Below are 57,671 nucleotides of genomic sequence, written 5' to 3' on the forward strand. Positions count from 1 at the left end.
CTGTTATTTTAAAAGTGTCTTTAGTATCTTTTTTGATAAAATATCATGTTTTTTGAGTTTTTATGTCTATTTGAGAGTGTTTTGTAAAAAATTATAATAGTAATTAAGGTTAATTGAAATTTTAATAGAATAATCACACTTAAGTATAAATTATAATGCTGTATTATATATTAAGTTTCTTTATCTATATTAATTTATTTTTTCTAAAAAGATTTTCTAACAGGTTTTTGGTTACATGATCGTCACATAAATTATAAAAATATTTTATATATTACATTAATTGTAATTTAGCTAGGGACTTAATATAAGATTATTAGCTTTTAAAATTTTTTATAAGAATTTAAATTCTTTTTCACATTACAAAGATCCTCAAATACAAATATAAACATAAAAACTATAACAATTGAGATTACTTATTGTAGAGATTATAATAGTAATTCTGCTGTGATAATGAAAAATATAGTAAAATATTGCATGTGTTTATAAAATAAACTGAACTATTTCAATTTTCACTTTAGTTATGGCACGCCCTACAGGATTCGAACCTGTGACCTACGGCTTAGAAGGCCGGTGCTCTATCCAGCTAAGCTAAGGGCGCATTTAATATAAATATATTATATATTATGTATATAATGAGTCAACTAATTTGCTTTGACTAGATATGTAATACTTTTCGTATTAAAATCTCTTCATGTAATTAAGTTGTATTATAAATAGCGCTAAGATTAGACAGTGCATTAATTATATTACTTACAATAGGGATTCAAATTTAATTATTAGTCATAAGATTTTTGTAATATCACTAAAAAATTTTATATATTACCTGTTTCCTCTAGAGCGTTAGATATTTTATATACTAAATACTGCCATGGTATGTAATACGACAGTCAGATTTTATCAGATGTAATTTGTTTTTATATTCATATAAAATTTAAAAAGATTAGATTTTAGCGTATTCTTAGCTCTAAAAATTTGACATACTTGTTAAGTATTATGTTTTCTAAGTGACATGTTTTTCACTATTTACTGATATAAGAGCTATTTATTTCTTGATATTTTGATCGTATATTTATTGAACAGCTCTAATCTGCAAGATTACTGTTTTGTTTTATTCCAAAATATACACGATTATTTTGTTTTTAATATTAAAATATGTTATGTATAATTTTATGCAAGCTAAGGTAAGTAAATTTCTCATCGTAATGTAATGCATTAAGATATATATCTTATCATTAAGTATAGATATTACATAATATTATTAGCATGGATAGCATAGAACAATATAATCTGTTATGGTTTTAGTCCTAATTATACTAATTTAGACTATATTTAGTGGTGTCTCTAATAAGGATGAATCGTCTATTAATAGAGATATGATTGAGCTTTAATTATTGCATACATACTCATTAGTTGTAGTATATTATTATGAACCTTTCAGATTAATAAAAGTAATAATTAATATACATCTTCAAAAGTTTAATAACTGTAAATTAATTTATTTATTATATAACTTAATAAAATTTTTATAGTGAAAAAAGTATTTTTATTTTTTTGTTAAGTGATATAGGTGTCTATTTTTATCAGTTTTAATAAAAATTTTTAACGAAGTCATCCTCATGTGTATTGATAAAATTAAGACAGATGAAAGCCTTTTTAATATGTATTGATGATAATTGATTTGTAAAATAATTAATTTTTTTATTTTTAGGATAATTGACATGTAGAATCAGATTTTTTTAAAAAATAATATCTACATGTACCGTAGATATATTTATATAGCTGTATAGGAAATTAATTAAGTTAGCTATCAATTGATTAAAATAATAATAATTTAAAAGAAGCGCAATAAAAACTTTAAAATGTTTAGATATTTAGATTTAATACTAAATCTATCACTAAATAGTAGAACGAACTATCTTCTAACAATTTTTAATAAAAATTACTTATATTAGTATAGTTTAAGTATTGCTTATTATACACTACGCTTAAAATAATATTGCGCATGTTATATAGATTTTATCTATGATGTTAGATATCATTGATAATATAATATATTATATTATATTATATAAGTTTTAGAAAAACTTAGGATAGTTATTATTAATATATAATATATAATATATTAGTTATATTTTGATTTTAATTTGTGAAAATTATAGATTATCTCAAATATGATCGATTTTGATGATTATTTTAAATAATTTGTGTACAATCAATATATAAAAATATATAAAAGTAAAAAATAAAATATAGTGTTGGTGTGATAACTGTTAGAATTAAAAAATAATCATCATGTCGTACAATCAAGTATTATTATTTTGGATGTTTCAAGTATGTTAATTAGATGCTTCATATATATTTTTGGTTTATTGAGCTTGCATATAAACAAGTATTTTAAAAACATATGCCTATCGAGATTAAAATAACATATATAAAAATATATAGATAGATTGCATTAATCTAATGTAACTATCAATTTTAGTATAATTGAATATTGGTGTGCTTTACAATTATCAAATGTAATTCAGAGGGATGCATGATTTAATGCCTGCAAAAATTATTAATGGTGAAAAAATTGCGCGCCAGATACGTAAAGAAATTTCTAGGAGTATACAGATACGTTTATCTGAAGGTAAACGTATTCCAGGTCTAGCGGTGGTATTAATAGGCTCAGATCCAGCCTCGAGGATTTATGTTACTCGAAAACGTTCTGCTTGTGAAGAAGTTGGGTTTTTTTCATATTTATATGATTTATCAGTTAATACCACTCAAGTTCAGCTTCTGGATCTAATTCAGAAACTTAATCAGGATGCTACTATTGATGGAATCTTAGTACAGTTACCGCTTCCAGCGGAAATAGATCCAGTTCTAATAACAGACAGCATATCTCCTATTAAGGATGTAGATGGTTTTAATTCGCATAATCTTGGTCGTTTGTGTAAGCGTTCGCCAAGTGTTTTGCGACCATGTACGCCTCGTGGTATTATAACTCTATTAGAACGTTATCATATTGATATTTGTAGCCTTCATGCGGTCATTGTTGGGGCCTCTAATATTGTTGGGAGGCCAATGAGTATGGAGCTTCTTCTTTCTGGTTGTACCACAACTATTACACATCGTTTTACAAAAAATTTAGATTGTTTTGTCTCGCAAGCTGATCTTCTTATCGTGGCAGTTGGAAAACCTAGATTTATTCCAGGATATTGGATTAAATATGGCGCCATAGTGGTTGATGTTGGCATTAATCGTTTAACAAATGGAAAAATAGTTGGTGATGTTGATTTTGATCAAGCTTTTTATCGGGCATCCTGGATTACGCCAGTTCCAGGAGGAGTTGGGCCAATGACTATTGCTACTCTTATGCAGAATACATTATATGCTTGTGAAACAAACGAAAAGATTACTTTTTAATATAGTTTTTTAATACAGAATGTTTTTATAAACAGTGATAGTTTATAAAAATATTTTAAACTTTCAAGAAGTTTGGATTTTTAGATTAACAATTTTCAAAAATATTTTATTTATTATTTATTCTTATATAAAAGCAAAACCTCATGATAAGTTCTTTTTTATAAAGAATCGAAATAATTCTGTGTTTATATCTTAAAAACCATGCTGTATATTACATCAAGTAGTATTTTATACTTTATTTTTTATAAAAATATTCTATTTAGTTAATATTAATTAGTAGAAAATTATATACCTAAGTAGCCTTATATGAAATTATTATTTCATGTAAGTTTTACATTATTCTAATTCAATCACCATTTAGTAATGAATTTTTTAATCAACCATGTATTGCTTGTTTTATGCCTTGGATGTGTAAAAGTTTAATCTTGGAATATTTTTAACAATTTAGAGCATTAAATGCTATATATTTTAATAATATTCATTAATAGAATTTTTTATAAAATAAAATTAGTTATAAAATTTTTCTCAGTTTTTATAAGAAAGCAGATATAATCCATTGATTAGTGTGGATTTTTCATATCATTTTTACATCAATAACATATAGTGATGTGCTAACATTAAAAATAATTTGCTTTTTAAAAGATGACTATATGTTATATGATTGAAATAAAATTACAAATTTTATAACATATAAGTGTATTAGGAGTATTTTCTTTAGTTTTCTAACATTTATACTAGAAGTAGTTTTTTTTGTACATCAATCATGCTAGTTTTATGACCATCACTGATCGATATAAATATTTATTTATTTTTTTTGCAGTGATGAAAACTATAATGTATATTATTAACTTGTTTTTGAGAATGGTAAGAAAATTTTACGCATAAAACTAATAATATTCTCTAGATTTTTAAAAACTTTAAGCATAAAAAATATAATTTATAAAATATATTTTTATATATATTATATAAAATATGTATTTCATACAAATCTTATATTAGTAAAAACCTTTAAAGTTTTTAATCTTTATTAAAGTTTTTATATGTAGGTTATTTTGTGCCTGTTTTGTTTTACTTCAGCTGAACTGGAACTCGTGGAGATAACGCGCACATAAGTTCATATCCCACAGTCTTAGATGCTGTGGCAACATCGTTAATTTTAACGCTGTCCCCCCATAATTCAACCTTACTGCCAATATAAGCCTGTGGGTACATAGTTAAGTCTATTGCCATCATATCCATGGAAACAGTTCCAATAGTTTTTGTCATATGCTCTAAAATTTTTACAGGAGTTCCAGAAGGAGCATGGCGTGGATATCCATCAGCATAACCACAAGCAACTATCCCAATACGTTGCTTGCAATTAGCTCGATAACTATTAGCGTAGCCTACTGTTGACCCAAAGGCAATCTCTTGAATAGCAATAATTTGACTATTGAGCGTCATAACAGGTTCAAAGCCAGAATCTGATGAGATACCTGGATTACCATCTCTCTTTGGAGAGGCGCCATATAATATAATTCCAGGGCGAACCCAATTAAAATGAGTCTGAGGGTGCCAAAGGATAGCAGCGGAATTAGCTAGTGATATTGGACAATTAAGATCTTTTGAGGCTTGATAGATTTTCTTCATTGGCTCGATAACGCCTTCTTTATGCTCCGCGTTCGCAAAGTGCGCCATAAGTGTTAATGTGCCTATACTTTTGATCTCTTTGAGTTGTCGCCAGACAGAATGGATATCATCTGGTTGAAAACCAAGACGATTCATACCACAATTCATTTTTAGATAAATATTTAATGGAGCTAATAATTTAGCTTGCGCTAATGCTTGAATTTGCCATTGACTATGTACAACTGTAGTTAAATTATATTGTGCTAGGATTGTGATATCACTTGGATGAAAAAACCCCTCTAATAACAAAATAGGTTTCTGCCATCCGCTGTCTCGGAGCAATAATGCTTCATGGATGCTAAGCAAAGCGAAACCATCTGCTTGACATAGACTCTTCCAGACTCGTTTAATACCATGACCGTAGGCATTAGCTTTGACTACAGCCCAAAGTTGTGCAGTGGGAACCATCTGACGCACTATAGAGAGATTATTTTTTAATGCCTTTTGATTGATTATTGCTACAATTGGACGAGACATAATCTTCCTTATATCTATAGATATAGCAGCCTATACATAGGGTATATAATATATTATGCAAAATATATTATTGAAATTGTCGAGTAATCTCGTGTCACCATAATAAAAACCATAGATTATCTTTAATTGCTACCAGCATACAATAGAATGAATATATTATCTCTATATTAATCATGACGATTTCGCGCTTTCTACATTGCGAGCACGTAATACATTATAGAAAAAAATACATATAGGATTGGAAATAATTTTCTAGAGAGTGAATTTTGGTAGATATAATCTATTATATATTAGTTATTATGCCATGCATGGTTTCTGTATAATTGTATATGTTTTTATGTTTTAGAGTAATAAAAGACACTATTTATAAAATCAAAGATCTTTGCTGAATTTTACACTATACTCGTTTTTTATCAAAAACTATAAATGAGCATTAACAGTTATTAAAATTATTATTAATACATTAACTTTGTAAAAATATAATAATTAGGAGAACGTTATTCTTTTTGTAAAATTTTGTCATATTTTACAAAAAGAATATCATTTATTATTTTAGTTCTAGTGTTTTTTGATTTTTTAAGTGGGGCCCGCCGTGTCACTTACACTTTGGCAACAGTGTCTTGCCTGTTTAAAGGATGATTTACCTAAGACCGAGTTCAGAATTTGGATACGACCCTTACAAGCTGAAATAAATAATAATACGTTAGCTTTATACGCACCTAATCGTTTTGTGCTAGACTGGGTAAAGGATAAATATATTCATCATATTACTACCCTCTTAAGAAATTTTGGTGGTGTTAATGTTCCTTTGCTTCTTTTTAAGGTAGGCAGGAGATCTAGCTATCATATAGTCAATAAACCTGATATAACTAGTGTCCGTACAATGACAGATCAGATTCGTAGCCCATCATTCATGTACTCGACGCGATGGCGTAATGTCACAGCGTTTGCAGATGTTTCTTATCGATCTAATGTGAATGCTAGATATAAATTTGAAAACTTTGTTAATGGTCAGTCAAATCAATTGGCACATATAGTAGCACAGAAAGTGGCAGATCATCCGGGCGAGACATATAATCCGCTGTTTCTTTATGGAGGGACTGGGCTAGGTAAAACGCATCTATTGCATGCAGTAGGGAATGGGATTTTAGCAAAAAAATCTAACGAAACTGTAGTATATATGCGCTCTGAGCGTTTTGTAACGGACATAGTTAAAGCATTACAAAGCAATGCAATTGAAAAGTTTAAATGTTATTATCGTTCAGTAAAAGCGCTACTAATTGATGATATTCAGTTTTTTGCTAATAAAGAACGCCCTCAAGAAGAGTTTTTTCATACCTTCAATGCCCTTTTAGAAGGTAATCAACAAATTATTTTGACTTCTGACCGTTATCCAAGAGAAATTAATGGCGTAGAAGATAGACTAAAATCACGATTTGGATGGGGATTAACAGTTGCTATTAAGCCGCCAGGGCTAGAAACACGTATAGCGATCTTAACAAAAAAAGCTTATGAAAACAATATCCTGCTATCGAGGGAAGTAGCATGTTTTATTGCTACAAGATTACGTTCTAATGTAGGAGAATTAGAAAGCGCATTGAATCGTATAATAGTTAATTCAAAATTTACTGGTCGTTCCATTACAATGGATTTTGTTCAAGAAGTGCTTCGTGATTTGCTAGCATTACAGGATCAACTAATAACTATTAATTTTATTCAAAAAACAGTGGCTCAGTATTATAAAATTCAAGTCGTTGATTTGTTATCAAAATGGCGATCCCGTTCAGTTACTCGCCCAAGACAGATAGCCATGGCGATTACGAAAAAATTAACTAATCATAGCTTACCAGAAATTGGTGATGCTTTCGGGGGACGTGATCATACTACGGTCTTGCATGCCTGTCGAAAAATTGAACAGTTGCACGAAGAGAGAAAGGATATTCAAGAGGATTTTTCTGCTCTCATTAAAATCTTATCTTCTTAAATTAATAATACGGCAGGTTTTTTATATTATGAAATTTAGTATAGAACGTGAACGTTTATTAAAACCACTACAATATGTAAGCGCCACATTAAGTAGTCGCCCTATATTGCCTATTCTTTATAATCTTTTGTTAGAGGTTAAAGAAATGTCTTTATGTTTGATTGGTACTGATTTAGAAATGCAGATAGCAGTGTGTATCTCACTAACTAAAGAGTGTCAGTCGGGAATAGCTACTATTCCTGCTCGTAAATTTTTTGAGATTTGTCGTGGATTACCAGCAGGTTCGGAAATTTTTGTGTATCTTGAAGGAGATAGGATTTTTGTTCAATCTAATCGCAGTCATTTTTCCCTCGTTACTTTACCAGCTATTGATTTTCCTAATCTAGATCACTCAACGAGTGAAGTTGCGTTTGTTGTAAACCAAAGAACTATCAAGCACTTAATTGAAGCTACACATTTTTCTATGGCGAATCAAGATGTGCGATATTACTTGAATGGCATGTTATTTGAGACAGTAGGGACAATATTATATACCGTTGCTACGGATGGACATCGATTAGCAATAGGTTCTATTCCGCTAGATAAGTTATTAGCCAGTTACTCTGTGATTGTTCCACGTAAAGGTGTTATAGAGCTTTCGCGTTTATTAGATGATAGTGACACGCCATTAGAGATAGAACTCGGAAAAAATAATATTCGCATTTCTATTGGAGCTTGTGTGTTTACTTCTAAGTTAATTGATGGTCGGTTTCCAGACTATCGCAGTGCTATATCATCAATACCTATTAAAACTATAGAGGTGAACCGTGAGGCATTTAAAAAATCTCTCATGCGTGCGTCTATTTTGTCTAATTCTAAATGCCGTAGTATTTGCCTGAATGTTAGTGAGAATCAGCTTAAGATTACAGCACGGAATCAAGAAAAGGAAGAAGCGGAAGAAATTTTAGATGTAATTTATAGTGGAAGTCAGATAGAAATTGGCTTAAATGCTAGTTATATTTTAGATGTGTTAAATACATTAAAGTGTAACAATGTTTGTATATCGCTAAGTGATTCGACATCAAGTGTGCATATCAAAGATTCAGTAATGCCATTTGCAAGTTATATCATTATGCCAATTCGTTTATAATGCGTGTATAGTAAGTTTTTATAGATAGTCAAGAAGTGATAGTATAATAATATTTTATATAAAAATTAAAATTAATGAGAAAGTTGATGCCAAATATGTATGACTCATCGAGTATTAAAGTGTTAAAAGGGCTTGACGCAGTACGAAAACGTCCTGGTATGTATATTGGTAATACAGATGATGGAACTGGTCTGCATCACATGGTGTTTGAGGTAGTGGATAATGCGATCGATGAAACACTTGCGGGTTATTGTTCTCAGATTAGTGTAACAATTTATCCCGATCACTCTGTGTCAATACAAGATAATGGTCGTGGTATTCCTACTGGAATACATACAGAAGAAGGAGTTTCTGCTGCTGAAGTGATTATGACGATTTTACATGCTGGCGGAAAATTTGATGATAACTCATACAAAGTATCTGGAGGTCTTCATGGCGTTGGTGTATCTGTGGTAAATGCATTATCAGAAAAATTAGAGTTGACTATTTTTCGTGAAGGAAAAATATATTTTCAAACTTATATGCATGGTGTAGCACAATCCCCGTTGAATATAATAGGGGATACCAACTTGACAGGTACATTAGTTCGTTTCTGGCCTAGTTATAATACTTTTAAGAATGTTATAGACTTTGAATATTCAGTTTTAGAAAAACGTTTACGGGAATTATCTTTTCTTAATTCTGGTGTCTCCATAGTTTTAGAAGATAAACGATATGGTAAGCAAGATGTTTACCATTATCAAGGCGGGTTACAAGCATTTATTCAATACCTAAACAAAAATAAGACACCAATTCATCCTAATATTTTTTATTACATCACCCAGAAAGATAACATTGGTATAGAAGTAGCCTTGCAGTGGAATGATGGTTTTCAGGAAATCATACACTGTTTTACTAATAATATCCCACAACGTGATGGCGGGACTCATCTTGTAGGTTTTCGATCTTCTATGACTCGAACTCTAAATACTTATATGGATAGAGAGGGATACACTAAAAAATCTAAGGTTTCTACTATTGGTGATGATGCGCGCGAAGGATTGATTGCTGTCATATCAATTAAATCTTCAGATCCAAAATTTTCTTCACAAACAAAAGATAAACTAGTTTCATCTGAGGTAAAAACAGTAGTTGAACAAACAATGAATGAGTTGCTTTATGCTTATCTATTAGAGCACCCAGGTGATGCGAAAATAATAGTTGGAAAGATCATTGATGCCGCTCGTGCTCGGGAAGCGTCTCGTCGTGCGCGAGAAATAACTCGCCGAAAGGGTGCATTAGATTTATCTAGCTTACCTGGAAAGTTAGCTGATTGCCAAGAAAAAAATCCAGTTTTCTCTGAGCTTTATTTAGTAGAGGGTGACTCAGCTGGTGGATCTGCAAAACAGGGGAGAAATCGCAAAAATCAAGCTATTTTACCATTAAAAGGAAAAATTCTTAATGTAGAAAAAGCGCGTTTTGATAAAATGTTGGCATCTCAGGAGGTCGCAGCGCTGATTACTGCTCTGGGTTGTGGTATTGGTCGTGATGAGTATAACCCAGACAAATTGCGTTATCATAATATTATTATCATGACCGATGCAGATGTTGATGGATCGCATATTCGTACGTTACTTTTAACGTTTTTCTATCGTCAAATGCCAGAAATTATCGAACGAGGGCACCTTTATATTGCGCAACCACCACTGTATAAAGTTAAAAGAGGCAAGCAAGAAAAATATATTAAAGATGATGATGCTATGGATCAGTATCAAATGTCCATTGCTCTTGATAAGGCTGTCCTGCATGTTGGCAATGACGGGATAGACCTGAGAGGAGAACAGCTTAAAATACTAGTAAATACATTTCAATATACACGTAGAATGATTAAAAAATCAGAGCGTTGTTACCCAATAGAATTACTAAATGCGCTAATTTATCACAAAACATTAAGTGATTTAACAATAGAGATTGCAGTAGAAGAGTGGTTACAGGGCTTATTAAATAATTTAAATGACAATGATGTAAATGGCGGATTCTATAACGGCATTGTTCAAAAAAATCATCAATTAGGGTTATTTGAACCAATTCTGCGTGGATGTATACACGGCGTTGAGATGGAGTATTTATTAGATAATAATTTTATATGTAGTGACATATATCAAAAAATCTCTATATTAGGCAAGGAATTGCGTGGTCTAATTAAACAAGACGCGTATGTAACGCGCGGAGATCGTCGTCAATCGGTATCCAGTTTTGAGCAGGCAGTTAATTGGTTAATTTCAGAATCACGTCGGGGTTTATCAGTTCAGAGATATAAAGGTTTAGGTGAAATGAATCCAGAGCAATTATGGGAGACTACAATGAATCCAAAGAGTCGGCGTATGTTTTTAGTAACTATTCAAGATGCTTTTAAAACTGATCAGTTGTTTAGCACCTTAATGGGGGATACAGTAGAACCTCGTCGCGCTTTTATTGAAACAAATGCCTTACGTGTGGCTCATATCGATATTTAATATTTAGTAAAATTTTTCAAACAATCAAAAAACATAGTCTTAATAGTATACACTATGTAGTTGTTTAGTATTAATCTACAGATTAGGTATAGAAAAATTTTATTTCAGATAAATTATATTATACCAGGATAATTGTTTTCACTTTTTTTCATTCTACGTTATAAATTTTTACTGTATAATACTAGCGTAAGAAGATATAGTAATATTCTAAGGATAGTATGACAATCAAATTAATTGCAATTGATATGGATGGTACATTACTTAACCCGAGGAATGAGTTAACACCCAAAGTAAAAAAAGTTATTAAGAGAGTTAACAAGAAGGGGGTTAAAGTTGTCTTGGCTACTGGAAGACCGTTTATTGGTGTTGAGTATTATCTCAATGAGCTGGATTTACATAAGGATGATCAATATTGCATTACTAATAATGGCTCATTAATTCAGAAAACAATAAACGGAGAATGTCTTTTGGAAATGTTACTACGTTTTGATGATTATCTTTATTTTGAGAAATTATCACGAATATTAGGAGTTCATTTCCAGGCCTTAACTAAAACAGAAATGTTTACGTCGAATAAAAACATTAGCAAATATACTGTTCATGAAGCTTGGATGACTGGAATTCCTTTGCATTATTGTTCTGTAGATAATATGGACTGTAATTTAACTTTCCCAAAAGTAATGATGCTAGATCCTCCAGATAGATTAGATGTTGCCATCGCTCGTATTCCAAAAAATGTATTCCAGGAATATACTATTATGAAAAGCTCACCGTACTATCTAGAAATTCTTGATAAACGAGCAAATAAAGGCGCTGCTGTGCAATTTATAGCGGAGATGTTAGGTTATTCAAGGAGTGAGATTATGGCGATTGGCGATCAAGAAAATGATTTAGCTATGTTAGAGTATGCAGGTACAAGTATAGCTATGGGAAATAGTATCACTCAGGTAAAGTCGGTCGCAAAATTTATTACAAAAAGTAATGAAGAGGATGGTGTAGCGTTAGCAATTGAACGGTTTATTTAAACCAGAAAAATTGGTAAGAATTCCTATGTATATTGCATTTTTGATATATATATATTATCATTTGATGATTTAAAATTACTAATTAGTATCAAATACTAAATATAGAAAAAAAAAATTGTTTTTTTATAGACGATTTATAATGATAGATACTACAAAGGTTCTATGATATTAATGTATATGTCAAGTAAGGTATATGTTGAATATTTAAAGATTTTAAAATTTCTTTTATTTATTTTTCTAGTTATTTTGATGATATGATTTGTATAAAATTAAAATTTTATAGGATTTTATTAATATAATTATTATCTGTAATTATGAACACTGAACTTGCTATATTATTTTAATAACAATGTTAATTATTAATATAATTATAAATTTTTTGATTAGGTTATCAAATTTTCTAAAATATAACAAAATAGATTTTATCTAATTAGTGGACATTATAAAACATTCTAAAAGAATCATATCAGTATAGAAAGTACAAAATTTAAATATTGTTATAGTTTGTTCTATTATATGTTTATTTGTGATTGTTATAGTATTTTGTTTAATTTTAACAAGTAGTATATGCAAGACAAGTCAGGTATGGGTGTACACATAACTATATGTACGATGTTTGATGTGTGCTAGATAACACATTTTAGTTAGAATTTAGGAAAAAGGTATGAAGCGTACTTTCCAGCCCTCTGTAATTAAACGTAACCGCACTCATGGTTTTCGTTCTCGCATGAAAAGCAAAAATGGTCGAAAAATTTTATCTCATAGACGAGCTAAAGGCCGAGTACGTTTAACTGTCTCAAGTAACTTGTATTAACTTCTTTGAATGATAGATGAAAGAATATTTATTCACAAAGAAGTTACGCTTGTTAACTTCCGCGCATTTTAATTTTGTTTTTCAGAGGCCGCAACGAGTTAGTATAACTTGTATTACGATTCTTGGGCGTTTGAATACATTAGGACATCCAAGGATTGGTTGTTCTCTTTCTAAAAAAAATCTTAAGCATTCTCATGAGCGTAATAGAGTTAAACGATTAATACGAGAAAGTTTTCGTCACAATCAACACCAACTCCCAGGGATGGATTTTGTAGTTATAGTGAGACGTGGAATTGTGTCTCTTGATAACCATGCTTTCACAAGAGTATTGGAGAAATTATGGCGTCGTCATTGTCTCTTAGTGCGCAGATTTTAATTCTTATAGTAAGAATTTATCGATATGTTATCAGTCCATTGATAGGCCCGTGTTGTCGCTTTCGGCCAACCTGTTCGCAATATAGTATTGAAGTATTGCAAAAATTTGGTGCGATTAAAGGTAGCTGGTTGTCCATCAAGCGTCTATTGCAATGTCATCCTTTTAGTTCTTGTAGTAAGAATCTATTACCACCACGTAAATATTGATTTCAGAGAGTCTGAATAATGCATTCTAAAAGTAAATTCTTGGTAATTATTTGTCTATTTTTATCTTTTGTTATGTGGCAGATTTTTTACATGGAAACAACTAGTCAGCCAGAATCATCTCAGACGACGGAGAAGATTATAAATCCAGAGAGTCATAATATACAGCAGAATATATTAAATAGCGACTTAGATACAACGATCACAGTTAAAACTGATGTCTTATCTTTACGCATTAATACTCGAGGGGGTGATATTGATCAGGTTGCATTATTATCTTACTCAGATAAATTAGGTTCGAAGCACCCTTTGTTACTCTTAGAGTCTAGTCCAGATTTTTTATATCAGGCTAAAAGTGGATTAGTAGGTCATAATGGACCAGATGATATCTATAATGATATACGACCAATTTATGTTAGTAAGCAAAAGCATTTTGAGCTATCACCAAATGAAAATGAATTACGCATTCCATTAACTTTTGTTTCAAAAAATAATATAACTTATGTTAAAACCTTTATTTTACACCGCGGTAATTATGCTATTGATGTTTCTTATCAAATTAATAATAAATCTATGAACCCCATAGAGATTGCAATGTATGGGCAGCTTAGACAGACTAGTAAGTTACCGGAAAATCGTAACACAAATAGCAACAATTTTGCTCTACGTACTTTTCGTGGCGCGGCCTATTCTAGTAGCCAGAGTAAATACTCTAAGTATGATTTTGATACTATTCAGAAAAATAAGCACTTGAATGTAATCACTACAAATGGCTGGATAGCTATGTTACAGCAGTATTTTGCTTCTATCTGGATTCCAAAAACAAAAGGTAATAATATATTATATACAAATAATTTAAATGACAATATGGTTTCTATTAATTGTCAATCAGATCCAGTAGTTGTTTCAGCGGGCTCGCAAAAAACTTTAGAAGCTACATTATGGATTGGACCAGAAGTACAAGAGCGGATGAGCACTGTAGCGCCATATGTAGAACTAACAGTAGATTATGGTTGGTTGTGGTTTATTGCTCAACCTTTATTTAGATTATTGCAGTTCATTAATCGTTTTATTAATAATTGGGGTTTTTCAATTATTCTTATTACGTTAATTGTGCGTAGTATTACATATCCACTGAGCAAAGCTCAGTATACTTCTATGGCTCGTATGCGCATCCTTCAACCAAAAATTCAATTGATGCGTGAGCGATTTGGTGAAGATAAACAGCGTATGAATCAAGAAATGATGGCGTTATATAAAAGAGAAAAAGTTAATCCGTTAGGAGGGTGTCTGCCTTTGCTAATTCAAATGCCTATATTTTTAGGGTTGTATTATATGTTAATTGGATCAGTAGAGCTTAGACACGCATCATTTATTTTTTGGATTAAAGATTTATCTGCGCAGGATCCGTATTATATTCTTCCACTCTTAATGGGTGCTACTATGTTTTTTATTCAGAAGTTATCACCAACAACAGCAACAGATCCCATACAGCAAAAAATTATTACTTTTATGCCAGTTATCTTTACTATTTTTTTCTTGTGTTTCCCTTCAGGGTTAGTTTTATACTATATTATCAGCAATCTAGTAACTTTATTACAACAGCATATGATTTATCGAGATTTAGAAAAATGTGGCTTGTATCCTCGTGATAAACGCTCAGAATAGCATAGAAAAATTCTATTGAATGGGTAAATTCACTATATTTAGGAAAGAGATATAGTATAAAGTTATAATTTTAAATGATCAATCAAGAATCAGTATCAAATCAGTATCAGCTGATCTTAGATTATATTTCAGTCTAGTCTTAATATCTTTTAGTAATGTGTTTTTGTGATTTTTAGGTAATTAATAGTATAAAAGATCTGATCTTAATAGCTGCTTTTGATAGGATAGTGTATATATAGTGAGAGTGATCATTCATTTTTTTAAAAAATTGCATTAAAGTATAATATAAACAATTTTTTTATCTAGGATAAGGATGTCCGAGTAGAGGAATGCTTAGATCTATCAATAGAGGTGACATTAATATTTCTTACTAAGTGCGGCATGACTAGTGCCTCAGAGTTATTTTATTATTAGATTTCATTATCAAGAGAGGGCACGAATGACTAAAGAAATACAAACTCTCACTGTTTCTTCTTTAGGAAACTTAGATGCATATATTCGGGCAGTAAATTCTTGGCCAATGCTGACAGCAGGCGAGGAAAAGGGGTTAGCTGAGAGGTTATATTATCATGGTGATCTAGTGGCAGCTAAGACATTAATTTTATCTCATTTACGTTTTGTGGTGCATATTGCGTGTAATTATTCTGGTTATGGACTACTTAAAGCAGATTTGATACAAGAAGGTAATATTGGCCTTATGAAGGCAGTTCGCCGTTTTAATCCAGAAGTTGGTGTGCGTTTAGTTTCTTTTGCTGTACATTGGATTAAAGCAGAAATTCATGAATATGTATTACGTAATTGGCGTATTGTCAAGGTTGCCACTACAAAAGCGCAGAGAAAGTTATTCTTTAATTTGCGGAAAACTAAAAAGCGTTTAGGGTGGTTTAATCAAGATGAAGTTGACATGGTTGCTAGAGAGCTTGGAGTTAGCAGTAAAGATGTGCGTGAAATGGAATCAAGAATGTCCGCGCAAGACTTAATTTTTGATCCTCAACCAGATGATAATATTGAACATGAAGCACTAACCCCAATGTTTTATTTACAAGATTTATCATCTAATTTTTCTACTGGAATTGAAGAAGATAATTGGGGGGATTATGCTTCCGATAAGCTTACTATAGCGCTTCACGCTCTTGATAATCGTAGCCAGCATATTATTAAAGCCAGGTGGTTAGATGAGAAGAATAAAACTACTCTTCAAGAATTAGCAAATAATTACGGTGTTTCTGCTGAACGTATTCGACAGTTAGAGAAAAATGCTATGCAAAAATTACGTCGAGCCATCTTAGTTTAAGATATACTATACTCTGATATGTAGCAGTATTTATCATGCTAATATAACAAACAATTAGATGGGTGTATTGATAATTTTTTCTATTATTTTAATAGAGATTATTTTATTTTTAATGAAAATGATTAGCCATAATATTTAATAGATATCAAATAAGTTTGTGTATATATCTAATTGAGATATTTAATAAGTTCTTAAGCAAGTATATATAGGCATCTAATACATAAAATCCAGAGTTACCACAGATCACAATATAGAATGATTTATTATGTACAGTGACACTTTTTCTAAAAATATTTTTATGATCCTCCCAGGGTTCGAAGCACAGCGTATAGATAATTTTTTGCATAATAAATTAAAAGGAGTTCCACGCAGTATGATTTATCGAATCTTGCGTACTGGGGTGGTTCGAATTAATAAAAAACGCATTAAACCATGGTATAAATTACAAATTGGAGATGAGATATATGTTCCATTAATTCGCACAATGCGGTCAAAAGATGCGAATATATCTCACAAAACGGCTTTAGTAACTGCATTAAAAAATTCTATCATCTATGAAGATGAATATATATTAGGGCTTAATAAGCCCTCTGGGATAGCAGTACATGGTGGTAGTGGCCTACAGTATGGAGTGATTGAGGCATTACGTTCATTACGGCCAGTTACAGAATTTCTTGAGCTAGTCCACCGTCTTGACAGAGATACATCAGGTGTTTTATTATTAGCTAAAAAACGATCCTCATTACGTATGCTTCATGAGCAATTACGTGAAAATAGCATGGAGAAAAATTATTTAGCTCTCGTTCAAGGACGGTGGCCAATTCATGTGCAAATAGTTGATGTTCCATTATTAAAAACAATTCAATTTAATCATCATTCTATGGTTAGAGTCCATCAAGATGGAAAACCATCTCAAACATTATTTCAAATAAAAGAAAACTATGCTCATATTGCAACTTTAGTTCAAGCATCTCTTATAACTGGGCGTATGCATCAAATTCGCGCACATGCTTTACATATAGGTCATCCTATTATTCTAGATAATCGTTATGGAAATTCCGATCTTAGTAAGCATTTTAAAGGTATTGGACTGCAACGTATTTTTTTACATGCAGCTACATTATCTTTTATACATCCACATACGAAACAAATTACACTACTCAGTGCTCCGTTAGATAAACAATTAAACAATTGTTTAAAAAGCTTACGCTTTAGCACCACTCCTATAAAATAAAAATCAACTTAACTTCTTTTTATAAAAAATAAAAATTTTTAATTAAAGAGAGCAATGCATATTTTTATAACTGGTTATTTATTAGTAATTGTTTATGCATAATGAGAATAATTTAAGTGGTTTAAGACTATTTATCAATTTTTTCTATAGATCAATAGGATTGATATAAAATTTTTAGTGATAAAAATAGATGATTTAGTAGAAAATTAAAAAACTATTAATTTTCAATAAAACAGTCAAGCATTAATTAGCGCGTTTTATTAAAAATATTACACGGATCACATTTAATGAATTAAAAGTATGCTTATTGTGCATGAAATTAAATTTAGTTTCATAATATTCATAAAAATCTCACAGGATTTAATGTTTTCTCTATAGTGTTCAGGTTTTTATTATTAAATTTAATAGTGGCTGATAGAGAAGATTGTTTTAATGAATAAACAATATAGAATACACGATATGAGTTGGACTATTATAAATACCATAGTTATAATTATTTATAATAAGTGTCTAAAAGTATTAAAACTATGATTATATTACGGTGTTATCATTTTTTCCATTAATATCAACGGAAAGGTTTGATAGCAGGCAAATAAAAAAAAGACCTGTTACTTATTTAAAGGTAGAATTTTATTACCAATTTTAGCAGGATTTAGATGTGTTTTATTTTTGGTTTTAATGCGCTATGTTATGTATAAGTGATAGGTTTCAAAGTTAATTGTTTCTGATATTTTTTTGATGAAATCAATAGGTTTTAAGCATAGCGTTTTTTCTGATTAGCTGATTTATCTGTATTTTTTTATTAATAGAATTATTAGTAGCACATTATATTTAGAAATATATATTCGATTAATATTGGTTAATAACTTATTAACATTAAATTAAAGATATAAATAATAAAACAATGATAATATTAAGTTAATATATTTTAAAATATAAAATAACTCTAGGGTGAAAGTCTTTAAACCATCACTTTAAAGATTTCGATAAATCTTTTGATATTATAAATATTTATATTAAGAATATAAGAGATAATACAAAATCTACTAGTTAGGTCAGTATTTTTAGGAAAATAAAAGATAATTATTTTTTAGTAAAATTTATTTTTTATGTTTTCCTTAAGGCGCAGGTTCTTCTGAGATTATTAGATCTTTTATAAGAATTATATCCATATTTCTTTTTCTGGTCATGTGACTAGAAGCAGTTTTATTTTTTTGTTGTGTTCTTAATTAATGCATTTATTAGAATATTATTCTGCTACATAGTAGTAATAAGATTACTTAGATACAATTTTATTTTAGATGATATATAAGTTAGCTTGTCTGTTGATATAATTAGAATTTTTATTGAGGTTGACTCTATTATATAGCGTATATTTGTATTAGATGCGTTAAGTTATGAGTTATAGGTTTGCTTGTAATATTCAGAGTGAATATTTTGTCTACAGTATCTTATTATGTAGGAGTAATTAGATATATAGTCGATTATTAAGGATAAAAGTCATTTTAATGATTGGGTTTGGATGTTTTAGGTGAGTATATAGCTAATATTGGTATATACAAAGGCTTGATATGATACTAAATTATAAACAAGATGTTAGGAATGCATGTTATCAGATAATATTTATTAGTATATTCTATAGTAATACATTTTGTTATATCAGAAATGTATAATGTCTAACTTTCTTATTTTAGAGTGTTTATTTTGAGAGCGTTAAGTTAATATGAATTTTTAAACGATATTATATAGGTTGATACAGTTACATTAAGAAAATTACTTTATATGTAAAAATTTTTTTCTCAGAAGGGTAAAACTACTAATGAACGATAAAACAAATCTTAAGATAGAAGAAAAAAAAAATATTTGTTGATTTAATGAAAGGTACTCGTCAGTTAGTGCAAGATACTATAGTGCATAGGCCAGTACGAAAAAATTTGAATTATAGGACATTTGATCGTTCTGCATCAACACAAAGAGATCATGGTTACTATTTTTCTGATGAGTTTCAACCACTTATAGCTAGTGAAGGAATGTTACGTTATTTGCGTCATGGCGTAAATAACTATGAGTTAAAAAAACTATATCGTGGCGATTATGCCCCAGAAATTATTCTTGATCTGCATGGCTTTACTCAAATACAGGCTAAGAAAGAATTAGGTGCGCTGATTGCTACTTGTCGAAAAAATAATCTGCACTGTACTAGAATTTTGCATGGGCATGGTAAACATATTCTTAAGAGGCGAATGCCTTTTTGGTTGGCTCAGCATCCATTAGTTTTGGCTTTTCATCAAGCTCCCAGGCAGTTTGGAGGAGATGCTGCATTACTTGTATTAATTGAACTGATCGATTAACAAATATGATAAAAATTACATTTGTACGTAAAATATTATATTTAGTTTTTTGTAATAGTTTGATTCGGAGCAATATTAAGAGAGTTCAATTAATAGTATAAACTCTATTTATTAGACACAAAGAGTTAACGATGATAATTTTAAGGTTGCTTTTTTATTATTTTTTATATACACAGTGCATGCAGAAAAGATTATGCATTTAATTTATCTGTTACGTGATCTAATATTTTCTATAAGAATAAACATTACGTTAAAAGTTAAACTAAAATAAAAAAAGTAAAATGTTAAAAATTAATATTCCGTGCTTAAAAAGACAGCTACAGGTGGTGGTGATTTTAGATTAACAATTATGAATTGTCAGGAATTTCTTTAGGAGAGATTATCCATTGTAACTTATTTAATAAAAAATTAAAATGTAGATCAATGCAAGCAATAGACGAGGGTGTAAATATTATTTTGTTTTCATTTAAAAAAATTTCTTTTAAAAGAGAGTTAATACAAGGAAGATGCGAAATGATTATAACTGATTGAGTGATGTTGTTGTCTAGTAATTTCAAATAAGATAAAACTTGACTAGATTCTCCATTCGGCCTAAGCTGATGCAATGTATTAACTTGATTGTTTATTAAAGAAAACACTTCACGAATGACATCTAGCGTCTGTTGTGCACGAAGATAGGGGCTTGTTAACGCTTGTTGAATATTAATATTTTTTATATGAAGCCAGCGGGCAATTTTACGAGACTCACTATAGCCACAAGAAGTTAAAGGTCTAGAAAAATCACTGCATGTTAATAAATCAGCCTCGCCGTGACGCATTAAAAAAAGTTTCATTAGATACCAAAAGAGAAAAATAAATATTTTTAAATTATGTAAAGCATAATATACTTTTATAAATAAATAAATAAATAAATAAATAAATAAATAAATAAATAAATAAATATAATTATGATTATTAAATAATTTTATTTGTTTAATAAGTATACGATATCGTTTAAACTTTTTGATGATAATCATATATTATTATCACTTAAATATATACTGATATTATTGTTTATTGTGTCAGAACATTAGTAAACTTGTGCATTAATTAGCGACATGACTAGTTTCGATTCTTTTAACATATTTAATAAGAGAAAAGTTAGACTATTAAGGTATATCTAAGAATGTAAAAATATCAAAATTTAACTTCAGTAAATAATATTTTTATTACATAGATAGCTGAAAGAGGATTGTGTTATTAGATATTCTAAATGCATGCAAAAGGTTTTAAAATTTATTGTAATATTGCCATTATTTTTTTAATTTGTGAGAGTTATTGTAACTTACCTTATTTTTTTAGTAAGATCATCATGATACCAATCATCTAATTGTTGATGAAGTGTGTTTATACCTATTGTTTTTTTTGCGGAAAATAGCTGAACTTTTATTATACTAGAAAATATTTTTGTTAGTTGACGTACTGTATTGAGCTGTATGATGCAATTTTTGTAATTTAATTTATCTGCTTTAGTTAAAAGTACTAATACTGGTATATTATATCCTATAGCTGATAAAATCATTTTTTGATCTAGTTTTTTTAATGGGTGTCGGATATCCATGAGGATCAATAATCCTTTAAGGGATTGTCGATTTTTTAGATACTCTACAAGAATGGTGTTTCTTTTTTTCTTAATTACTACTGGAGCATTTGAGTAGCCATAACCGGGTAAATCTACTAAGCGATAACCTTCAGAAATTTGAAATAGATTAATGAATTGTGTGCATCCTGGCATTTTACTTGTGCGAGCTAAGTTTTTTTGATTGGTACATGCATTTAATGCACTAGATTTGCCGGCGTTTGAGCGACCAATAAACGCAACCTCAATACCATTGTCAGCTGGTAAATGATGTAAACCAGGAGAACTCGTAATAAAACGTGTTAGGTGATAATCAAAAACAGACATAAAATATACTCCGTATTTATTAAGATACTAATGAGGGTTATATTTAGACATAAGACATTCAACCTATATAATAGAATTTATTAATCTATCTGGTAAGATTGATCCTATGTACGGTCCCACTATGTAAAGCTTTAAGACAATTATTGGTATAATGTTTAAATCAGATAATCTGCAATATGGTGTTTTTTATTTTTTACTTAATATATTAACTTAATATATAAAGGAATTTTTGATTCTGCTTTTCGTGCGCTATACAAATAGTTGTTGGCCAATTACTATGAGGCCTCTCAGTAGTTTTAAATATTAGTGTGTTTAACTATAGCAGAATTTTTATGTTTACTATCAATGTTAATCTTTAATGTTTTATAGTAATATAAAGATATTTTCAAAAATTTTTTATAAAATTGTTTAACAGATAATTCAGATTTTGCATTATCTGTTAATGAGTATAACAATGTAAGATATTTTGATCAAAATACTTCCATAGAAAAAAGAAAAAGGTAATGTATAAAAATGCTTGAAAGTCAATTTTTATCTTAAACTTCAAATACTAAGTATTGTATATTGGATTTTGAATTCACTGGTCTAGAACTTGCGTCACATTTGATGAATAAACTGAGAAAAATTTTCTATGCATGATATGTATATTATTTTTATAGCGCCGCTTAACGATAAGAATTTTTCTGGTGTACCATATAAGCAAATTATAGAAGTAGCTGATATAATACTTCAGAATTTTTTTGGTTTTTAAAATAAAATACGGAACTGAGTAAAAAATAATTTTTCTATCATTTTGTTAATATAGAGGTGTACATAGAGGTTATATTTTATCTTAAGAGTTTCATCCAAACGCTGGAAAAACTTTTTATATCAGAGGGTAGTCTTTTGATAAAAATATATTTTTACATTAAATTATAAAATTTAATTAGTTATAAAGTCAATAAAAAATCAACAGAGTAATTAGATTGTACTTATTTTAGTGCTTGTTATAATAGTATTGATTATAATACAATAGATTTAACAAAAGAATTTGAAATATTAAATTTTTATTTAATTTTATTATTTCGTTCTTTATGAAGGTATCAGATATACAAAGTATTTTTATTAAAGATACAATCTATAATTTTAATATAGATCTTTAAATATATAGCAATTTCTAATGTTTCCTAGCTGTAGTGTAAATAAGTATTAAGACGATAAAATATATAGTTTTCTCGAAAATATTAAAATGATAAAGTAGATAAATATAAAGATATTTTGCACTATTTATATTAAGCGTGACACTATAATTTTGATACTATAATGGCTTATAATAATCAAGATAATAATTACTAAATGTAAAATAAAATGCTGATTGTTTGTATCAAACGTATTGTCGTAAAATATTTATATTCTACCACATTTATTCATTATTAATCAAATAAAATATTAAGTCTAAATATCATAAGGATTGATATATTATTTTTTTAATCTTTTAATCTTTTAATCTTTTAATCTTTTAATAAAAATACTATATTTTCACATATAAGAAGAAATATACAAATTTAATTTGCTAAAAATTCTTATATAGATCAATTATTATTTTAATAAGTGAGGATTTGTATAAAATCTAGCAATGTAGCTAATTTAGGATTTTTATAAATTTTGATCATTAATTATAGATACCAATAAATCTATATTTATAAAAATATCTATTATTTTTACATCAACGATAAAAGATTGAGTTATTAAATAATATATTCATATAATATTTTTAAGATGTAAACAACTCTTCCTTGGTTTTATATCTGTTAATGATTTTATTTACACCATAGGAAAATATATTGTATTATAGAAATAGAAAAATATTTATAAAATTTTTTATGAAGAGAGCAGTTGACTTTAGTATATGCACTTCCTTGATTTATTTTAAATGTTATCTATACTGTCAAACTAACTGAATATAAAAATCATGACATTATAAATATAAGCATGTAATAGAATATTTTTTAGACAATATTGCTTACTGTGCTAAAACTAAACTGATTAAAAATATTTATCTTTATTGCAGAAATATTTTTTTAAATTGTATTAATCTTGATATATCGATGTATAATATTGGATATTGGATATTGGATATTGGATATTGGATATTGGATATTGGATATTGGATATTGGATATATTTTTCATATTTGATAAAATTACATGATCAAATCTATTGTTATCGCTATTTAAGCGACAACATTTTAACTAGATTTTTTTACGCTTTCGATATATTATTAAGTCTTCGATTGTTACTATTGGCATTTGGTGTTGAGAGGAAAATGAAATAACTTCTGAGGTTCTTGCCATTGAGCCATCATCATTAGTTAATTCACATAAAACACCTGCTGGTTTATAGCCAGCTAATGTGACCAAGTCCATTGTAGCCTCAGTGTGTCCGCTACGCGCTAGCACACCTCCAGCATGAGCTCGTAGAGGAAAAACATGACCAGGACGGTTTAAATCACTAGGCTGTGCATTATCAGCAATAGCAGTTCGTATAGTCGTCAGACGATCAGCGGCAGAAACGCCCGTAGTGATACCTTTAACTGCTTCAATAGTAATAGTAAAGGCAGTACCATAAGTGCTTGTATTATGATGAACCATCATCGGCAAATTAAGTGTATTTAAGCGTTCTTCATTGAGAGATAAACAAATAATACCGCTTCCGTAACGAATGCTGAGCGCCATTTGTTCTAACGTCATCTTTTCTGCAGCAAAAACCATATCCCCTTCATTTTCACGATTTTCATCGTCTAATACCATTACTCCGGAGCCTGATTGTAACGCTTGAATAGCTCTAAGCACACGCTCTTCAGGTGTTCCAAACTGAGAAAGTATCAACTGATGCATTGTCAATCAACCTTAATAAATATTTGTATTATCAGAACTAGAGCGTAGTCAGGATTGTAATAAAATAAAAAGCAAATATCCTTATTGATTATACTCTCCAAGAGTAGCTATGTTCTTTTATTGAAACTGTTTTTTTTTTGCTTTTAAAATAATGGCAGACTTTTTGACTGTTTACGCACGAATATCCTTAAGATAAAGTAATTTAAAGAATGTTTAGTATAACTAAATATCATTATGTTTTTAAAAATTTATAATATTATTCATCATAGCGCCGAATAAGTAATAGTGCAAGTAATGAAAATTACTATTATTACTTTATATTAAGATCCATAAATAAATTAATTTAAAAAAAGAATAGAGATGTTTTTATGATACAGATTTACTTGAGCTATGCATTTATTTTCTGTTATAATATTTTTGTTTATTTTTTTGATAATTAATTATAAAATATTATATGTGATTAACTAAATAAACAGAGATTCTCTTATAGATGTATTTAAATTACTAAGCGAAAGATCATATGGTTCTCTTTTTAAAATAATTTGCATTTAGTGAGTTATATTTTAATATGCTATCGCAAGTTTTTATACTTAATATGTATTTATATATATTTGATCATTGCACTTAAAAGTATTTTTGTAGAGTTTATTTTTTGGATATTGTATAGCTTAAAATTAGGATGTGTGATAGTTTTTTTCAAAATTTTAAATTGCAAGTTGTAGCTAAAATGAGTTAAGAGTCAGAGCGAAAGATCTTGGTAGTCACAAAAAATATAAAATGATTACTAGGTATTATTATTTTTCTGATTGCGTAACACCTTGGAAAGGTATAGTGTAAGTATTATTATAATCAAATTAGTATTTTTAGTGTTAATATCTTTTATGGATTTTTTTAAAAAAAGTTTACTGCATAAAAGCAATTGATTAATTCTAAACATTAGAAGAATAATTAAGAGAGAAAGAATGGAGGAGTGGCCGAGTGGCTGAAGGCACCGGTCTTGAAAACCGGCGACGGGAAACCGTTCCAGAGTTCGAATCTCTGCTCCTCCGCCAAGATATTACTATTAGATCGTAAGATTTTTTCTATTATAAGGTGCGTTGACTATATCAATACAAGCCATCTATGATGCGAATATTTTTAATTTTATAGAGCTAACGATAGCGTATTAAAAAAAAGACGATACAGATGTATAAAAAGTAAATAAGAATAATATCATTATGTCTCCCATATAAGAGTGATCCGATAATAATATTATATATACGCTGATATAATTATAAAATTATGATATAAAAAGTATTTTAGAATTAAATATTGTCCAGTATTTATAAAAAGCCTATAATGATATTATTTAAAATTTTCTAAAAATATACCTCAGATCAGATACAGTGTGTGTTTATTGTTGTTTTTTTGAAAAATGTATTGATTTTGCAATATTTACAAAGTCTACTCTGATAGAAATTATAGGTTATTCAATCTATTGGATTAAGTTATCTTAGAAATTAATTTTGGGCATTTTATATAACTATACTTCTAAAAACTAATGAGAAAGAGATAATAATTCAAATTGTAATATTGAGTATAAATTTATTATTTAATGAAACTATACTTGTTATAATATATAGAATATTTAACATATCTTCATGATACTTAGGTATAAACTAAAATTTTATATTTCTTGATACTAAGAATAAAAGCTATGTCTGTTTTAAAGGTATTATATTTTCCTAACGAGCGTCTACGGATAATCGCTCAACCTGTGTTAAAAATAGATACTCGCACTCAAAGTATTATTGATGATATGTTTGATACGATGTATTCTGAGGAAGGTATCGGATTAGCAGCGACGCAAGTTGATATTCATCAATGCATAGTTGTCATAGATATTTCAAAAACTAAGAATACAGGTTTGGTGTTAATTAATCCTATTATATTAAATAAAAGTGATAATATAATAACAGAAGAGGGGTGTTTATCCATCCCAAAGCAGAGAGCGTTAGTTTCTCGTTCAGGGCACGTAAAGGTAAAAGCGATAGATCGCCATGGCGTTTATTATGAACTGGAAGCAGATGGTCTTTTATCTATTTGCATTCAACATGAAATCGACCATCTTTTTGGAAAACTTTTTATTGATTATTTGTCGCCAATGAAGCGACAGCGTATCCGCCAGAAATTGCAAAAATTTTATCGCCAGCAATATCACCACTAACTTAGAGGTATTAAGGTACGCATGTGTCTCATTCTTTAAAGATTATTTTTGCTGGCACTTCAGAGTTTGCCAAGTATCATTTGCATGCATTGCTTTTGTCTCACTGTAAAGTAGTATTAGTTCTAACTCGACCGGATCGGCCGTCTGGTAGAGGTCAAAAAAATAACGTAAGTCCAGTTAAAAAATTAGCTGAAGAAAGCCGAATACCTATCTTTCAACCAGAATCATTAGATTCTCAAGCTGAGAAGGATATAATATCAGCATTTAATGCTGATATTATAGTAGTTGTTGCGTATGGATTGATATTTCCTCAGGCAATTTTAGAGATTCCACGCCTGGGTTGTATTAATGTTCACGCTTCTTTATTGCCAAAATGGAGAGGCGCAGCGCCAATTCAGCGTGCTTTATGTGCAGGGGATTCTGAAACTGGGGTTAGCATTATCAAGATGGATTCTAGACTAGATACTGGAGATATTTTGCATAGAGTATCATGTCCTATTCACTTTTCTGATACAACTGCTACATTATATAATAAGTTAGCTAATCTTGGCTCGCTAGGTTTATTAACCACTCTTACAGAGTTAGAAAATAATACCTATAACTTTCGCATACAAGGCGAAACACAAGCTAGCTATGCATACAAACTTACTAAAGCAGAAGCGCGTCTTAATTGGTCGTTGTCTGCTGTGCAATTAGAGCGCTGTATTCGCGCCTTTAATCCTTGGCCTGTAAGTTATTTTATGATTGGCAATCAATGTATTAAAGTTTGGAAGGCGTCTGTTCTGCCTAGCGTGAGTGACAGAAGACCTGGAGAAATCATAAAAGCAGAAAAAGAAGGTATTCAGGTTGTTACCGCAGACGGTATCTTGAATATACAGGAATTACAACTGGCTGGAAAAAACAAAATCACAGTACAAGCTCTACTTAATTCTTATCATCCGTGGTGTACTATAGGGAAGCTGATTTCTTAAAAGTGTTTCTTTAATTTTGTTATTAATACATTTTTAAATATGTATGGTGAGTCTGAACTTTTTTCTGTTAACGTTTTACGAATACCTTGCCTTGCATCTAATAGAATCAGAAAAAAGGTTAACAATATCATCCTACATTAAAGGTTTATAGCACTATAAAAGAGATATTTTTTAACTTATTGCTATCTTAGTCTGCGGCCTAGCCCGATATACATCGTATGTATAAACTTATGATAAAAATGTAGATATGTCATGTATATTGTTAAAATGTAGATTTAGTTCGCGAGTTTTTGTGATTTTTTTAATTTTATATAGCGTATCAATTTAAATTTTATAGATCGCAATTTTCTTTGTAACCACAAGAGTAACGATAAGCGTTATAAAGCACTTTAAAGTTGTCTTGTATTAGTTGAATGTATTTATGTTTTTATTATGCTTATTTTAAGAACTTTGAGTGTAGATGATATAAAATTTAGTGTTTTATCTGTGTTACAGTTTATAAAAAATATTTAGCAGCGCTTGAACAAGAGAATATTATTCTATTTTAATTTTATCATTTATATTTTATTATATAAAATATAAATGTGATGTAAGAATATATATAAAGATCGTACATTAGAATTTAGCCGCGCTAATATGGTCCAATTATTTTAATGATCTGATTTTGGAAAGCTCATCTCATTATATTTTACAAAACGAGTTTTATATTTTATTTTAAACCCAATCCATAAACATAGGAATAAAGGAATTCCTATGTAGGTTGCTATTACTTCATCCCATTTAAAAAGATCAGAAAAAAACGCTTGATAGTTTTGCCCAAGCGTTATAACTAGACAAATAATAAAAGCAAATATAGGTCCAATCGGGAAATATTTAGCACGATACGGTAATTTATCTAAATTACAACCTTGTGATATATATCCTTTTCTAAAACGGTAATGACTAATCGCAATACCTAGCCAAGCGATTAATCCTGTAACTCCGGAGGCATTTAATAGCCATAAATAGATGATTGTTTTGTTGTACGCTAAGGTTAAAAAACAAAATCCTGCTACCAATGTAGTAGCATATAGTGCCGCACGAGGTATTCCTTTCTTAGATGTATTTGCAAAAACCCGTGGTGCTTTCCCATCAACCGCTAGAGAAAACAACATACGTGTCGCGGAGTACATACCTGAGTTACCTGACGATAATACTGCAGTTAAGATTACAATATTCATCACGGCTGCTGCTGATAAAAGTCCAGCATGTTGAAAAACTAGTGTAAATGGACTAATACTAACATCTTTAACGCTAGTTTTAAGAAGATTAGGATCAGTATAGGGAATTATAATGCTAATAACAATTATTGCAAGAACATAAAATAATAAAATTCGCCAAAATACTTGACGTACTGCTTTTGGAATGCTTTTTTGAGGATCAACTGATTCACCAGCGGCTATGCCGATAAGTTCGGTTCCTTGAAATGAAAAACCTACAATCATTGCCACACTAATAATTGAAGAAAACCCACCTACAAAAGGGGCATCACCAATCGTCCAGTTTTCCCATATTGCGCTAGAAGAATAATGTAGTATGTGGAAAGCTATTAAAATACCGACGATTATGAACATAATAACCGTGGTTACTTTAATAAGTGACAACCAGTATTCAGCCGTGCTAAAATTTTTTACTGAAATATTATTAAGCAGAAATATCGCTCCCAAAAATATAGCACTCCAAACCCATCCAGGTGCATTTGGAAACCACCAGCTCATGATGAGCTGTGCTGCCACAAGATCTACCGCTATAGTTATAGCCCAATTATACCAGTAGTTCCACCCTAGCGCAAATCCAAAACCTTCTTCAACATATTTAGAACCATAGGTAGAGAAAGAGCCAGAAACTGGCATAAAGGAAGCTAATTCACCAAGACTGGTCATTAAGAAATAAACCATAAGACCTATGAGCGCGTACGCAATTAAAGCTCCGCCTGGGCCAGCTTTGGCAATAGTAGCGCCAGAAGCGACAAAAAGACCAGTACCAATAGAGCCACCTACAGCCATCATCATTAAATTACGAGTTTTTAGTTCTCTTCTTAAACTGGTGTTATGTATTTTTTTCATGGTATTGAATTTTAATAATTTATAATCACAAAGTAATAAATAAGAATCAGATAAAATATATCTTACCAGGATGCTTATAATTTTATATTTTAAATAAAACTTATATTATATAGCATAACTAAAAAAAATTGAACATGACGATAACATTCTTTTGTAATTTAATCAGTACAAATTGTACAGAAATAATTAGTTCTAGAAATTTTTTATTTAGTATAGGTAAACATTCATATTGACATGGTTATTTAGAGGATCTAAATAACCTATGGGTATCAGTTTTATTTATAGCATTATCATTCTAAAAGTTATACAACTATGCATATATAATAATTTCAACATATATTAGGACTTTAAAAAATATTCGGAATGGTTGAAATTGAATATCTTATCACTATGTAATTTTAAGAATTATTTATAGCCAGCAAGGCTGGTATTAGTTATTAACAAAGAGCAATTTTTTAAAAAAAATTACTATTTTCTGATAAGCGGCGTGATTCTTATTGCGTACAATATAATATTGATTAAGATTTACAAGGGAACGTTTATAGATTTAGCATTTAGCATGTAAAGCGGATGTTATGAGAATGCGTTTTATGCTAAAAAAATTAAGGAATATTTTATAAAACTAATAATAAACGGAGCTATTGCCCCGTTTATTAACATGGATCTAGACGATAAGAAGTAGTAAGAGAGATAAAATTAGAACTTGTATATTAACCCAAGGCCAATGGTATTGTCAGTAGAGATGTTTCCGTTACTAGTAAAATTATTTTTTTCCAAAAGGTTAATTTTATAATCAATGTAAGTCAACAAGTTAGTATTAAACTTATAGTAAGTACCTACATCTATATATTTATAGAGCTCTTTGTGGTTAAAATGGGTGATTTGTTTACCTATAGACTGTATATAGGACAGAGATGGGCGAAGACCAAAATCAAACTGATATTGCGCAACTGCTTCAAATTTTTGCTCTTTGTTAACTACGCCTTCAACTATTTTTGTATCAACCTGATTTTTGATATAAGCATTATTGTGAGTTTCACCATACATTGTTGCTAGGTAAATATTATTTGCGTCATATTTAATTGCAGCAGCCCAGGTTTCAGCAGTATCATGTCCTAAACCTAAATAAGCGCTTTTTTGGTTCTCCGTACGATTTGCACTAGTATAAGCTGCAGATACACCTATACCCATTGGTGTAGTGTAGCTTATTGAGCTACCAAAGCCTCTTCCATTTTCCGTCTTAATATCTTTTGTAGTTTTGTCTGTGTTGTTTTTTCCTTGGTATTGAAGTGCAAAATCCAAGCCATCAAGTAAGCCAAATAGGTTACTATTTCGATAAGTTACTAAATCATTAGAGCGGCCAATCATTCCATTATTAGCGTGGGCTGAGTCATTTCTTCCCATCGGTAAAGAATTAGTCCATGCTAATGGGTCATGCCCTACTCCATAGTTTCTACCATAGTCTAAGGTTCCATAATCAGAAAACTTAAAACCCGCAAACCCAACATGAGGTTGAGAACCGGAATTGCTTTCTTTTTCAGACATATTATCTTGAACGCTATACTCTAATTGACCATAGCCGGTTAGAAGATCGCTAATTTGTGTTTCACCTCTAAAACCAAGGCGTATATGGGATTTATCACCATCATCATCAGTATTTTTAGAGCATTGATGTTTTAAATTAATTGTACCGTATAAATCAACTTTGTTACCATCTTTGTTGTATATCTCTGCAGCATTAACATATCCAGAGCTTAGAAGAGCTGGTATCATTACTGCAAGAATTTTGCGATGTATCATTGCATGATCCTCATTAAAGTGATTATCCGGAAACTCATCACCTAAATTTTCCGACAATAATTTTTGTGTAACCTCTCAGAGAGTTTTTGTTTTTTATGCTCTTTAGAGATTTTATCATTGCTAGTTAAATTAATCTAGCTTGAAAATATTACTAATCTTTATTACTAAAACAACTGGTGTAGTCTAGTAACAATAGTTAAAAATCTAAGTGCTTATGATAATTCAGCGAAAGTAGAGGATGTAACGGAATATATAAAAGATTTTTTTTGCATAATAATCATTATATAATAAGTTTATTATACTTAAGCTGAATATATATGAAGTATACATATATTCTGTGCATTAAGTATATAGACACCACGATAAATACTCAGAAAGATATATTACGCGGCGTTCGTGGAAAAGCAATAAGATCTCTTACATTTTTTACTCCTGTAATATAGGAAGTTAATCGCTCCAAACCTAATCCAAACCCTGCGTGCGGTACTGTTCCATAGCGACGTAAATCACGATACCACCAATAATCTTCTATCGATATACCTTTTTCTGCGAGACGCGCATCTAAGATTTCAACACGCTCTTCTCTTTGTGATCCGCCAATTATTTCCCCAATACCTGGCGCTAAAATATCCATAGCGGCTACTGTTTTTCCGTCGTTATTTAAGCGCATATAAAATGCTTTGATATCTTTTGGGTAGTTTTTTACTATTACTGGAATTTTAAAATACTGATCTGTTAAATAACGTTCATGTTCTGATGATAGATCTAGCCCCCATTGAACTGGATAATCGAATTTTTGTTTAGATGATAACAAAATATCAATAGCATCAGAATAATTTACTTGAGCAAACTCATTCAAGATACAGCTCTGCAATCGCACAATTACATTTGAATTTATTCGGCGAGAAAAAAAATCCATGTCATCAGAGCGTTCTATTAGAACTGCTTGAAAAATATATTTAAGCATAGATTCTGCAAGAGTAGATGCTCCATCTAAAGTAGAAAATGCTATTTCTGGTTCTATCATCCAAAACTCTGATAAATGACGGCTAGTATTAGATTTTTCTGCGCGAAAAGTAGGGCCAAAGGTGTAAATTTTTGATATAGCGCTAGCGTAGGTTTCAGCATGCAACTGACCGGAAACAGTAAGAAAAGTTTTTTTACTAAAAAAATCCATATCATAGTTTACTTTTCCTAATGCTGTTCGTGGCAGTTTTTCTATATCCAATGTAGAGACGCAGAACATATCTCCGGTGCCTTCAGTATTAGATGAAGTCAGGATTGGTGTTGCAACCCAATAAAAACCCTCTTTGTTGAAAAAACGATGCACAGCTTGTGTGATGGAATGACGAACACGCGTGACGGCTCCAATTATATTAGTGCGTGGCCTAAGGTGAGCTACTTCGCGAAGATATTCTAGGCTATGACTTTTTGCTGATATTGGATAGGTATTCGGGTTATCAACCCAGCCTATGACTTGTATATTAGTAGCCTGCATTTCAAAAATTTGACCATTACCTGGTGATTCTATAACTTTTCCAGTTACTGATAATGAGCAACCAGTTGTGAGACGTAAAACATCAGAGTGATTTTGTTTTGCTACTACTTGAAGCGAATGAAAGCAGGAACCGTCATATATAGAAACAAAAGAAATACCAGCCTTTGAGTCTCTACGAGTACGAACCCAGCCGCATACGGTGACTGTGCTACCTGTAGCAATGCATCCTTTTAGGATATCTGCTATAGAAACTATGCTCATATCAGTCTCCTAGTATTTATCTAAATAACATGGAAATTTTATGTGTATTAAATGACTTTATTCTAAAGATATTTTGCCGATATAATTGGTTAGAATTTGAGCTAACTGTTGAATATCACTGAGCTGTTGATTATATTTTAGATTTTAGTACTTAATATAGGTCACAGAAGCATACTAAAAATTAATAATGATTTTCGATATAAATATAATGTTTTTAAATTTTTTTAATATAATTGATCAAGACCTGAAAACAATATAATTATATATATTTTGTTTTATAGTTTAACAATGGCCTCATAGTATACTGAAAATCTTGATTTATGATTTTACTTTACCTGCAGATGCAGTATTCTTTTAATGATAAACAGATTTATAATTAGATAATTAATATTATATCTTATTGAATAAAAAATATATGCTATTTCATAAATTATTTGATTATATAATAAAAGTATTACTTTTAAAAATTCATAGAATTAATAGTATTGATTATGGTAGATTTTTAATAATACTAATATTAATACTGATTTTTTTTGATTTTCTGCTATTGATATAGATTATATTTTATATATATCTCGATACTTAATTAATAGAATAAGAAATGTATTTACATAAGATAGGTAGAATGACGACTATATTTTTGATCTATCTATCACTGATGATCTAATTAAAGTTTAACTTAACAGTCTGTTGTATAAAAACAAAAATAATTATTGCAATCTTTTATTTCATCAATTTTAATATGAATCGTATAATAAAAATCGCATTATGCTATAATAATAGATTTTTAAATTATACTTTGCATAATATACTATCCCCCAAAATAGTCTAATAAAATTTTTTTATATTGAACATAGTCATATTTAATAAAAATAATTCTGACTTTAGATTGTAGGCAATTATCTATATAACTGATATGTTTTTAACTATTATGTATACCTTTTATTTTTATGCATCTTGCATAAAAATTTCTAATTAAAAAATTTTTTATTATAATATAGTTTAACATATAATTTAATAATTTTCTCAATTACTTTTGTTTAATATAAGTTTCTCTGACGTACTGCTTCATATAAACAAATTCCAGTAGCTACTGAAACATTGAGAGAAGAGACACCTCCTAGCATAGGAATGTGCACTACTTCATTGCAGTGTTCATGTGTAAGATGTCGCATACCTTTTTCTTCTGAACCCATCACGAAAGATAATGGACCCGTTAGGTTGCTTTGATAAAGAGTGTGGTGAGTTTTATCAGCTGTTCCAATAATCCAAATATTTTCTTGTTGTAAGAAACGCATAACTCGTACTAAATTAGTAACATAAATAAGGGGTATATTTTCTGCTGAACCACTGGCGACCTTTATTACGGTAGAGTTTAACTGTGCAGAGCGATTTTTTGGTATAATTACAGCGTGCACGCCAGCTGCATCTGCGCTGCGAATGCAGGCGCCAAGATTATGAGGATCTGTGATGCTATCAAGAATTAAAAAAAATGGATTATTTATTTTAGATAATAAGATTGACAGATCATTTTCTTGATATGTACGTCTGAATCGCACAAAGGCAATAACACCTTGATGTGTACCACCTTCCGATTTTTGATCCATTCTGCTTCGGGTTTTTGTATGAATGGTGATTTTATGTATTTCTAACAACTGTATTAGAGTTTTGAGGCGATGGTCTTTTCGTCCTTGAAGAATCCAAACTTCTTTGAAGCGATTTGGAGCGCTATGGATTATTGATTGTACAGCATAAATACCAAAAACTATTTCATTCATGTCTTAGATGCTTTAGATTACAGTAACGTATTATGTCTCTAATATATTCGAGATTATCTGACTTTAAAATTATCTGCTCTTATTATTCTGTGTATCATATAATATGATCACTGGGCTAATCTAGTGGATTGTAACCTTTTAATGCTTTTAGTTTAATTAATTATATAAATAAATTATATAACGCTAACGCTGATTCTAAAGAAATATTTTATAGATCGATATTATTAAGAAAATTCTTAGTCTTTTGCAAGATTTTATAATTAATCATTTTTTACTATATTTTTAAAGTATAATATGAATTATTATTTCATAAATGTAATGTATTGAGCAATACTTTTTTTAAATTTTTTTTAGAATTTTACATCATAGTAAGCCTTGTACAGAATTACAAACCAGTATATATTGCTAAATTTTTATATAAATTATATTAGAATTCTTTTTATTTCTTTTGTTATTTTGTAGTGTAAGTTTTCTTTTTTAAGGCGATACCTTTATGCGACAATGTGCTTGTGTGGCTTATTAGTGTCAAAATAATCTTACGTTCTTCTAAATGAACGCAATTTAATCGCACCGTTACAGTATCACCTAAACGATAGGTAAGATTTATACGGTCTCCGATTAAGTGTTGCCTGATAGAATCAAAACGGTAACAGTTTTTCTCTAATGTAGATATATGAACCAACCCATCAATAAAAATCTCACTAAGACGTACAAAAAAACCAAAACTAGCAACACCAGAAATAGTACCGTTAAAGATTTCTCCAACTTTATTTTTAATAAAATCGCATTTTAACCAATCAGTTACATCACGCGTGGCTTCATCAGCACGGCGTTCCGTTATAGAACAGTGCTGGCCAAGCTGTAGCATTTGAGTTGTGGTATAATGGTATCCGCCAGTGAGTGTGCAATCTTTATCCAGATATTTTTTGTTTTGTGCTAAGATATATTTAATAGTACGGTGTAATATCAGGTCAGGATAGCGGCGAATTGGTGAGGTAAAATGCGCATAAGATGTTAGTGCTAACCCAAAATGTCCACGATTTTCTGCATCGTAGACTGCTTGTTTCATTGAGCGTAATAGCATACTTTGTATCATGTCCTTATCTGAACGCCCATGAATATTTTTTAAAAGGGCTGAGTAATCTAGTGGACTGGGTTGCTCTCCGCCACATAGATTAAGGCCTAGTTCGCTTAGGACGATACGAAAACTCTTAATGCTATCTCCTATTGGGCGATCGTGATCTCGAAATAATGCTGGTGCGCCATGTTTTTCTACAAAACATGCCGATGCAACATTTGCAAGAATCATGCATTCTTCAATAATTTTATGCGCATCATTACGTACCATCTTTTCCACTCGCTCGATACGACTATGTACATTAAAGATAAATTTAGCTTCAGCAATATCAAACACGATCCCTCCGCGTTGTTTGCGAGATTTTTTTAATGCTACATACATGCGGTGCAGCTCTTCTAGATTGTTTACTAGAGGCAAGTGGTATTCTCGTAACTTTTTATCTCCCTGTAAAATATTCCACACTGTATTATAAGTCAGTTGTGCAGAGGAGTTCATAACGGCTTCATAATGCTTATAGCTAGTTAATTCTCCATTAGAAGAGATTGTCATTTCACAAACCATACATAAACGATCTACATCTGCATTTAACGAACATACTTTAGTAGATAGTACTTCTGGGAGCATTGGAATGACCCGTGATGGAAAATATACAGAGGTTCCACGATGTATGGCTTCATCATCTAATAGGGTGCCAGGTCTTACATAGTAACTAACGTCAGCAATCGCAACCCAAAGACGCCATCCGTCACCTTTTGCGCTTGTACAAAAAACGGCATCATCAAGATCACAAGCATCTTCTCCGTCAATAGTTATTAATGGTAATTGACGAAGGTCAATGCGATTATGTTTAATATCTTCTGGTATCTCTATATTTAATTGGGGGATAAGTTTTTCTAGATCTTTTGGCCATTGATGAGGAATGTTATGGGTATGCAATGCAATATTTATTGCTGTACTTGTGTCTATTGTATTGCCAAGTATTTGAACAATTTTACCAATTGCTTGATTTTTTAATGTTGGACGTTGTATTAAATCCACCACTACAATAAAACCGAAGTATTCGGTAAGTAGATTGTTATTAGATATAAAGATCTCAAATTTTAAGCGATGATCATCTGGAACCACATAACCTCCTGTAGAATGACGCAGATAGCGACCTACAATACGTGCATTTCGTGGCTCAATTATACGAATAACGCGTGCTTCTTGGCGATTTTTACGATCAGATCTGATTTTCTGTGCAAGCACTATATCTCCATGTAGACACATTTTCATTTGCGCCATTGAAAGATACAGGTCATCTTTGTTAGCGGAGACGCGTAAAAAACCAAATCCATCACGATGCCCAATCACTTTGCCTTGTAATAGGTTAATCTTTTTAAGAACTGAGTAACCTTTTTGACGAGTAAATCCTAGCTGCCCATCACGCTCCATCGCCCGTAGCCTTCTTCGCAGAGCTTCGAGTCTGTCTTTTTCATGAATAAGCAGCTCTTTTGCTAATTCATCACGATGAATCGGATTGTTATATTTTTTTATATGATATAGGATAGATTCTCGACTAGGAATGGGATTATCGTATTTTTGAGCTTCTCGCTCCTTAAATAGGTCGTATAACATCAAGGTCTCTCCGTTCTGATCTGCCAAATAACACATTAATTTATGATGATGTAGCACACTAGATAGTGGTCTACAACTAGAATATTTAAGAAATATTGAGTTATATTGTAAAATATAGTATATATTATAATTTTTGATAGTGACGTGAGCTGTTAAATTATTACTAACCTTGATAGTATAAAATATATCTATTTTAAAAAATTATTTCATTATTGAGACGGCTGTTTAATTACTCATTGAGTTGTTATAGAAAAACAGATTATAGATGTTCTGATTAAAATCATAGCACAATATGTGATGATTTTTTCTTTTCGAGAGCGTTTGGAGTTGTAAAGATTGTAAGCGTGATTACTTTATAGATCTATATAGCTAGAGGAATACCAAATGATGATATTAAAGAAAGGTATAAAACCATTGTGATAATATTAATGAGCATTTTAATATTAAAGGGGTGTCTTTAGCACAAAAACTTACAAAGTACAAGGATTACGTAACATAATGGTCTCACTGCGATCTGGTCCAGTAGAGATAATATCAATGAGAACGCCTGTGATTTCTTCAATGCGTTTAATATAATTTAGCGCCTCTGGTGGCAAAAGTTCTAAACTTTTTATACCAAATGTGCTTTGACTCCACCCTGGCAAAGTCTCATAAATTGGTATAGCCTCCTCCCAATGTTCATTAGTTAGAGGCGTAACAGTAATATGAGTGTTGTCTTTCATGCGGTAAGCTACGCAGATTTTAACTTCTTTAAGACCATCTAATACATCTAATTTAGTAATACAAAAACCTGAAATAGAATTTACTTGGACGGCTCTTCGCACAGCTACAGCATCCAACCATCCTGTGCGACGACGACGACCAGTAGTTGCGCCAAATTCGTTACCTCGTTTACAAAGAAATTCACCAGTATGATCACACAATTCGGTTGGAAATGGACCGGATCCAACGCGGGTAGAGTAGGCTTTTAGCACGCCTAAGACATAACCTATATAACACGGACCAAATCCAGTACCAGGTGACACACCTCCGGCAGTAGTAGTTGATGACGTGACATATGGATACGTACCATGATCGATATCTAATAGTGTTCCTTGTGCCCCTTCAAAAATAATTAGCTCACCACATTTGTGAGCAGCTTCTAGTAATCCTGAGACGTCAATGGCCATTCGTGTTAGGTTATCAGAGATTTTCATGATATTCTTAAGCACTGTGTAGTAGTTTACTGCTCTGGCTTTATAGTAATGAACAAGCTGAAAATTATGATACTCCATCGTTTTCTTGAGTTTTTCTGAAAAAGTTTTTTTATTTAATAAATCACCTAATCTGAGTCCTCTTCTAGCGATTTTATCTTCATATGCAGGACCAATGCCACGACCAGTTGTTCCGATTGCCTGAAGGCCTCGTTCTTTTTCACGTACAACATCTAAAGCAACATGATATTCTAATAATAGTGGGCACGCTGTAGAGATTAAGAGAGATCCCTCAACGGATTGACCATGAGATTCTAAATCTTGAACTTCTCTCATAAGAGCAGAGGGAGAGATAACTACGCCATGTCCGATAATACTAACAACATGCCGATGCATGATCCCTGATGGAATTAAATGGAGGATTGTCTTTTTACCGTTAATAACTAGTGTATGACCTGCGTTGTGACCGCCTTGATAACGTACTACATATTTGGCCCATTCAGTCAGAAGATCAACAATCTTTCCCTTTCCCTCATCACCCCACTGGGTGCCAAGCACTACAATGTTTTTTTTCATTTTACAGAATTACCGATTTCTTTAAAAGTAACAGGATGATGTCATCTATCAATTGATGATAAAAGATTACTACTAGTATACTGATTTGTTATGTATGTATACAGGCTTACCGTGAATGCAATTGAAAATTGAGCTAAGCAAGTGGCTTTCAGTAGATCGCAGTATTTAGCATGTCATTAATGTAAAATAGTATAATTTTTTATATTGAAAATAATTTTATTCATCAATATATTTTAATGATATACGTTTGGATCAACTAATAAGTTGTATACTGCATCTAAAGATATACTATCACGTAGCGGTGATAATTATAGTTAGTTTTAGAGCACATGATGAATAGCTGCGCATAATGGAAAGATATTTTTTAGAGTAATACCCGCTATATTTACTCGACCTGATTGTAGTATATACACTCCAAATTCGTTACGTAAACGGTTGACCTGCTTAGGTGATAATCCGATTAAGGAAAACATACCAGTCTGTGATGTGATAAAGCTAAAATTAATTGTTTTTATTTTTATTTTTAATGCATCAGCCAATAATTGACGCATTAGTTTAATACGTTCTCTCATAATAGATAGTTCATTTTCCCATTGAAGACGTAGAGTTGGATTGCTCAAAATAGTTAAAACTACTGCTGCGCCATGCGATGGCGGGCTAGAATAGTTAGAACGAATAGTTGCTTTTATCTGACTAAAAGCTGTATCAACAATGTTCGATTGACTAGCGACAATACTTAAGGAGCCAACGCGTTCATTATATAAACTAAAATTTTTTGAATAAGAGCTGCACACAATAAGTTCCTTATGCGTTGCAGAAAAAAAACTTAGATTGATAGAATCTTGCGCTAGTCCTTTAGAAAATCCTTGATAAGCATAATCAAATAATGGTAGCCAGCCTTTTTCAAGAGACATTTTAGAAAGACATTTCCATTGTGCGTGAGATGGATCCACTCCCGTTGGATTATGGCAACAACCCTGAAAAACTACTACATCACCAGAACGAACAGAGTTTAAGCTGTTTTTCATAGCGTTAAAATCTAGTGTATGGTTGATTGAATCATAATAATCATACATATAGACTTGTAATCCTGCTGCACAAAAAATATTTTTATAATTTTGCCAACCAGGATTACTAATCCAGATGTTTTTTATATTAGTCTGATTTGAAATAAAGTCTGCTATAATACGTAATGCACTTGTACCACCAGGTGTCTGTGCAGTACGTATGCGTTTTTGTTTAATTAGTGCACTGTTTTGTCCAAATAGCAGTTCTTGAGTATAATATCCAAAATCAGAAAGACCATCAATTTGTAGATAATTTTTGGTTACTTCTTGTTCTAAAAGAAATTGCTCTGCTTGTTTTACGCTAGAAAGTATAGGTGTATTTCCGGTGTGATCTGTATATACTCCAATGCCTAAGTTAATTTTATCCACATGTTGATCTGTATGGAATTTAGCATTTAAACTGAGAATAGGGTCAGGTAAGGATTCTTTAATTAGTTCAAACATTTTTTAATATGTCCATTTAATTTACGTTCTTTTAAAATTGAGAAACAATTTATGCATAAATTATCGATAGTTTAAATAATAAACTGTTCACTTAAATTCTTGTAGTTCTCTGAGTTATATTGATTATGTAAAGTATAGAACATATTAAAAATTTATTTAATAGTATTAATAGAATAGTATTTAAAAATTTGCAGTTTAATAGTTATGGATAATGATTTTCGTCATAGAATTGGTTGAACATATTTTTATTATTGAATATATTTTTATATTATAATTAAGTTCTTAAGTTTTTAAGTTTTTAAGTTTTTAAGTTTTTAAGATAAAATAAAATAACTCAACAAATGCAAACATAATTTAGCCTATTTATCCTAATTATATGATGTATAATATATATTATTATTGGTTTTATATGATGCTATAAATTATTTAAGTATTCTTAAATATAAATAGGTATTTAAGAATAGATTTTATATGATATTACACTGATAAATGCAAATACATGAAAAGAATATTAAAGATAAAGATATTTATTGTACAATTACCAATGCACACTTATTTAAAATAATTAAATAATTTAAATTATGAAATAGTTTAAATTAAAAGTCAAATGATAGATATGTGGTCTTTTGATGAACCGTATATCCTTATGTGGGCTAACTATAATAAAATCACGGTGTTTTTTTGATTCGTGGCTAAGGATTAGCATTCAATATTTAGTTAAAAATGTTTAGTTTTTAGTGGTGTAGTATTTTAAAAAAGATACTTATTTAATGATACATATCATATTTTAATTACTTTTCCTTTATTCTGTAATTTTATTTTGGATAAACTTTATGTTTGCGTATGAAATATTTTATCAAGTTTATGAATTATATGAGTTATGTGAATTATGTAAGTAATAAGTTCATTCTTTATATTATACTATAGTTAATTAATATATATCAGATAATAATCTATAAGAATGATCTTTTAGGAAAAACGTAATATAGACTGTATAAAATGTAATATTCATATTATTTATGATAAACAATTGATCAGGAAGCATAGATCAATCATTGCTAAATTATTAAGATTAAATCTTAATGTTTTGCAAAAATACACATTTAGTATTTAATAGGATAAAATTATTATTTTATACACAAGATAAAATAGATATTTTACATGAAAGCTTTGATAAATATATTATATTATGTCTAGATTTTTCTTGGGAGGTTGTATTTTTACAAGATATCACAATTTTTAAATGATTAATAATAGCATTGCTAGGGGGTTGAATGAAAAGTCCAGTATGTATTCCAATAGAGGGTCAGAAAATTACGTATCATCAAGGGGGACTTGATGTACCAGTAAATCCAATTATCCCATTTATTCAGGGAGATGGAATTGGGAGAGATATTTCTCCTGTAATGAAGAAGGTTGTTGATGCTGCTGTGAAAAAAGCGTACGCTGGTGAACGTAAAATAAGTTGGATGGAGATATATACTGGTGAAAAAGCAGTGAAGTTATATGGTCAGGATTGTTGGCTACCAGAAGAAACCCTATCTTTTTTAAAAAAATATCATATTGCTATTAAAGGTCCATTAACTACTCCAGTAGGAGGTGGTATTCGCTCCTTAAATGTGGCTTTGCGTCAATTATTAGATCTATATATTTGTTTGCGCCCAATACGTTATTATATGGGCACACCTAGTCCTGTTAAACATCCAGAAGCTATTGATGTGGTGATTTTTCGTGAGAATTCTGAAGATATATATGCAGGCATTGAATGGGCAGCTGGCACTAAAGAAGCAAATCAGGTAATAAAATTTTTATGTCAGGAAATGAATGTCAAAAATATTCGTTTTCCAGAGCAATGTGGCATCGGCATCAAACCTTGCTCGGAAGCTGGGACAAAACGCTTAGTACGTGCCGCGATTCAATATGCGATTACTAATAACCGTGATTCGGTTACCTTCGTGCATAAAGGCAATATTATGAAATTCACTGAAGGAGCTTTTAAGGATTGGGGTTATCAAGTAGCTATAGAGGAATTCAGTGGGGTCTTAAACGATTATAACGCACAAGTTCTGATACAAAACCCATATAATAAAAAATATATTGTAATTAAAGATGTTATTGCTGATGCTTTCTTGCAACAAATTTTGTTGCGTCCAGCTGAATATGACGTAATTGCTTGTATGAATCTTAATGGTGATTATATTTCAGATGCAATAGCAGCACAAGTGGGTGGTATTGGAATTTCGCCAGGTGCTAATATTGGCGAAACCTGTGCATTATTTGAGGCTACTCACGGTACTGCACCTAAATATGCTGGTCAGGATAAAGTTAATCCTGGTTCTATGATTCTTTCTGCTGAAATGATGCTACGCTATATGGGTTGGATAGAATCAGCGAATCTTATTATTAAAGCAATGGAAAAGACCATTTTGGACAAAACTGTAACCTATGATTTTGAGCGCATGATGCTTGGTGCAACATTGCTAACATGTTCTAAGTTTGGTCAAGCCGTTATAAAAAATATGTAATATGCATTGATTATACTTGGATAATCTTTATTGATACTATCAATAATATAGCAAATCAGTTGACATAGTTAGATAATTAGTTCAGATTTTTTAATGATTAAGGTCCACTAATAACATTGAAGAATTATGTATATGCAAACCAGCGCATGTATATACTTTTTTATACGTATAACAATCTTTTTATTTCTATATTGGTTAATTGTTAATCAAGATATTAATGCGACAGATTTATATTGGTTTAGCAGATCATAGGGGCTCTGTGAGATCTAAAGTATATTTTTTACAAAATTACAAAATAAAGACTTATAAAAATCATTTCTACCTAAAACTATTTTGAAATATGTAAACGCAGGACGTGCATACATTATGTCATTGTTATATAATACCACTCCTAATAAGGAGTTAAAGAGGCGTTTGCTATTAGAATCTCAAAAGCGCATAACTGTCTCTTTCTATAAATATTTCACTATTACTAACCCTTATGAGTTTCGAGATGCTCTTTATATAATTCTTTCTAATTTAAAGGTTTTTGGTCGTATTTATGTAGCTAAAGAAGGCATCAATGCGCAGGTCAGTGTACCCTGTGGTTTATATTCGAAGATGAAAAAGATGTTGTATGCATTTGATCCTCATATGTCTTCTATACATATGAATATAGCGCTAGATGATAATGGACGATCTTTTTGGGTGTTACGCTTAAAAGTTCGTCAGCGTATTGTTGCAGATGGTATCACTGACGCAAGTTTTAATTCTAGTGATGTTGGTCTACATATAAACGCAAAGACTGTAAATTTATTACAGGATAATGGTGAGGCTGTATTTGTAGATGTTCGAAACTACTATGAGTATCAAGTAGGACATTTTAATAAAGCATTATCTATTCCGGGGAATACTTTTCGTGAGCAATTATCAATTATCGTAGATATGCTGAAAAAATACAAAAAACAGCAAATAGTCTTATATTGTACAGGAGGGATTCGCTGTGAAAAAGCTAGCGCCTGGATGCGTCACCATGGATATAGAAATGTGTGCCAAATTAAGGGTGGCGTGATTAATTATGTTCGTCAGGCACGTCTTCAAGGTTTACCAGTGTACTTTTTAGGAAAAAATTTTGTATTTGATGAGCGGATGTCTGAGTATATCTCTCGAGATGTATTAGCACACTGTAATCAGTGTGGTATCAGTTATGATAGTTATCAAAACTGTAAAAATACCCATTGCCATAAACTTTTTATTCAATGCCCAGAATGTGCTGATCAGTTCAATAATTGCTGTAGTGCATTTTGTATGCAAAGGCTGCTTGTTCAATGATAAAATTCTGTCATTTAGTAGTATAAAAAATGTAAATATATGGGTTCTCTAAAAATATTTTTGTATGATTTTTTTGTCTAAAAGGCAAAAATACATAATGAAAATGCATGAAATATTATTCATTACTGTTATTTTATTAATATAGCGCACATATATTAATATAGTGAACATACTGGAGCTTTTCTAGAAGTAAAGATTGACTATATTTATATAGCTCTGGTTTAGTAATCTATATGAGTAGCTGAGCATTATATGATGACTAAGTGGGTATCATTCAAATATTTATGCTGAGTTAAATCACTGCTAGTCTGCTAGATGATTAAATCAAGATGCTTTAGTATTAGCTTGCGATGTTTAATGCCAAATCTTTATGAATTTCTATAACAAAATACACAAGATTTCTTTTTTACTATCTAGTAAATCAAGAATTTATTGCTGAGCATGAATAAATATTATTTTAAAAAACTTTTTGATAGAATTATTTGCACGAATGCTCTGTATAAGTATAATTTAAAAATATATTATCCATTAACTTTCTAATATAATTTATTTTAGATGTATTTATTTTTTTGTTTTATAGCTATGAATAGATTCTATATTTTCTATCTTTTAGGAATATTTTGCTAGATTATTTTGTGTTTATGTTATTATAATTCAAAAGAATTGGATGTCGATTAGTTGATTGCTTATCTATAATATCAGTCTAGGATACATGAAATTTTATTAATTAATTATTTTTATGAGCATTTTGGCTTCGTAATGATTGGATTTTTATTGCTCACTATTGTTTATAAGATTCATAGGGATAAAAATAGGAAAAAGATTTTTATTGAAATTTCATTTTTAATGAAGAGATATGCATAATACATAGCATACTACCTATGCATGAAAAGGCTTTGCAAGATTCATCATAGATCACATTGTTTATATTAGGTGAGCACGTATAAATATATATTTTATAGATTAATTATAACTGAGGTTAAATAATTAATCAGATATATATTTATATTTATATCTTAATATTAATCTACACTAGATCAGTTATTTGTCAATAAAGTCATTTGTGTTATTAAAAACATAAATAGATGTTTTATTTATTTTATCTATATCTGCATATTATAATATATTTTTGGACGTTTAAGGTAATAACAGAAAAGTTTTAACGTATACATTTGACATTGAATGAATTAATGTAGCGTCATATTATAAAATATTTTCTTTTACAAGAAGATCAGACTACTTGAACGATTGATGATGCCTGTGAATGCTTCTGACCTACTATTACATTTAAATAATCAACAACGTGTAGCTGTATCTGCACCACGTGAACATTTTTTAGTATTAGCTGGAGCTGGTAGTGGAAAAACCCGTGTATTATCTTATCGCATTGCTTGGTTGATAGAAAAAGAAAAATTCTCTCCTCAGTCAATTATCGCAGTGACATTTACTAATAAAGCTGCTAAGGAGCTTCGCGAGAGAGTAAGAGACTTAATTGGAATCAATCAGAGTGATATGTGGATTGGTACTTTTCATGCTTTATCTCACCGTTTTTTATGTTCTAACCATATGCACGCTAATCTACCAAGAGATTTTCAGATCTTAGATCCTGATGATCAGTTGCGTTTATTAACACATTTAATGAAGGGTATGAACATTGATCAAAAGAAAATGGAACCTCGTCAAGGTGTTTGGTATATTAATGATAAGAAAGAAAAAGGATTGCGCCCAGGTCATCTAACAAAATCTTTTTGTCAGGTTGATCAGATATGGTTACGCATTTATAAGGTATATCAGGAGACTTGTGATCGTTCTGGATTAGTAGATTTTACTGAATTGTTATTACGCGTCTGTGAATTGTGGCACTGTAAATCAGAAATTTTAAGTCATTATCATAAACAGTTTACTAATATTTTAGTAGATGAGTTTCAAGATACTAATGCTCTTCAATATTCTTGGATTCGAGCGCTTTCTGGAGAGCAGAGTAAAGTAGTGATTGTTGGTGACGATGATCAATCAATTTATGGATGGCGAGGTGCACAAACAAAAAATATGCAGCAATTCTTTAAAGATTTTCCGTCAGCAACCACTATACGCTTGGAGAGAAATTATCGCTCAACCTTAAATATCCTGAAAGCTGCAAATACTTTAATATCTAATAATAATGATCGTTTAGGTAAAGAACTTTGGACAAAAGCTTCTGATGGGGAGCCAATTCTTCTTTACTGCGCTTTAAATGCATTTGATGAAGCGCGTTTTGTAGTTAATTGTATTCAATTATGGGAAAAAGACAGAAAGTCTTTATGTGATTGTGCCATATTATATCGCAATAATTCCCAGTCGCGAGAGGTGGAAGAGGCGCTGGTACAAAAAAATATTGCATATCAGATTTATAGTGGTATTCGGTTTTTTCAGAGAAAGGAAATAAAGGATTCTATAGCTTATTTGCGTTTAATTGTTAATCGAAATGATGACGTTGCTTTTGAACGTATCGTAAATACCCCCCGTCGAGGAATTGGCCCGCATACTCTTGAAACTCTTCGTCAAATATCATATCAGCGTAAAATAACATTATGGATGGCCTCCTTGGAATTGTTACAAAATGAAGCCTTATCTGTTCATGTAGCTGCGTCTGCTTTAAAGCGTTTTATTCAGTTAATTGACTCTCTGGAAGCATTAACTACTAATATGCCATTGTATATGCAAACAGAGTGCATTCTTCAGGATTCTGGTCTGTGGTGTATGTATTCAAAAGAGAAAAACGAAAAAGATCAAACACGTATTGAGAATTTAGAAGAATTAATAAATACTACCAGGCAGTATTATAGTCACCATAGTAAGGATACGGATTTTGTTTCTCTTAAGTCTTTTTTAGCTCAATCCTCACTAGATATAAATATAGCAAATGGCATTCAAAGTCAAGATTCTGTACAATTAATGACGATACATGCATCTAAAGGTCTTGAATTTAGTCAGGTTTTTATTGTTGGGATGGAAGAAGGTATATTTCCTAGCCAATTTGCTTTAAAAGAAAACCATAGGTTAGAGGAAGAGCGCCGTCTTGCTTATGTTGGTATTACTCGCGCAATGAAAAGACTGATGTTGAGTTATGTAAAAAACCGACGTATTTATGGAAAGGAAGTATCTTATCCTTTATCGCGTTTTGTAAAAGAAATACCAGATGCATGTATCAAAAAATTACATTTTCATTTTCAAGAAAAACAACTGATAGAATATAAAGATAAAAACAATAAAGGTGTTATGCATGATAGTGGATTTTCAGTCGCTCAGAGGGTTCGACATGTAAAATTTGGTGAAGGGGTGATTATGCATATTACAGGATACGGTGAACAGACGCGCTTACAGGTTGATTTTCGAAAGAAAGGGGTTAAATGGCTGCTTGCTATGTACGCCATGCTGGAAGCCAGGTAATTGAAAAGAGAGCGATAGCTAGTAATAGTTATTGAATCTTGCATAATGATTAATAACAAATTGCTTTGAAGATAGCTATTAGCTAATCTTATGTCATATATATAAAACAAATGAATTTTTTAAGTCTTTATTTTGGCTCTGATTTAGGTGATATATACTATAAGGGCTAGAGAGAGGAAAAGTTAAGAATAAAGCATTAATCTTTATATTAAATATATTAATATTAATTAAGAGAAACGGAAGAAAAAAGATTTTTCTATCTCTAATAGATACTATTATAGATAACAATTTCATATTATCATTGATAAATGATATTTTTTTATTTCTACAGAGATAAGTGATTATAAATGATTGGAATATATTATTTTTATACAGTAATAAAATATTGACTCGGTTCAGATTTTATCTTTTAGCGTTTTATGATATCTGAAAAAAAATGCATGCCTTTTACATGAGTTGATTTTTTCGGATATTACTGTTTTTATTTTTCTTTTTTATCATTTTATATTTATTTCATACTTATTTTTTTGAATTAATAAAATAACAAAAAATATATATAAAATTATCCAGTATATAATATATTTTATATGATGTATTAAAAATTAAATATCTCTGTATTTTTAATAGATATTTATATATTAGGTGTTGTGTTAATTTTTCTTATAAGTTAGGAGCAAGATTTATAAAAATGTATTAGTTAGATGTTGATTGGTCTATAAAAAATATATAGTAATAAGAATTACATCACTTTGATAACTAAAATATATTTTAGTTATCAAAGTGATGTAATTCTCTTTGTATATAACGCTATGCTCTTCTTGTATATTTTATATGGCAGGCGTTATAGGTTTTATATCTCTAATATTTTTCTCTTGTTTATCAATTGTCAGATATAAAGAATATAGCAAATACATGCAGTTTCATCAGAGTTATTATGGATGTGTGTGATGTAATCACATTACATTGCATGCGCTCTTAGCATGCAAGCCGTTGTGGAGGTAAGATATCTTTTGCTCGTCATGTTTAATAGCTTATCTGATGTATACTGGGAAAGTATTCTATATGTTTAAAAATAATCAATGTGGATGTTATTTATAGTTTGCTGGAGAGTATGCAAGAGATAGACTATGCACAAGATAGAGACATTTTATGCATTTGAAGAGTGAGGTGTTATAATTATTATATATAGTCAACATTTTAGAATACTAGAAGATATAGGGTTTGCAATTAAGTTTGTTAAAAAATAAAAATAAATTAAATAAACACTCTTGCATTTACATTAGCAAAAGATAAGGCTGAGATTAATTTTTAACAAAACCAATTTAAGACAAATCTTATAATAATGCTTTTGGTCGAATAGTTTTCTAATAAGTCTTTTCATCTAGATGCAACAAAAGAGTATATACTAGGTGTAATTTTTTTACATTACAATGGATTATTAGTATTCTGGAGCAGTTATTACATGACTCTTGTAACAATGCATAATAGGTGAAATAATAATTATGTTAGATCATGAACATACTTACAAAAACAAACGTTTGACAAAGATTAAATTTTATAATCGCTTAAAGTTTAGTTTAAAACAGACGCGTAGTTACTTGGTTGATGGGCTAATGAATTTATTACAGGGCAAATCCATTGACAGTAATTTACTGAAAGTGTTAGAGGATCAGCTATTAATGGCTGATTTTGGTGTAGATACTACTAATCGTGTCATTAGTCTTTTGAAAACTAAACTAGATAATAAGAAGATCCATGATACAGAATCGCTGTATAGTCAATTAAAAGCTAATTTATCTGAGATTTTATATAAAGTTGAGATACCTCTGAATATTTCAGGCAGGCCGCCATTTATTATTTTGATGATTGGTGTTAATGGTGTGGGAAAAACTACTACTATTGGAAAGCTAGCGCGACAGTTTCGAGATAAAGGTAAATCAGTGATTTTAGCTGCAGGAGACACCTTTCGTGCTGGAGCTATTGAGCAACTAGAAGCTTGGGGGGTGCGTAATAATATTCCGGTAATATCACAATCAATTGGCTCAGATCCTGCTGCGGTAATTTTTGATGCGATCCAATCTGCAAAGTCACGTCATGTAGATGTCCTGATAGCAGATACTGCCGGCAGGCTGCAAAATAAAGAACATCTCATGGCTGAAATAAAAAAAATCATCCGAGTTATGAAAAAATTAGATTGTAGCGCTCCTCATGAGGTTTTATTAACCATTGATGCTAGTACTGGGCAAAATGCTATTAGTCAGGTTAAGTTTTTTCATGAAGCTATTGGTTTAAATGGAATTGTTTTAACTAAGTTAGACACTACAGCAAAAGGTGGTGTAATATTTTCTATAGCTGATAAATTTAATATCCCGATTAGATATATTGCTTCTGGTGAAAAGTTAGAAGATTTACGTGTTTTTCAAGTAAGTTCGTTTATAGATGCGATTTTTTCTCAAGAATAAGCTCCACACTTGATAGAGGAATTAAGAGTGATTTTTTGAGATTAATTATTGTTTAATAAGTTTTGTAGTGATGTGTTTCTGGCTTGAATTTAGGCGGTTATTAGAATAAGGTATTACATATGAACATATACACTTTTTTTATAGAAGAAGCTATAGGCTTTAAGAAAAGATATGTTTTTAAAAAGTATTTGTTTCGTTATTTGGATGTTTCGCGTGTTTTAAAGAAATTTATTGTAATACAAGATAGCTGTGAATTCTGTAAAAATAGATTATGCAGTTTATAAAAAACTATATGACATAAATTATGTTGCTATATATATTTTATATACCAGAATAAAAAGATAGCATATAAAAAATATAATCAGAGACTATAATCTTAAAGGGAATTATTTTAAAAAATAACTTAAACGATGCTTTAAGGTAATATTAAGAATAAACAGATATATCATATCTAGATTTTTTCTATAGGAAAACTGGATTAATATCTAATCGCATAAACTTTACTACCTTTTGACTGAATAATTAAGAGCGGAGAGTTATTAGTAGCTAAAGGTCTGCTCTGAAATCCTATTTTGTCTAATTTTTGTCGAGATATTATAGCGCCATTTATAGGACTTATCCAGTGAAGATACCCTTTACTATCACCTACAATTAAATATTTATGGTATAATATTGGCGGCGTGAGACGTCGGTACAGAAGGTCGTTTTGTTGCCAAATTTTCGTACCATCTTCTATGTTTAGAGCTAACAAACGATCATCTTGATCGACTAAAAATATACGATTAACATCAATTATCATATCATGTACAGACCCAATATGACGATGCCAAAATATATGACCAGATTTTACATCTAGCGCTGCTAGATCACCATTATATGCTAAAGCATATACTACTCCATTCATGATTAAAGGAGTTGTATCCACATCAGAAAATTGTTCCATTCCAGTCAGTTTTCTATGAAAAGCAATACGCTGCTGCCAGATAACCTGACCTTGATTCAGGAGAATTGCGCTTATAGAGCCGTCATCCCCCCCTACAATTGCAGCGCCGCATGTAGTGACTGGAGAAGATTGACCACGTAAACTAAATTTAGGTACTTCAAGGTGAACCGACCATTGTACTATACCATTAAATTGATCTAGAGCTTGAAGCATGCCGTTGCTAGTGTGTATTAGCACAAGATTATCACTTACTACCGGAGCAGATAGTACTTCACCCATAACAGGGGTCTTCCAGGCAATTGATCCATCGTTACGATTTAGAGCAAATACTATAGCACGCTCGGTTCCAATATAGATATAATTGCCGTTAAGTGTCACCCCACCGGCCAGCAATGCTGGCCGTTTTTTAGAGAAGAAGCGCGCATTATCTGCAAGATCGATTTTCCACTTTTCTTTGCCATTAATGGCATACATAGCTTTTACTATACCATCACGATCAGCAGCATAAAAGATATTATCAGAGTATCCTGGACGTAAACTAGAGTAAAAGTGATTAATATTATTACTAATACTAGTGCTCCAGACTGTATCTGGATTAAATTGGTTTTGCATGTTTGGGAGTTTTGATATTTCTGTAGAATTATCTACACCACTAAACCATGAACACCCGCTCAGTAAAGTAAGTAATATATAATTTCTGACCAAGAACTTAATAAATATCATTACATTCCTTATTATTTTAGATACATTGTCGCTCTTTATAAAAAAGAAATTTTCTTAAATTTTATTGATATCCTTTTATATTAAAATAAATTCTGTTTTTTTATTTATCAAATAAGATGATCAATTTTATTGTATGGTTATATACAAACAAATTGTTAAAAGATAATCTAAGAGAAAATATTATTTTCATATCATTAAAGTTGATAGTTTATTTTTTGCAATTATGAGTTTGTTTTTTTAAGTAATATAATTACTAATAAATTATCTAATTAATTAATAAATCATAAATATTTAATATTGAAGCATGGTTTTACATATTATATAGATTGTAAAAAATTTATAGACGCCTGATCCCAGTTAACTATATTCCAGAAAGCCTTAACATAATTTATTCGTTTGTTTTGATACTGTAGATAATAAGCGTGTTCCCATACATCTAATCCAAGGATTGGAGTTCCAGATACGCCAGAGATTAATTCTCCCATAAGGGGGTTATCTTGATTAGCAGTAGATACAATGGATAGTTTATCGTTTTGGTTTACTAACCACACCCAGCCAGATCCAAAACAAGAAGCTGCAGATTTTTCAAAGGTCTCTTTAAAATAATCAATGTTTCCGAAATCGTTTTCGATAGCTTGTTTTAGGTTTCCTTTTAAATATGTATTAGGTTTTAAGATTTTCCAAAAAAAGCTATGATTAGCATGTCCTCCGGCATTGTTTCGTAATATATGTCTTTTATTATCAGGTACTTGATCTAATGTAGAAATTAGATCTTCAACTGGAATATCTGACAACTCAGTATCTAATAAAGCGGAATTTGCATTATTAATATAAGTTTGATGATGTTTAGTGTGATGGATGATCATCGTGTTTTGATCAAAATAAGGTTCTAGCGCATTATATGCATAAGGTAGATGCGGTAATGTATAGCTCATTTTATATCTCCAGTATATTTTGTCAAATATATTATAGCAGTGATTGTTACTTCTATTTTAATGATTACCAAAAAAAACTTATATTTTATGATAAACTCAAATAGTACGTAATCAAGTAATACCAATAAACAATATATACGCAATACTAATTCTAACGTTTAGCTCAAAAAAAATGAAGTAAAAATCTGTTATTAATTACTGTTATCATGATTAGTTGTTATTTAGACTAATACACATGAATAAATTTTTGATCAGTATTAACAGTTGTGTAGTGATCTATATAATGAGCAATGTAAAAGATTAATTAGCTTTTCATTGTTTGATAAAATTTAAATAAAAATATACTAAAATAATAGTTACTATAGTTATTAGTTATGTTTATTAGACTATTTTGTGGTTTTTATCTACTTATTTATCTTCCTAATATATAGCGTATCCGTAACGATTAAAGTAATGCAATTGATTACATTATTAAAAGTTATAGGTTTTTTCTATTTTATTCTTAGTTGTATACTTAAGATTTAATTCAGTATTATTATATCCTTAAAATAATCTTTACAATACATTTGTATATATTGGATTTTAATATTGATTTTCATATTGATATATTCAAAAAATTATATTTTTCTATTCATAGAAAAGAAAATCTATTTAAAATCTCTGAACAAATTAATTATAGCATAAAATAAATCAGTTTTGCAACCCGTGAGGTGAGAAGCAGGAGATGATTTTTCTTATCTAAAAGGCTACTTGTTATATCAGGCATACAGATCTAAGGGGGGCTAGGTTTCTAATAATTGATTAAAAATACTATTGCTTGTGATAATATTATTGATTGTTGTATAGTTTTTATACATGCTATTTATCTAATCATCGTATTTAATAATTTATTGCTTTTCTTCATAACATTAAGGAACAGTCATGAGTGTAATAAATGTGCCAGACGGTTATAATTTACCTGATGACATTTATGTCATTACGGAGATTCCAGCTTATTCGTATCCTATAAAATATGAAGTTGATAAATCAACTGGGGTTTTATTTGTAGATAGGTTTATAGCAACTACCATGTTTTATCCATGCAATTATGGTTATATAAATCACACTTTATCTGAAGATGGAGATCCAGTAGATGTATTAGTGCCAACACCTTATCCGCTTCATACAGGTTCAGTTATCCGTTGTCGTCCTGTTGGTATGCTTCAAATGACTGACGAATCAGGCCAAGACTCTAAGATAATTGCAGTTCCAGTGCAGCAGTTAAGCAAAGAGTATGGGCATATTCAGGATGTTTTTGATGTATCAGAACTATTACGTAATCAAATTCAACATTTCTTTGAGCAATATAAGGCCTTAGAAGGAGAAAAATGGGTTAAAGTAAATGGGTGGAAAAATGTTGCATCTGCAAAGGATGAAATTTTGTCTTCTAGCAGAAGATTTTATGCAAAAACATAGTTGAAGTGTTATTAATAATCTATAAAGTTATGAATGTATTGGTAATTTATTTCCATTATCATTAATGATATTTATTACGCTGATGATACACTTTTAGTTTTAAAATAGAATGCTTGGTTAGTATATATTTAAATAATTTATCTTTGAATAATATTATCTATAATAAAAATTATTTATATAAATATGTATTGTTGAGCAAACATATTTCTTTAAATATTAAACAGATCGATCTGATGATCACTTGTCTTAGAATTTATTGTCTTTTCATTATAGCTTGTCTTGATGTATTCCCTTATATTTTAATCAATATTATTTTGTTGTTTTTTTTATTTATGTATATCTTTTTAGTATTTTTCCTTTTTTCTAAGATGTTTTTTAGATTTTTTATTAATATGTTAGTTAGAGGAAACTCCACTTTAATATTGTTATTATATTATATTTTGAGAAAATTTTTACTATTTTCTAATGTTTTTTGATTTTTTAGATTTAATTAAAAATGGAATGTTTATAATGGTCATTGCAGATACTATTTTTAGTAAAATTATAAAACATGAAATAATAGCAGATATTGTGTATCAGGATGAGCTGGTCACAGCATTTCGTGACGCCTCTCCTTGCGCTCCAATACACATTTTAATCGTACCAAATTTTTTAATTCCAACACTTAATGATGTAGTTGAAGACCATGAAGCTATATTGGGGAGAATGATTATTTTAGCTTCCAAAATTGCTAAAGATGAAGGGATTGCAGAAGATGGGTATCGTGTAATTATTAACTGTAATAAAAACGGTAGACAAGAGGTATATCATCTTCACTTACATTTGATTGGAGGCTGTTTATTAGGGCCTATGTTAGTTTATAGAGATATTTAGTAATAACTAATATATTTAGTAATAACTAATAATTAAAAGATAAGGTTTTATTTTTTATCTTTGATAGAGATACTCATATAGTACAAATATATAATTATTATCTTATAAGAGCACCTAGTGTGTATATAATATAAGCAATTTTGATTAATAAATTGTTTAATTTTTAAAAAGTGATAAGAACTTTTTATAGAAAAATCTGTTATCAAAGAAGTGTATGTTTTTATGTTGCAATTTTTCAACAAAAAGCTAAAATAACGACTTTCATAATAGTATTATGAAAAAAGATTTAATATGTTATTTTAACAAAAATAACGATTTCATTACATCGAATTAAAAGAGTCAGGTTACTCTGATCTTTTATATTTTGTGTATATTAAGCTTTGATTTAATATGATTAATATCATATATATTTCTTCTTTAATAGGTTATTGTGCCCTGAATAGCAAATTTAATAAAATTGAGATATTTATCATGCTTGACTTAAAGCTGAATCTGTTCTGAAGATGCCTTTAATTCATAACATTAATAGGATTTTGATGCTTGCACTACTGTAAGGGCAATAGTATACAAAATATCCTCCACTAAAGCACTACGTGATAGATCGTTTACTGGTTTACTTAAACCTTGTAACATGGGCCCAATAGCATTAATATTTGTTGCGTGTTGTACTGCTTTGTAGGTAGTGTTACCAGTATTGAGATCTGGAAAAATAAATACAGTTGCTTGACCGGCAACTACTGAGTTAGGGGCTTTAGATTGTGCTACATTAGGAATAATAGCGGCATCATATTGCAGAGGGCCATCTATCAATAGATCTGGTCGTTTTCTTTTAACAATATGCGTAGCCTCCATTACTTTTTCTACGCTATTTCCGGATCCTGAGTTACCAGTGGAATAAGAAATCATAGCTATACGTGGCTCAATTCCAAATGCCATTGCTGAATGTGCAGATTGTATAGCAATTTCGGCAAGCTCTTCTGGATTAGGATTTCGGTTAATAGCACAATCACCATACACTAATACTTGTTTAGGTAAAAGCATAAAAAATACAGAAGATACCAGTAGATTATTCGGTGCTTTTTTTATCAGTTGTAATGCAGGTCGAATAGTATTAGCGGTAGTATTTATTGACCCTGATACTAAACCATCTACTTCATTCCGCTCAAGCATCATGGTTCCAAGTACGACATTATCTTTTAGCTGATGATTCGCAAATTGTGTAGTCATGCCTTGTATTTGGCGTAGTTCTACAAGACGTTCTACATATTGTTCACGTATTGTTTCTGGATTTATGATTTGAATTCGTGCACTGAGTTCAATGCCTAACTGAGATGCTATGCATTTAATATTTTTTGGATTACCTAATAGTACACAGTCCGAAATATTTCTCTCAACAAACATAGTAGCGGCTTGAATAATGCGAGGTTCTTCCCCTTCTGGAAGCAGAATACGTTTCTTAAATTTGCGAGATA

33 protein-coding genes, 2 tRNA genes and 1 pseudogene (1 of these 36 only partly in view) are annotated in these 57,671 nt (G+C 30.3%); 21 read left to right on the forward strand and 15 right to left on the reverse strand.

The window, feature by feature from the left end; translation table 11 throughout:
* Window positions 1–521: 521 nt before the first annotated feature.
* Window positions 522–598: transfer RNA gene (locus ERCISPPA3004_RS00370), tRNA-Arg, on the reverse strand.
* Window positions 599–2,544: 1,946 nt separating this feature from the next.
* On the opposite strand from ERCISPPA3004_RS00370, the gene folD reads away from it, so the two are divergent.
* Window positions 2,545–3,411 (forward strand): bifunctional methylenetetrahydrofolate dehydrogenase/methenyltetrahydrofolate cyclohydrolase FolD, encoded by an 867-nt coding sequence (gene folD / locus ERCISPPA3004_RS00375; protein ID WP_157990660.1) that lies wholly within the window; start codon window positions 2,545–2,547, stop codon window positions 3,409–3,411.
* Between the two features lie 1,068 nt (window positions 3,412–4,479).
* Here the strand turns inward: folD and alr are convergent.
* On the reverse strand, window positions 4,480–5,556 hold the full coding sequence (alr, locus tag ERCISPPA3004_RS00380) for an alanine racemase (RefSeq protein WP_157990169.1): 1,077 nt from the start codon (window positions 5,554–5,556) through the stop codon (window positions 4,480–4,482).
* Between the two features lie 592 nt (window positions 5,557–6,148).
* On the opposite strand from alr, the gene dnaA reads away from it, so the two are divergent.
* From dnaA to smrB, 11 genes are all read left to right on the forward strand, one after another.
* On the forward strand, window positions 6,149–7,540 hold the full coding sequence (gene dnaA / locus ERCISPPA3004_RS00385; RefSeq protein ID WP_157990170.1) for a chromosomal replication initiator protein DnaA: 1,392 nt from the start codon (window positions 6,149–6,151) through the stop codon (window positions 7,538–7,540).
* A 28-nt stretch (window positions 7,541–7,568) separates the two neighbouring features.
* Entirely contained in the window at window positions 7,569–8,669 is a 1,101-nt protein-coding gene (gene dnaN, locus ERCISPPA3004_RS00390) for a DNA polymerase III subunit beta (protein ID WP_157990171.1), read from the forward strand.
* An 86-nt stretch (window positions 8,670–8,755) separates the two neighbouring features.
* Window positions 8,756–11,164, forward strand: a complete 2,409-nt coding sequence (gyrB, locus tag ERCISPPA3004_RS00395) for a DNA topoisomerase (ATP-hydrolyzing) subunit B (RefSeq protein ID WP_157990172.1) — start codon at window positions 8,756–8,758, stop codon at window positions 11,162–11,164.
* 218 nt (window positions 11,165–11,382) lie between these two features.
* A complete protein-coding gene (gene yidA / locus ERCISPPA3004_RS00400; RefSeq protein ID WP_157990173.1) occupies window positions 11,383–12,189 on the forward strand; it encodes a sugar-phosphatase in 807 nt (268 codons plus the stop codon).
* A 664-nt stretch (window positions 12,190–12,853) separates the two neighbouring features.
* Window positions 12,854–13,003, forward strand: coding sequence for a 50S ribosomal protein L34 (gene rpmH, locus ERCISPPA3004_RS00405; RefSeq protein WP_157990174.1), 150 nt, complete (start codon window positions 12,854–12,856; stop codon window positions 13,001–13,003).
* Window positions 13,004–13,019: 16 nt separating this feature from the next.
* Complete coding sequence (gene rnpA, locus ERCISPPA3004_RS00410; RefSeq protein ID WP_157990175.1) at window positions 13,020–13,379, forward strand: ribonuclease P protein component; 360 nt, start codon at window positions 13,020–13,022, stop codon at window positions 13,377–13,379.
* The gene (gene yidD, locus ERCISPPA3004_RS00415; RefSeq protein ID WP_157990176.1) at window positions 13,343–13,585 is read left to right on the forward strand and encodes a membrane protein insertion efficiency factor YidD; all 243 of its coding nucleotides are present in this window, start codon (window positions 13,343–13,345) and stop codon (window positions 13,583–13,585) included. Before rnpA ends, yidD begins: the two co-directional genes overlap by 37 nt.
* 18 nt (window positions 13,586–13,603) lie before the next feature.
* Entirely contained in the window at window positions 13,604–15,250 is a 1,647-nt protein-coding gene (gene yidC, locus ERCISPPA3004_RS00420) for a membrane protein insertase YidC (RefSeq protein ID WP_157990177.1), read from the forward strand.
* A 439-nt stretch (window positions 15,251–15,689) separates the two neighbouring features.
* A complete protein-coding gene (gene rpoH / locus ERCISPPA3004_RS00425; RefSeq protein ID WP_157990178.1) occupies window positions 15,690–16,544 on the forward strand; it encodes an RNA polymerase sigma factor RpoH in 855 nt (284 codons plus the stop codon).
* Between the two features lie 265 nt (window positions 16,545–16,809).
* Complete coding sequence (rluC, locus tag ERCISPPA3004_RS00430; RefSeq protein ID WP_157990179.1) at window positions 16,810–17,778, forward strand: 23S rRNA pseudouridine(955/2504/2580) synthase RluC; 969 nt, start codon at window positions 16,810–16,812, stop codon at window positions 17,776–17,778.
* 1,874 nt (window positions 17,779–19,652) lie between these two features.
* Window positions 19,653–20,129, forward strand: a complete 477-nt coding sequence (gene smrB, locus ERCISPPA3004_RS00435; protein ID WP_157990180.1) for an endonuclease SmrB — start codon at window positions 19,653–19,655, stop codon at window positions 20,127–20,129.
* Between the two features lie 347 nt (window positions 20,130–20,476).
* Here the strand turns inward: smrB and sixA are convergent, their stop codons facing one another.
* The 3 genes from sixA to ribB form a co-directional block, all read right to left on the reverse strand.
* Entirely contained in the window at window positions 20,477–20,962 is a 486-nt protein-coding gene (sixA, locus tag ERCISPPA3004_RS00440; protein WP_157990181.1) for a phosphohistidine phosphatase SixA, read from the reverse strand.
* A 491-nt stretch (window positions 20,963–21,453) separates the two neighbouring features.
* The gene (gene yihA / locus ERCISPPA3004_RS00445) at window positions 21,454–22,074 is read right to left on the reverse strand and encodes a ribosome biogenesis GTP-binding protein YihA/YsxC (RefSeq protein ID WP_157990182.1); all 621 of its coding nucleotides are present in this window, start codon (window positions 22,072–22,074) and stop codon (window positions 21,454–21,456) included.
* Between the two features lie 2,230 nt (window positions 22,075–24,304).
* The gene (gene ribB / locus ERCISPPA3004_RS00450) at window positions 24,305–24,949 is read right to left on the reverse strand and encodes a 3,4-dihydroxy-2-butanone-4-phosphate synthase (RefSeq protein ID WP_157990183.1); all 645 of its coding nucleotides are present in this window, start codon (window positions 24,947–24,949) and stop codon (window positions 24,305–24,307) included.
* Between the two features lie 964 nt (window positions 24,950–25,913).
* Between ribB and ERCISPPA3004_RS00455 the strand changes: the two genes are divergently transcribed.
* From ERCISPPA3004_RS00455 to fmt, 3 genes are all read left to right on the forward strand, one after another.
* Window positions 25,914–26,001, forward strand: a tRNA-Ser gene (locus ERCISPPA3004_RS00455).
* A gap of 644 nt (window positions 26,002–26,645) precedes the next feature.
* Window positions 26,646–27,155, forward strand: coding sequence for a peptide deformylase (gene def, locus ERCISPPA3004_RS00460; RefSeq protein WP_157990184.1), 510 nt, complete (start codon window positions 26,646–26,648; stop codon window positions 27,153–27,155).
* A 23-nt stretch (window positions 27,156–27,178) separates the two neighbouring features.
* On the forward strand, window positions 27,179–28,126 hold the full coding sequence (fmt, locus tag ERCISPPA3004_RS00465) for a methionyl-tRNA formyltransferase (RefSeq protein WP_157990185.1): 948 nt from the start codon (window positions 27,179–27,181) through the stop codon (window positions 28,124–28,126).
* A gap of 650 nt (window positions 28,127–28,776) precedes the next feature.
* On the opposite strand, the gene ERCISPPA3004_RS00470 is transcribed toward fmt, so the two are convergent.
* The 7 genes from ERCISPPA3004_RS00470 to ERCISPPA3004_RS00500 form a co-directional block, all read right to left on the reverse strand.
* Window positions 28,777–30,231 (reverse strand): amino acid permease, encoded by a 1,455-nt coding sequence (locus tag ERCISPPA3004_RS00470; protein WP_157990186.1) that lies wholly within the window; start codon window positions 30,229–30,231, stop codon window positions 28,777–28,779.
* A 696-nt stretch (window positions 30,232–30,927) separates the two neighbouring features.
* The gene (locus ERCISPPA3004_RS00475) at window positions 30,928–32,031 is read right to left on the reverse strand and encodes a porin (RefSeq protein WP_157990661.1); all 1,104 of its coding nucleotides are present in this window, start codon (window positions 32,029–32,031) and stop codon (window positions 30,928–30,930) included.
* A 370-nt stretch (window positions 32,032–32,401) separates the two neighbouring features.
* Window positions 32,402–33,790 carry an asparagine--tRNA ligase gene (gene asnS, locus ERCISPPA3004_RS00480; protein ID WP_157990187.1) on the reverse strand — a complete coding sequence of 463 codons (1,389 nt, stop codon included), beginning with the start codon at window positions 33,788–33,790 and terminating at the stop codon, window positions 32,402–32,404.
* 1,040 nt (window positions 33,791–34,830) lie between these two features.
* Window positions 34,831–35,568: a 23S rRNA (guanosine(2251)-2'-O)-methyltransferase RlmB gene (gene rlmB / locus ERCISPPA3004_RS00485; RefSeq protein WP_157990188.1), complete on the reverse strand. Its 738-nt coding sequence runs from the start codon at window positions 35,566–35,568 to the stop codon at window positions 34,831–34,833.
* A gap of 451 nt (window positions 35,569–36,019) precedes the next feature.
* Window positions 36,020–38,263 carry a ribonuclease R gene (gene rnr, locus ERCISPPA3004_RS00490; RefSeq protein WP_157990189.1) on the reverse strand — a complete coding sequence of 748 codons (2,244 nt, stop codon included), beginning with the start codon at window positions 38,261–38,263 and terminating at the stop codon, window positions 36,020–36,022.
* Between the two features lie 470 nt (window positions 38,264–38,733).
* On the reverse strand, window positions 38,734–40,032 hold the full coding sequence (locus ERCISPPA3004_RS00495; RefSeq protein WP_157990190.1) for an adenylosuccinate synthase: 1,299 nt from the start codon (window positions 40,030–40,032) through the stop codon (window positions 38,734–38,736).
* A 320-nt stretch (window positions 40,033–40,352) separates the two neighbouring features.
* Window positions 40,353–41,543 (reverse strand): amino acid aminotransferase, encoded by a 1,191-nt coding sequence (locus ERCISPPA3004_RS00500; RefSeq protein ID WP_157990191.1) that lies wholly within the window; start codon window positions 41,541–41,543, stop codon window positions 40,353–40,355.
* 1,274 nt (window positions 41,544–42,817) lie between these two features.
* Between ERCISPPA3004_RS00500 and icd the strand changes: the two genes are divergently transcribed.
* The 4 genes and pseudogenes from icd to ftsY all read left to right on the forward strand — a co-directional run.
* A complete protein-coding gene (gene icd, locus ERCISPPA3004_RS00505; protein ID WP_157990192.1) occupies window positions 42,818–44,068 on the forward strand; it encodes an NADP-dependent isocitrate dehydrogenase in 1,251 nt (416 codons plus the stop codon).
* Window positions 44,069–44,434: 366 nt separating this feature from the next.
* Window positions 44,435–45,379 carry an oxygen-dependent tRNA uridine(34) hydroxylase TrhO gene (trhO, locus tag ERCISPPA3004_RS00510; protein ID WP_157990193.1) on the forward strand — a complete coding sequence of 315 codons (945 nt, stop codon included), beginning with the start codon at window positions 44,435–44,437 and terminating at the stop codon, window positions 45,377–45,379.
* Window positions 45,380–46,639: 1,260 nt separating this feature from the next.
* Window positions 46,640–48,808 (forward strand): DNA helicase II, encoded by a 2,169-nt coding sequence (gene uvrD, locus ERCISPPA3004_RS00515; protein WP_162297994.1) that lies wholly within the window; start codon window positions 46,640–46,642, stop codon window positions 48,806–48,808.
* Between the two features lie 1,526 nt (window positions 48,809–50,334).
* Window positions 50,335–51,270 (forward strand): annotated as a pseudogene (gene ftsY, locus ERCISPPA3004_RS00525) (signal recognition particle-docking protein FtsY); the annotation flags it as partial.
* A gap of 478 nt (window positions 51,271–51,748) precedes the next feature.
* Here the strand turns inward: ftsY and bamB are convergent.
* The gene (gene bamB, locus ERCISPPA3004_RS00530) at window positions 51,749–52,936 is read right to left on the reverse strand and encodes an outer membrane protein assembly factor BamB (RefSeq protein ID WP_157990195.1); all 1,188 of its coding nucleotides are present in this window, start codon (window positions 52,934–52,936) and stop codon (window positions 51,749–51,751) included.
* A 317-nt stretch (window positions 52,937–53,253) separates the two neighbouring features.
* Window positions 53,254–53,871: a Fe-Mn family superoxide dismutase gene (locus ERCISPPA3004_RS00535; RefSeq protein WP_157990196.1), complete on the reverse strand. Its 618-nt coding sequence runs from the start codon at window positions 53,869–53,871 to the stop codon at window positions 53,254–53,256.
* 921 nt (window positions 53,872–54,792) lie between these two features.
* Between ERCISPPA3004_RS00535 and ppa the strand changes: the two genes are divergently transcribed.
* Both ppa and ERCISPPA3004_RS00545 read left to right on the forward strand, forming a co-directional pair.
* A complete protein-coding gene (gene ppa, locus ERCISPPA3004_RS00540; RefSeq protein ID WP_157990197.1) occupies window positions 54,793–55,326 on the forward strand; it encodes an inorganic diphosphatase in 534 nt (177 codons plus the stop codon).
* A 510-nt stretch (window positions 55,327–55,836) separates the two neighbouring features.
* A complete protein-coding gene (locus ERCISPPA3004_RS00545) occupies window positions 55,837–56,199 on the forward strand; it encodes an HIT domain-containing protein (protein ID WP_157990198.1) in 363 nt (120 codons plus the stop codon).
* A 522-nt stretch (window positions 56,200–56,721) separates the two neighbouring features.
* On the opposite strand, the gene pta is transcribed toward ERCISPPA3004_RS00545, so the two are convergent.
* A protein-coding gene (gene pta / locus ERCISPPA3004_RS00550; RefSeq protein ID WP_157990199.1) for a phosphate acetyltransferase crosses the window boundary here: on the reverse strand, window positions 56,722–57,671 show its final stretch. 1,204 nt of this gene lie beyond the right edge of the window; 950 of the gene's 2,154 nt are visible here — the last part of the coding sequence; its start codon lies beyond the right edge, outside the window; it ends in the stop codon at window positions 56,722–56,724.

The sequence above is a fragment of the Candidatus Erwinia haradaeae genome (assembly GCF_900698995.1).
GTDB classification, from domain to species: domain Bacteria; phylum Pseudomonadota; class Gammaproteobacteria; order Enterobacterales; family Enterobacteriaceae; genus Erwinia_E; species Erwinia_E haradaeae_C.

Coding starts and splice junctions, on each gene's coding strand:
- folD (WP_157990660.1), top strand. CDS start 2,545: ATGCCTGCAAAAATTATTAATGGTGAAAAAATTGCGCGCCAGATACGT.
- alr (WP_157990169.1), bottom strand. CDS start 5,556: ATGTCTCGTCCAATTGTAGCAATAATCAATCAAAAGGCATTAAAAAAT.
- dnaN (WP_157990171.1), top strand. CDS start 7,569: ATGAAATTTAGTATAGAACGTGAACGTTTATTAAAACCACTACAATAT.
- gyrB (WP_157990172.1), top strand. CDS start 8,756: ATGCCAAATATGTATGACTCATCGAGTATTAAAGTGTTAAAAGGGCTT.
- yidA (WP_157990173.1), top strand. CDS start 11,383: ATGACAATCAAATTAATTGCAATTGATATGGATGGTACATTACTTAAC.
- rpmH (WP_157990174.1), top strand. CDS start 12,854: ATGAAGCGTACTTTCCAGCCCTCTGTAATTAAACGTAACCGCACTCAT.
- rnpA (WP_157990175.1), top strand. CDS start 13,020: ATGAAAGAATATTTATTCACAAAGAAGTTACGCTTGTTAACTTCCGCG.
- yidD (WP_157990176.1), top strand. CDS start 13,343: ATGGCGTCGTCATTGTCTCTTAGTGCGCAGATTTTAATTCTTATAGTA.
- yidC (WP_157990177.1), top strand. CDS start 13,604: ATGCATTCTAAAAGTAAATTCTTGGTAATTATTTGTCTATTTTTATCT.
- rpoH (WP_157990178.1), top strand. CDS start 15,690: ATGACTAAAGAAATACAAACTCTCACTGTTTCTTCTTTAGGAAACTTA.
- rluC (WP_157990179.1), top strand. CDS start 16,810: ATGTACAGTGACACTTTTTCTAAAAATATTTTTATGATCCTCCCAGGG.
- smrB (WP_157990180.1), top strand. CDS start 19,653: ATGAAAGGTACTCGTCAGTTAGTGCAAGATACTATAGTGCATAGGCCA.
- sixA (WP_157990181.1), bottom strand. CDS start 20,962: ATGAAACTTTTTTTAATGCGTCACGGCGAGGCTGATTTATTAACATGC.
- yihA (WP_157990182.1), bottom strand. CDS start 22,074: ATGTCTGTTTTTGATTATCACCTAACACGTTTTATTACGAGTTCTCCT.
- ribB (WP_157990183.1), bottom strand. CDS start 24,949: ATGCATCAGTTGATACTTTCTCAGTTTGGAACACCTGAAGAGCGTGTG.
- def (WP_157990184.1), top strand. CDS start 26,646: ATGTCTGTTTTAAAGGTATTATATTTTCCTAACGAGCGTCTACGGATA.
- ERCISPPA3004_RS00470 (WP_157990186.1), bottom strand. CDS start 30,231: ATGAAAAAAATACATAACACCAGTTTAAGAAGAGAACTAAAAACTCGT.
- ERCISPPA3004_RS00475 (WP_157990661.1), bottom strand. CDS start 32,031: ATGATACATCGCAAAATTCTTGCAGTAATGATACCAGCTCTTCTAAGC.
- asnS (WP_157990187.1), bottom strand. CDS start 33,790: ATGAGCATAGTTTCTATAGCAGATATCCTAAAAGGATGCATTGCTACA.
- rlmB (WP_157990188.1), bottom strand. CDS start 35,568: ATGAATGAAATAGTTTTTGGTATTTATGCTGTACAATCAATAATCCAT.
- rnr (WP_157990189.1), bottom strand. CDS start 38,263: ATGTTATACGACCTATTTAAGGAGCGAGAAGCTCAAAAATACGATAAT.
- ERCISPPA3004_RS00495 (WP_157990190.1), bottom strand. CDS start 40,032: ATGAAAAAAAACATTGTAGTGCTTGGCACCCAGTGGGGTGATGAGGGA.
- ERCISPPA3004_RS00500 (WP_157990191.1), bottom strand. CDS start 41,543: ATGTTTGAACTAATTAAAGAATCCTTACCTGACCCTATTCTCAGTTTA.
- icd (WP_157990192.1), top strand. CDS start 42,818: ATGAAAAGTCCAGTATGTATTCCAATAGAGGGTCAGAAAATTACGTAT.
- trhO (WP_157990193.1), top strand. CDS start 44,435: ATGTCATTGTTATATAATACCACTCCTAATAAGGAGTTAAAGAGGCGT.
- bamB (WP_157990195.1), bottom strand. CDS start 52,936: ATGATATTTATTAAGTTCTTGGTCAGAAATTATATATTACTTACTTTA.
- ERCISPPA3004_RS00535 (WP_157990196.1), bottom strand. CDS start 53,871: ATGAGCTATACATTACCGCATCTACCTTATGCATATAATGCGCTAGAA.
- ppa (WP_157990197.1), top strand. CDS start 54,793: ATGAGTGTAATAAATGTGCCAGACGGTTATAATTTACCTGATGACATT.
- ERCISPPA3004_RS00545 (WP_157990198.1), top strand. CDS start 55,837: ATGGTCATTGCAGATACTATTTTTAGTAAAATTATAAAACATGAAATA.